This window comes from Pseudomonas sp. BN414 (genome assembly GCF_029871275.1).
Classification (GTDB): Bacteria; Pseudomonadota; Gammaproteobacteria; order Pseudomonadales; family Pseudomonadaceae; genus Metapseudomonas; species Metapseudomonas resinovorans_C.
The window spans coordinates 1-50,958 of record NZ_SSOL01000055.1 but is presented as its reverse complement, the minus strand read 5'-3'; the positions used below and the strand labels follow the sequence as shown (position 1 = coordinate 50,958).

At 60.9% G+C, this 50,958-nt stretch carries 44 protein-coding genes; 12 read left to right on the top strand and 32 right to left on the bottom strand.

The genetic code is table 11. From position 1 onward, the window contains the following. From E8E95_RS11710 to pqqA, 7 genes are all read right to left on the bottom strand, one after another. On the bottom strand, positions 1 to 1,792 hold a 1,792-nt coding region (locus E8E95_RS11710), incomplete at its 3' end, for an acyl-CoA dehydrogenase C-terminal domain-containing protein (protein ID WP_280350211.1). Positions 1,793 to 2,030: 238 nt separating this feature from the next. Further along, the gene (locus E8E95_RS11705; protein ID WP_280350208.1) at positions 2,031 to 3,374 is read right to left on the bottom strand and encodes a hypothetical protein; all 1,344 of its coding nucleotides are present in this window, start codon (positions 3,372 to 3,374) and stop codon (positions 2,031 to 2,033) included. 281 nt (positions 3,375 to 3,655) lie between these two features. Then, positions 3,656 to 4,804: a pyrroloquinoline quinone biosynthesis protein PqqE gene (pqqE, locus tag E8E95_RS11700; RefSeq protein WP_280350205.1), complete on the bottom strand. Its 1,149-nt coding sequence runs from the start codon at positions 4,802 to 4,804 to the stop codon at positions 3,656 to 3,658. Continuing rightward, positions 4,776 to 5,051 carry a pyrroloquinoline quinone biosynthesis peptide chaperone PqqD gene (pqqD, locus tag E8E95_RS11695; protein WP_280350203.1) on the bottom strand — a complete coding sequence of 92 codons (276 nt, stop codon included), beginning with the start codon at positions 5,049 to 5,051 and terminating at the stop codon, positions 4,776 to 4,778. The genes pqqE and pqqD overlap by 29 nt, the downstream gene beginning before the upstream one ends. Beyond that, a complete protein-coding gene (pqqC, locus tag E8E95_RS11690; protein ID WP_280350200.1) occupies positions 5,048 to 5,803 on the bottom strand; it encodes a pyrroloquinoline-quinone synthase PqqC in 756 nt (251 codons plus the stop codon). Before pqqC ends, pqqD begins: the two co-directional genes overlap by 4 nt. Before the next feature lie 46 nt (positions 5,804 to 5,849). Then, a complete protein-coding gene (pqqB, locus tag E8E95_RS11685; protein WP_280350198.1) occupies positions 5,850 to 6,761 on the bottom strand; it encodes a pyrroloquinoline quinone biosynthesis protein PqqB in 912 nt (303 codons plus the stop codon). Between the two features lie 79 nt (positions 6,762 to 6,840). Next, a complete protein-coding gene (gene pqqA / locus E8E95_RS11680) occupies positions 6,841 to 6,912 on the bottom strand; it encodes a pyrroloquinoline quinone precursor peptide PqqA (RefSeq protein WP_280350215.1) in 72 nt (23 codons plus the stop codon). A 356-nt stretch (positions 6,913 to 7,268) separates the two neighbouring features. Between pqqA and E8E95_RS11675 the strand changes: the two genes are divergently transcribed. Further along, a complete protein-coding gene (locus E8E95_RS11675; protein WP_280350196.1) occupies positions 7,269 to 8,183 on the top strand; it encodes a LysR family transcriptional regulator in 915 nt (304 codons plus the stop codon). A gap of 59 nt (positions 8,184 to 8,242) precedes the next feature. Here E8E95_RS11675 and E8E95_RS11670 read toward each other — a convergent pair whose 3' ends face one another. From E8E95_RS11670 to E8E95_RS11640, 7 genes are all read right to left on the bottom strand, one after another. Then, a complete protein-coding gene (locus E8E95_RS11670; RefSeq protein WP_280350194.1) occupies positions 8,243 to 9,439 on the bottom strand; it encodes a DUF3089 domain-containing protein in 1,197 nt (398 codons plus the stop codon). Between the two features lie 126 nt (positions 9,440 to 9,565). After that, the gene (locus E8E95_RS11665) at positions 9,566 to 11,599 is read right to left on the bottom strand and encodes a PQQ-binding-like beta-propeller repeat protein (RefSeq protein ID WP_280350192.1); all 2,034 of its coding nucleotides are present in this window, start codon (positions 11,597 to 11,599) and stop codon (positions 9,566 to 9,568) included. A gap of 14 nt (positions 11,600 to 11,613) precedes the next feature. Further along, positions 11,614 to 12,294, bottom strand: coding sequence for a type 1 glutamine amidotransferase domain-containing protein (locus tag E8E95_RS11660; RefSeq protein WP_280350190.1), 681 nt, complete (start codon positions 12,292 to 12,294; stop codon positions 11,614 to 11,616). Positions 12,295 to 12,314: 20 nt separating this feature from the next. Further along, the gene (locus tag E8E95_RS11655; protein ID WP_280350187.1) at positions 12,315 to 12,773 is read right to left on the bottom strand and encodes a hypothetical protein; all 459 of its coding nucleotides are present in this window, start codon (positions 12,771 to 12,773) and stop codon (positions 12,315 to 12,317) included. Position 12,774: 1 nt separating this feature from the next. Continuing rightward, positions 12,775 to 14,199: an NAD(P)/FAD-dependent oxidoreductase gene (locus tag E8E95_RS11650; protein ID WP_280350185.1), complete on the bottom strand. Its 1,425-nt coding sequence runs from the start codon at positions 14,197 to 14,199 to the stop codon at positions 12,775 to 12,777. Positions 14,200 to 14,389: 190 nt separating this feature from the next. Then, on the bottom strand, positions 14,390 to 16,501 hold the full coding sequence (locus E8E95_RS11645; RefSeq protein WP_280350183.1) for a PQQ-binding-like beta-propeller repeat protein: 2,112 nt from the start codon (positions 16,499 to 16,501) through the stop codon (positions 14,390 to 14,392). A 693-nt stretch (positions 16,502 to 17,194) separates the two neighbouring features. After that, positions 17,195 to 18,124: a malate dehydrogenase gene (locus E8E95_RS11640; RefSeq protein WP_280350181.1), complete on the bottom strand. Its 930-nt coding sequence runs from the start codon at positions 18,122 to 18,124 to the stop codon at positions 17,195 to 17,197. A 654-nt stretch (positions 18,125 to 18,778) separates the two neighbouring features. Between E8E95_RS11640 and E8E95_RS11635 the strand changes: the two genes are divergently transcribed. From E8E95_RS11635 to E8E95_RS11590, 10 genes are all read left to right on the top strand, one after another. Then, positions 18,779 to 20,005 carry an epoxide hydrolase gene (locus tag E8E95_RS11635; protein WP_280350213.1) on the top strand — a complete coding sequence of 409 codons (1,227 nt, stop codon included), beginning with the start codon at positions 18,779 to 18,781 and terminating at the stop codon, positions 20,003 to 20,005. A gap of 95 nt (positions 20,006 to 20,100) precedes the next feature. Further along, positions 20,101 to 21,015, top strand: a complete 915-nt coding sequence (locus tag E8E95_RS11630; RefSeq protein ID WP_280350179.1) for a LysR family transcriptional regulator — start codon at positions 20,101 to 20,103, stop codon at positions 21,013 to 21,015. Between the two features lie 4 nt (positions 21,016 to 21,019). Beyond that, positions 21,020 to 21,913 (top strand): LysR family transcriptional regulator, encoded by an 894-nt coding sequence (locus E8E95_RS11625; RefSeq protein ID WP_280350177.1) that lies wholly within the window; start codon positions 21,020 to 21,022, stop codon positions 21,911 to 21,913. A gap of 157 nt (positions 21,914 to 22,070) precedes the next feature. Next, the gene (locus E8E95_RS11620; protein ID WP_280350174.1) at positions 22,071 to 22,694 is read left to right on the top strand and encodes a glutathione S-transferase; all 624 of its coding nucleotides are present in this window, start codon (positions 22,071 to 22,073) and stop codon (positions 22,692 to 22,694) included. A gap of 52 nt (positions 22,695 to 22,746) precedes the next feature. Beyond that, positions 22,747 to 24,807, top strand: a complete 2,061-nt coding sequence (locus E8E95_RS11615) for a pyridoxamine 5'-phosphate oxidase family protein (RefSeq protein WP_280350172.1) — start codon at positions 22,747 to 22,749, stop codon at positions 24,805 to 24,807. A gap of 224 nt (positions 24,808 to 25,031) precedes the next feature. Continuing rightward, complete coding sequence (locus E8E95_RS11610) at positions 25,032 to 25,373, top strand: transcription initiation protein (protein WP_280350170.1); 342 nt, start codon at positions 25,032 to 25,034, stop codon at positions 25,371 to 25,373. A 685-nt stretch (positions 25,374 to 26,058) separates the two neighbouring features. Continuing rightward, complete coding sequence (locus E8E95_RS11605) at positions 26,059 to 27,858, top strand: multicopper oxidase domain-containing protein (protein WP_280350168.1); 1,800 nt, start codon at positions 26,059 to 26,061, stop codon at positions 27,856 to 27,858. Between the two features lie 39 nt (positions 27,859 to 27,897). Beyond that, the gene (locus E8E95_RS11600; protein ID WP_280350166.1) at positions 27,898 to 28,515 is read left to right on the top strand and encodes an SCO family protein; all 618 of its coding nucleotides are present in this window, start codon (positions 27,898 to 27,900) and stop codon (positions 28,513 to 28,515) included. Positions 28,516 to 28,950: 435 nt separating this feature from the next. Next, positions 28,951 to 30,135, top strand: coding sequence for a serine hydrolase domain-containing protein (locus tag E8E95_RS11595; protein ID WP_280350164.1), 1,185 nt, complete (start codon positions 28,951 to 28,953; stop codon positions 30,133 to 30,135). A 107-nt stretch (positions 30,136 to 30,242) separates the two neighbouring features. Beyond that, on the top strand, positions 30,243 to 31,166 hold the full coding sequence (locus E8E95_RS11590; RefSeq protein ID WP_280350162.1) for a transporter: 924 nt from the start codon (positions 30,243 to 30,245) through the stop codon (positions 31,164 to 31,166). Positions 31,167 to 31,247: 81 nt separating this feature from the next. On the opposite strand, the gene E8E95_RS11585 is transcribed toward E8E95_RS11590, so the two are convergent. The 18 genes from E8E95_RS11585 to E8E95_RS11500 all read right to left on the bottom strand — a co-directional run bounded on the left by E8E95_RS11585 (position 31,248) and on the right by E8E95_RS11500 (position 49,348). Further along, a complete protein-coding gene (locus E8E95_RS11585) occupies positions 31,248 to 32,276 on the bottom strand; it encodes an AraC family transcriptional regulator (RefSeq protein WP_348532578.1) in 1,029 nt (342 codons plus the stop codon). A gap of 284 nt (positions 32,277 to 32,560) precedes the next feature. Next, positions 32,561 to 33,304: a class I SAM-dependent methyltransferase gene (locus tag E8E95_RS11580; RefSeq protein WP_280350158.1), complete on the bottom strand. Its 744-nt coding sequence runs from the start codon at positions 33,302 to 33,304 to the stop codon at positions 32,561 to 32,563. 52 nt (positions 33,305 to 33,356) lie between these two features. Further along, a complete protein-coding gene (locus tag E8E95_RS11575; RefSeq protein WP_280350155.1) occupies positions 33,357 to 34,088 on the bottom strand; it encodes an RNA methyltransferase in 732 nt (243 codons plus the stop codon). Positions 34,089 to 34,099: 11 nt separating this feature from the next. Beyond that, positions 34,100 to 35,737 (bottom strand): NAD(P)/FAD-dependent oxidoreductase, encoded by a 1,638-nt coding sequence (locus E8E95_RS11570; RefSeq protein ID WP_280350153.1) that lies wholly within the window; start codon positions 35,735 to 35,737, stop codon positions 34,100 to 34,102. Positions 35,738 to 35,925: 188 nt separating this feature from the next. After that, positions 35,926 to 36,633, bottom strand: coding sequence for a GntR family transcriptional regulator (locus E8E95_RS11565; RefSeq protein WP_280350151.1), 708 nt, complete (start codon positions 36,631 to 36,633; stop codon positions 35,926 to 35,928). A gap of 109 nt (positions 36,634 to 36,742) precedes the next feature. After that, on the bottom strand, positions 36,743 to 37,507 hold the full coding sequence (locus E8E95_RS11560; protein ID WP_280350149.1) for an SDR family oxidoreductase: 765 nt from the start codon (positions 37,505 to 37,507) through the stop codon (positions 36,743 to 36,745). A gap of 54 nt (positions 37,508 to 37,561) precedes the next feature. After that, positions 37,562 to 38,470 carry a DMT family transporter gene (locus E8E95_RS11555; RefSeq protein ID WP_280350147.1) on the bottom strand — a complete coding sequence of 303 codons (909 nt, stop codon included), beginning with the start codon at positions 38,468 to 38,470 and terminating at the stop codon, positions 37,562 to 37,564. A gap of 70 nt (positions 38,471 to 38,540) precedes the next feature. After that, the gene (locus E8E95_RS11550) at positions 38,541 to 39,245 is read right to left on the bottom strand and encodes a GntR family transcriptional regulator (protein ID WP_280350145.1); all 705 of its coding nucleotides are present in this window, start codon (positions 39,243 to 39,245) and stop codon (positions 38,541 to 38,543) included. 83 nt (positions 39,246 to 39,328) lie between these two features. Beyond that, positions 39,329 to 40,360, bottom strand: a complete 1,032-nt coding sequence (locus tag E8E95_RS11545; RefSeq protein ID WP_280350143.1) for a proline racemase family protein — start codon at positions 40,358 to 40,360, stop codon at positions 39,329 to 39,331. Positions 40,361 to 40,370: 10 nt separating this feature from the next. Then, on the bottom strand, positions 40,371 to 41,852 hold the full coding sequence (locus E8E95_RS11540; RefSeq protein ID WP_280350141.1) for an aldehyde dehydrogenase family protein: 1,482 nt from the start codon (positions 41,850 to 41,852) through the stop codon (positions 40,371 to 40,373). Further along, on the bottom strand, positions 41,849 to 43,123 hold the full coding sequence (locus E8E95_RS11535) for an FAD-dependent oxidoreductase (RefSeq protein ID WP_280350139.1): 1,275 nt from the start codon (positions 43,121 to 43,123) through the stop codon (positions 41,849 to 41,851). Before E8E95_RS11535 ends, E8E95_RS11540 begins: the two co-directional genes overlap by 4 nt. Further along, the gene (locus E8E95_RS11530; protein WP_280350136.1) at positions 43,120 to 44,151 is read right to left on the bottom strand and encodes a 4-hydroxyproline epimerase; all 1,032 of its coding nucleotides are present in this window, start codon (positions 44,149 to 44,151) and stop codon (positions 43,120 to 43,122) included. Before E8E95_RS11530 ends, E8E95_RS11535 begins: the two co-directional genes overlap by 4 nt. 56 nt (positions 44,152 to 44,207) lie before the next feature. Further along, a complete protein-coding gene (gene dapA, locus E8E95_RS11525; protein ID WP_280350133.1) occupies positions 44,208 to 45,086 on the bottom strand; it encodes a 4-hydroxy-tetrahydrodipicolinate synthase in 879 nt (292 codons plus the stop codon). 37 nt (positions 45,087 to 45,123) lie between these two features. Next, positions 45,124 to 45,789, bottom strand: a complete 666-nt coding sequence (locus tag E8E95_RS11520; protein ID WP_280350131.1) for an amino acid ABC transporter permease — start codon at positions 45,787 to 45,789, stop codon at positions 45,124 to 45,126. 10 nt (positions 45,790 to 45,799) lie between these two features. Beyond that, positions 45,800 to 46,471: an amino acid ABC transporter permease gene (locus E8E95_RS11515; RefSeq protein WP_280350129.1), complete on the bottom strand. Its 672-nt coding sequence runs from the start codon at positions 46,469 to 46,471 to the stop codon at positions 45,800 to 45,802. Between the two features lie 10 nt (positions 46,472 to 46,481). Next, a complete protein-coding gene (locus E8E95_RS11510; RefSeq protein WP_280350127.1) occupies positions 46,482 to 47,303 on the bottom strand; it encodes an amino acid ABC transporter ATP-binding protein in 822 nt (273 codons plus the stop codon). Positions 47,304 to 47,356: 53 nt separating this feature from the next. Further along, positions 47,357 to 48,202 carry a transporter substrate-binding domain-containing protein gene (locus E8E95_RS11505; RefSeq protein ID WP_280350125.1) on the bottom strand — a complete coding sequence of 282 codons (846 nt, stop codon included), beginning with the start codon at positions 48,200 to 48,202 and terminating at the stop codon, positions 47,357 to 47,359. 234 nt (positions 48,203 to 48,436) lie between these two features. After that, the gene (locus tag E8E95_RS11500; RefSeq protein ID WP_280350123.1) at positions 48,437 to 49,348 is read right to left on the bottom strand and encodes a LysR family transcriptional regulator; all 912 of its coding nucleotides are present in this window, start codon (positions 49,346 to 49,348) and stop codon (positions 48,437 to 48,439) included. A 115-nt stretch (positions 49,349 to 49,463) separates the two neighbouring features. On the opposite strand from E8E95_RS11500, the gene E8E95_RS11495 reads away from it, so the two are divergent. After that, positions 49,464 to 50,958, top strand: a 1,495-nt coding sequence (locus E8E95_RS11495) for a CoA-acylating methylmalonate-semialdehyde dehydrogenase (protein WP_280348325.1), incomplete at its 3' end; no start/stop codon positions are given.

Here is a 50,958-nt window from a genome sequence, read left to right as displayed (position 1 = left end):
AGAACTGCTCGGCGTCCAGCAGGTAGAGCGACTCGCTGCCGGCCTTCACCGAGGCGGTCAGGGAGTGGATGCGCGGCAGCAGGCGGGCGAAGTAGAAGCGCGCGGTGCCGAGCTTGCTGGCGTAGAAGTCGTCCTGACCTTCCTTGCCCAGGGCAGCACGACCGATCGCGGCCCGAGCCATCAATGCCCACATGTAGGCGTAGGCGGTGTAGCCGAACACATGGAGGTACTCCACCGAAGCGGCACCGATTTCGTTCGGGTTGTTCTTCGCGCGGTCCAAGACCCAGGCAGTCAGCTCGTCGAGGTTGGCGACAGCGGCTTTCAGCGGCTCGGTGAACTCGGCGAGCTCAGCGGAAGCGCTGTTGGCGAATGCGTTGATCTCGTCGGCGAACTGCTTGTAGAACGCGCCGCCGCTGCCGACGACCTTGCGGCCCACCAGGTCGAGGGCCTGGATGCCGTTGGTGCCTTCGTAGATCTGGGTGATGCGCACGTCACGCACCAGTTGCTCCTGGCCCCACTCACGGATGAAGCCGTGGCCGCCGAAGACCTGCTGGCCGTGGACGGTGGTTTCCAGACCGAGGTCGGTGAGGAACGCCTTGGCCACCGGGGTCAGCAGCGCGACCATTTCTTCCGCGCGCTTACGCACGACGGGGTCTTCGCTGAACTTGGCGGTGTCGAGCTGCATGGCGACGTAGCTGGAGAAGGCGCGGCCGCCTTCGTTGGCTGCCTTCATGGTCAGCAGCATGCGGCGTACATCGGGGTGCACGATGATCGGGTCAGCGGCCTTTTCCTTGGCAACCGGGCCGGTCGGCGAACGGCTCTGGATGCGCTCGCGGGCGTATTCCACGGCGCTCTGGTAGGAACGCTCGCCGGACGCCAGGCCCTGGATACCCACGCCCAGACGCTCGTAGTTCATCATGGTGAACATGGCGGCCAGGCCCTTGTTCGGGGCGTCGACGATGTAGCCGGTGGCGCCGTCGAAGTTCATCACGCAGGTGGCCGAACCCTTGATGCCCATCTTGTGTTCGATGGAGCCGCAGGACACGGCGTTCTGCTCGCCCAGGGAGCCGTCGGCGTTAACCATCACCTTGGGCACGAGGAACAGGGAGATGCCTTTCGGACCAGCCGGGGCGTCGGGCAGCTTGGCCAGTACCAGGTGGATGATGTTCTCGGTCAGGTCGTGCTCGCCACCGGTGATGAAGATCTTGGTGCCGGTGATCTTGTAGCTGCCGTCGGCCTGGGGTTCGGCCTTGGTGCGGATGATGCCGAGGTCGGTACCGGCGTGCGGTTCGGTCAGGCACATGGAGCCGGACCAGACACCTGCGTACATGTTCGGCAGGTACTTTTCCTTCAGCTCTTCGCTGGCGTGGGCGTTGATCGACAGGCAGGCGCCGGCGGTCAGCATCGGGTACAGGCCGAAGGAAAGGTTGGCCGCGTTGACCATTTCTTCCACCTGGGCGGAGATGACCTTGGGCATGCCCATGCCGCCGAAGACGGGGTCGCCGCCCACGCCGACCCAGCCACCTTCGGCATAGGTCTGGTAGGCCGCAGGGAAACCGGCCGGGGTGCTCACGGCGCCATCTTTCCACTGGCAGCCTTCTTCGTCGCCGCTACGGTTCAGCGGGGCGATCACGCCACCGGTGACCTTGCCAGCTTCTTCCAGGATGGCGGAGGCGGTATCGGCGTCGACCACTTCGGCCAGGGCAGGCAGCTCAGCCCAGAGCTTGGCGACCTCGAAGACTTCATTGAGGACGAAGCGCATATCGCGCAGGGGGGCTTTGTATTCAGACATATCATTCACTCATACAACATGATCGCTCTCCAACGGCGCTCATCGGATGGCCGTAGAAGTTCCTGACTCATTGAAATTACGAGACGGATAAAGCCGTTTCGAAAAGGGTTTTGCACTTAGGCAGCGCCATTTACAAAACGCGTTCATCTGGAAGAGGCTAGAGGTACAGAGACTCAAATTTTCCCTACTAGCTTATCCGCTCGTGGCACACCGAATTGAAATTGTCTGAAATTGCTTTTCAGTAATACCAAGTAAGTGCAGCGGCGAGCAGCACGCTATCGTCATTGGACCCCAAAATCTCTTCGGCAGCTTTACCCGGCCGCGCGTACCCTCCCAAGAAGTACGCCGAGAGACGTTCGGTTGCCTGCCACTCCGCGTAGAGATTGATATCCGATGAAAAATCGCTGTACGCACTTACTCCACGCTTGTCATACAGACGAGTGTCATAGAACATCAACCCAGCCTTTAATGTGTCTGTTGGCTGTACAGAGACCTTGTACATATTTACGCGGGAATTCTTGAAGAACCATATGTTGTCGGTAATCTTGCCTTGGTACCAACTACCGAACGTATCCATGCAACCATATGCCAGCAGATCGTATCCAGGACTGAACTCCGAGTGCATGTATTTCAGGCTTGGGCGCCAAGGCTTATCTGAGAAGGTGTACTCGATACCCGCGTACCAGGCATGCTCGTTACCACTCTTTTTCTGGTCGACATAGCCCGCATTGATATCCAGATCAGGGACGCCGACTACATTGGCGAAGTTCAGTCTCACCATGCTCACATCCAGATCATCTCGCTGTTCAACGTCCGCATCACGCGTCCGCAAGCGAGTCAAGCCGAGCAAATTTTCCTCACCTCGCCACTCGATGTTGACGCCTCGCATGCCGAGCCGGTCGCGGTAGTCCAAGGCGTCAATGTCGTAGTTACCGAGTAGATCGAACATGTCCACATGCAGATTTTCGTGATCCAGTTGGGCAACTACGGCTCGATCGAACGCCAGGCGCAGGCCCATTAATCCTGCGCCGTCACGACCTTGGTCAAGGTGGCCGTCACCGATCAGGAAACCATCACCGATATAGAAGGCCTGTCTTCCGGCGCTCAGCTTGAGAGCGTCCTGTCCGAGCTGCGGAAACAGACCGGCACTTTTCCACCCGACGTACAGTTCCTCCACCGCAGCTCTCCGCGGATTACCGCGCGCAAGCCCTACAGCGTCGGTATCGCCATGACTGAACGCGCCCATGACCGAACCCGCGCCGTAGAAATCACCGAAACCTTCTGTTTCATGGGTCAATTTCAAACCCGGTAGAGCCATACCTTCGAAACGCGTTGAACTTCGATCAATCTTTGTACCAATGATACTGGAGGAGCTACCGAAGTCTTGATTCTTGCCATTGATATAACCAAGAGTCACCATTAATGATGGTTCAAGCACCCAATCCTCATGGCGAATTGGTTCGGCCGCACTTGCATATGCCGCCCATACAACGCACGAAGCAATAGCGCTCGCGGCAATCAGATTTCTTGTATTTTTCATTTTTTTGCCAAACTTAGAAACGATGAAGTCCGGAGCTGCCAACTAGACACTTGGCACCTCGCGAGTATTGTTATTGTCATTACACCAGCCGCTTCAATCAGGAGTTCAGCCTCTACCTCCAAAACTCATTAAATATCCACCCCCAAAGACCAGCAATAGATCGAACCCTCGATGCAAGAGCCATGATTAAACAAGGCTTCGTCGCTCGACTTCAAAGAAAGCTATTTTTGGAATACCGCAAAAGCGCCAACCACACCTTGATAGTAATTAGTGTGCGCTTGGAAGTCGTGTTATATCCAATATTAGAAATACAGATAGAACATTCAGGCTTTGCAAATCAGACGTGAAGTCTGCGCGTTACGCGAGATCAAGTCGCCGATTGCCGATGACACTTGTTCCGCTTCTCGACGAGCATTAATGATCAAGCTGTGATCCTGTGACTTGCCACAAACCGGGTCGGTCTTGCTGGCATCTCCGGTGAGCATGAAGGCTTGGCATCGGCATCCTCCGAAGTCTTTCTCTTTTTCGTCACACGAACGACATGGCTCGGGCATCCAGTCGTAGCCGCGGAAGCGGTTGAAGCCGAACGAGTCGTACCAAATGTGCCGCAGGTCGTGGTCGCGCACGTTGGGGAACTGCACCGGCAGCTGACGCGCGCTGTGGCAGGGCAGCGCGGTGCCGTCGGGGGTGATGGTCAGGAACAGGCTGCCCCAGCCGTTCATGCAGGCCTTGGGGCGTTCTTCGTAATAATCCGGGGTAACGAAGATCAGTTTGCACGGGTTGCCGTCGTCCTTGAGCCTGGCCCGGTACTCGTTGGTGATGTGCTCGGCTCGCTCCAGCTGGGCACGGGTCGGCAGCAGCCCGGCGCGGTTCAGTTCGGCCCAGCCGTAGAACTGGCAGGTGGCGAGCTCGACGAAGTCGGCTTCCAGGGCAATGCACAGCTCGATGATGTGGTCGATCTTGTCGATGTTGTGCCGGTGGGTGACGAAGTTCAGCACCATCGGGTAGCCGTGGGCCTTTACCGTCCGGGCCATCTCCAGCTTCTGCGCGAAGGCTTTCTTCGAGCCGGCCAGCAGGTTGTTCACCTGCTCGTCGCTGGCCTGGAAGCTGATCTGGATATGGTCCAGCCCGGCTTGTTTGAACGCAGCGATCTTCTGCTCGGTGAGGCCGATGCCGGAAGTGATCAGGTTGGTGTAGTAACCCAGGCGCCGGGCTTCGCCGATCAGCTTGGCCAGGTCCTGCCGCACCAACGGCTCGCCGCCGGAGAAGCCGATCTGCGCGGCGCCCATCTCACGGGCTTCGGCCATCACCTTGAACCACTGTTCGGTGCTCAGTTCCTTACCCTGCTCGGCGAAGTCCAGTGGATTGGAGCAGTACGGGCACTGCAACGGGCAGCGATAGGTGAGTTCGGCCAGCAGCCATAGCGGCAGGCCGACCGGCACCTCAGGCGAGGGTGATCCAGTGTTCGGCACGGGCCACCTCCATGAACTGCTCGATGTCGTCGGCGACCTCGGATACACCGGGGAACTCCTGCTCCAGTTCATGGACGATCGCCGCGACAGTGCGCTGCCCATCGATCAGTCCACCAATCAGGCCGGCGCTGCGGTTGAGCTTGATCATCCCTTCGGGGTACAGCAGCACGTGCCCCTTCTGCGCCCGTTCGTACTGGAAGCGATAGCCGGTGCGCCAGGCGGGAACTTTTTGACGGTCGAAACTCATAGGGCGATCCCCTTGTGCCAGACGCGCTCGCTTGTGACGCTGTGATAAGGCGGGCGGTTCAGTTCATAGGCCATGCTCATGGCGTCCAGCATGCTCCACAGGATATCCAGCTTGAACTGCAGGATTTCCAGCATGCGTGACTGCCCTTCGCGGGTGGTGTAGTGCTGCAAGGTGATCGCCAGGCCATGCTCCACGTCGCGCCGGGCCTGGCCCAGGCGGGTGCGGAAGTACGCGTAGCCGGACGGGTCGATCCAGGGGTAGTGCTGCGGCCAGCTGTCCAGGCGCGACTGATGGATCTGCGGGGCGAACAGCTCGGTCAGCGAGCTGCTGGCCGCTTCCTGCCAGGTCGCGCGACGGGCGAAGTTGACGTAGGCATCCACGGCGAAACGCACACCGGGCAGCACCAGTTCCTGGGACAGCACCTGCTCACGCTCAAGCCCCACCGCCTCAGCCAGGCGCAGCCAGGCCTCGATGCCACCCTCCTCGTCCGAGGCGCCGTCGTGATCGAGCAGACGCTGGGTCCACTCGCGGCGCACTTCGCGGTCCGGGCAGTTGGCCAGGATCGCCGCATCCTTCATCGGGATATTCACCTGGTAGTAGAAGCGGTTGGCCACCCAGCCCTGGATCTGCTCACGGGTGGCGCGGCCTTCGTACATCGCCACGTGGTAGGGGTGACGGATGTGGTAATAGGCGCCCTTGGCGCACAGGGCGTGCTCGAACTCGGCAAGGGACATCGGCGTTGCGGCGCTCATTCAGCGGACTCCTGCAATGGCGAGGCCCGCTCCCACAGGAACCCACTCACAATTCGATGCTCATGCCGTCGTAGGCGACTTCCACCCCGCGGCGGACCAATTCCGCCCGCTCCGACGAGTCTTCATCGAGGATCGGGTTGGTGTTGTTGATGTGGATGAGCACCTTGCGCTGACGTGGGAAGCCGTCCAGCACCTCGAGCATGCCACCCGGGCCGTGCTGCGCCAGATGACCCATCTCGCGGCCGGTCCGGGTGCCGACACCACGGCGCTGCATTTCATCATCGTCCCAGAGGGTGCCATCGACGAGAAGGCAGTCGGCGCCGTGCATCAGCTGCAGCAGCTTGTCGTCGATCTGGCCCAGGCCCGGCGCGTAGAACAGTTTGCCGCCGGTGCGGGTGTCCTCCACCAGCAGGCCGAGGTTGTCGCCCGGGTGCGGGTCGAGGCGGTGCGGCGAGTACGGCGGCGCGGCACTGCGCAGCGGGACGGGTGTGAACCGCAGATTCGGGCAGGCGTCGATGACGAAGCTGCCTTCGAGCTCGATGCGGTTCCATGTGAGGCCACCGTTCCAGTGGCTGAGAATGTTGAACAGCGGGAAGCCAGTGGTCAGGTCCTGATGGACCATGTCGGTACACCAAACGGGGTGCGGGCAGCCTTCGCGCAGGCTGAGCAGGCCGGTGGTGTGGTCGATCTGGCTGTCGAGTAGGACGATGGCGGCGATGCCAGTGTCCCGCAGGGCGCGAGCCGGCTGCATCGGTGCGAAGGCCTGCAGCTGAGCGTGGATATCTGGCGAGGCGTTGCACAGGATCCAGTGCTCACCGTCATCGGACAGGGCGATCGACGACTGGGTGCGCGCCGTCGCGCGCAGGGTGCCATCGCGGTAGCCCCTGCAATTGACGCAGTTGCAGTTCCATTGGGGGAACCCGCCACCGGCGGCGGAGCCGAGAATCTGGATGTGCATGGCCACTCTCCATCCGAAAACACGTATCCGGAAAACGAAAACGCCCCGGCGGGCCGAGGCGTCGAGCCGCAATGATTGCTTAGCGGTTGGCGAAGTACAGGGTCACTTCGAAGCCGATGCGCAGGTCTGTGTATGCAGGTTTGATCCACATGGTTTCTTTCCTCTTGTTCTCGATTGGAGAAGCATTGATAAGGCTCATGAAACTCCAGCGCCGGGTTAAGCCTGGTTTGATAGTAGGTAGCGCGCGCTCGGAAGTCTTGTTATATCGCATATAAGCATTTGTGATAACGCCAGGGCGTATATCAGACATCATCTCCATCCGCTACGTACTTCGGGCTGGAGTTCCGGAACTCTTCTTTGTCGTACACAACATCACCGCTCGAACATCCGCCATGATTCTGGCATGCTGACAAGCAGTTGCCTGTCGGTTGTACGCGGCTAAGCCGCTGGCACTTTCATGTGCCCACGCTTCCGTCAGGGTACAGTGCGTGCGCCTGGATAATAAAAATGAATTATCGCGATTTGGATCTTAACCTTCTTATTGTGCTCAATGTTTTGCTTGAGGAGCGCAATGTCACAAACTCAGCGACACGTTTAGGGATCAGCCAGCCTGCCACCAGTGTTGCATTGTCAAAACTTAGAGAGTTCTTCAATGATGAACTTTTCATCAGAACCGCTGCGGGCTTAGTTCCCACTTCGCTGGCGGAAAGTCTCAGGTCACCCGTTGCCGAAATCATCGAAAAAATCGAAGGGCAAATCACCAACTCACGCGCTTTCGACCCAGCTAACGCGCGAAGAAGGTTTGTGTTCGCCGCCTCGGACCTGGGCGAAATTTTTTTCTACCCAAAGATCATCCAATTGCTCAAGAGCGAAGCGCCTAATTGCTCCGTCACCTGTGTTTCGCTTCCGGTCAACGACCTTGGCCGGGCGATGGAGCGAGGGGAAGTCGATGTCGCCCTGGGCTATTTTCCAGACCTGGACATCAATGGCATGTCCGAACTACCACTCCTTTCTCTTGACCATGTCGTCATCGCCCGCGCCGATCATCCGCACATCCAGGGGTCGATGACGATCGAGCAATTTGAAACCGTGCCCCACGCGATCGTCAGCCATGAGGCCCGCCATCAACAGGAATATGAAGCACAGGTGGCCAAGAACGCATTAAGGCGCAACGTGTTCGCCAATATTGCTCACATTGTCACGGCGCCTGCCGTCATTCGGGATTCCGACCTCATCTCCGTGGTCCCCGACCTGCTCGCCACGGAGTTTGCCGAACCCTTCAACTTGCAAGTCGTGCCCCTACCCTTCCAGGTCCCCAGGCTGCAAGCCAAGATGTACTGGCATGCACGCTCCAAGGGTGATGCCAGCGCGAGGTGGTTCCGAACGGCGTTGAAACGTATGTTCACAGAGCAGGGCCAGTAACCACTGAAACAAAAAAGGAGGGGTTACCCCCTCCTTTCTGGCAACAACAGCTCCTTGGCTCAGTTGGCCGCGCTGCGATTGTCCTGCCGGGCCAGCCACGCTGCGGACTGACTCGAAATCAGGTTGGTGATATTGCCGTGAAACAGGCTGATGTCGAGTTCGTGCATTCCATAGATCTTGGGGAACTCACCCCAGGCATTCATCAAAGCTGTGTTGATACGGTCGATCTCACTATTGGGCTTCATCGTGACGCTCACCGCGCCGCCGCGAGCATCCGTTACGCAGTGCGTCTGAGCCTCATTAACGAACTTGATGAACTTGGGTGCGTCCTCAGACTCAAGTTCGCTATGAGGTCGTTGCACATATGAGATTGCCTGGCCTTCGCTGCCATCCAATTCCGCCGGGTTGACGCACAGCGGTTTCACCCCTGGCGCCGAACGCCCCAGGTAGCGCCAACTGGACATTTCCGAGTCCTTGTAGGTCGCCCATGCGACCACACAGCCGGTCTGCGATTTAGACTCGCAGGCTTTGACCGACTTGAACGTACCGCTGTCAATGCCGATACCGCCTGGGATGTAGGCCGACACCAGAAGCGACTGTTCAGGTTTGCCTTCAATCTGCTCAGCAATCAGGCGTGCCATGACCGGTGAGCCACTGGACTGCGACACAAAGACAACACCGCGGCCGTTGTTGTAGTGCTTGAGGTAATACTTCCAGGCCGCGACCGCATCCTGGTAAGGAACGTCCAGTGCATGAGGGTCAGTCAGACTCAATTGCTGGGTGCCCGGGTGCTTGTCTTCCAGTGATACCAAGGTCCATGCGGTCAGCTGTCGGTATAGCGGCGCAATAGGCCGGCATACAGAAGACAGCCGCCCGAGCTGTTCATTGACGAGAACCAACTCAGCATCCGGCTTCAGATCGCTATACGGCCCCTGGTCGACAGACGCTGTTGGGTGCAGATAGAAACAGTCCACTGAGGGACTTTTGGCCGCCGTAAAGCGCTCAACAGCATGGTCCCCCTTGGGACCCGCCACTTTTGCGTCAAGACCGGAGTAACACGCGTCATTAGGGGAGTCGGGGCCACAGAGCCAGTTTGCCGGCTGACTGTAGTCAACGGGTGGCATCTTGCGTACTTGCTCGTAATCAATCTTGGGGACATCGCCTACCAGTTTTCCATTGACCATTGCCGGCGGTTCAGCCATTGCGTTAGAGGCCATTAGCGCCAGCGTGGCGGCGGACATAAAGATCTTCTTCAAGTTCGTTGCTCCATTATATTGGTTGTTCAAAAGAGCTCGAGGCATATGTCCTTTCAGTTACACCAGGACGAGCAACCTCGCGCAACGCCCATAAGGGTTGCGTGTATTAATTTCTGGATTACATGCTTAACGTTGTTGCTTGTAGTCTTCCCATGCCCGGGACTGGATGTATGCCTTGAGTTCACTCAAGTCATCCGCACTCGCATCGGCAAACTCCGGCATACCGGCTGACTTGAATAGGCCGCCTTGAACGATGCGATCGAAAACATCGAACATCGCTTTTCGGGTGAATCTCAGATCGGGTATCGAACCACCGCTGCCGATCACATCCCGCCCGTGGCATTCGTTGCACGCAAAAAGGTCGAACTTGACCTTGCCCTTTTCGACTAATCGCGAGTCCGGTTCCGGATAGTCCGGTTGAATGAGCTGCCGTGGAGAATGCGCTTGCATCTGCAATTTGCCGCCGATCTTGAAAGCGACGATGCGGGACGGCGCCGCCTGGTTTTCCGGGGTAGATACCACCTTCGAAAAGTAACGCGGGCCCAGGCTCGAGTTGTTGTTGCCCACAGGAACAATGACGTACTGCTCACCATCGACCATCACGGTCGAGGGCGCCGCGCGCACGCCGCCGGCCATTTTGTGGCTCCATAACAACGTGCCATCGCGATCGTCATAGGCGTTGAACTCGCCTGTCGATGTCCCTTCGAATACCAGCCCGCCAGCCGTGTGAACCACCCCACCATTGACGATGCTAGACAGCTTTACCCGCCATTTTGCTGCCTGGGCGATCGGATCCCATGCCACCAGTTCGGAGTAACGCTGGTACCCGGGCGTGTCCTCGATGGAAAAGATGTCGTTCTCGACGCCGTACAGTGAACTGCCAGTGTTATCGACCGTCATTTTCACGGGTAGGTAGTCGAATGATGCGAACGCCGTCTTGCTGGCCGGATCAAATGCCATCGGCGACCAACTACGCATGCCGCTTGGTCCAGGGACGACAATAGAAACACCGCCAGGCTTCTTCCAGTACTCGGCTTCCGGGTTCGGATTCGGTCGTCCGGTCTTGGGGTCGATGCCTAATGCCCAGGTTACCGGCAGCGGGTTGCGCGCCGAGATGAACTTGCCGGTCCTGGCGTTCAGCACGTAAAAGAATCCGTTCTTCGGCGCACTCATGACGACACGGGTCGGCTTGCCCTCCACGGGAAGCTCCGCGACCACGATCGGGGCGGAAGCTTCAAGATTCCAACCATCGTTTGGCGTAACCGTGTAGTGCCACAGGTATTTCCCGGTCTTGGCATCCAGCGCGACGATGGCATTGGTGTATAGCTCGTCCCCTGCCCCCTTGCCGCGTTTCGTCGGATTCCACGGAGAGGGACCGCCCGTGCCGATATACACCTGATCCAGCTCCGCATCATAGGTGATGGAGTCCCAGACACTTCCGCATCCCTTGGTATGCTCGGTCCACCCCTTGCCCCACGTCGCGGCGGCCCGAGTCATCACCTCATCGGCCTGTGGCTTCGAAGGGTCGTCGGGCACGGTATGGAAGCGCCACAGGCGCCTACCCGTTCGTTCGTCATAGGCATCGACAAAGCCCCTCGCCAGGCCTGTATCGCCACAGTTGTTGCCGATGAAGACCTTGCCGCCACCGACACGGGGAGCACCGGTGATCCCGGTGACACCTGTTTCATCGCAGCGCGGTGTTTGCCAGACAACTTTGCCGGTCTTCTGGTCGAGCGCGACGAGACGACAATCTCCGGTGCCCACAATCGCGAGATCTCCGCTCAATGCCAGCCCGCGATTCACCCGCGCCGACCAGGAGCGAATCAGACCGATATTGGTGAAATCCAGATCCGGTGAGTAGCTCCAGAGGAGCTTGCCGGTGCGCGCATCCGTAGCGAACACGCGAGACAAGGTCGCACTCTGGAAGATGATTCCATCCTTGACCAGGGGGTTGCCCACGGGGCTGTCGGCGCTTGGTATCTCACCAATCCAAGCAATTCCAAGCTGGGAAACGTTGTCACGATTTATCTGGGAAAGTCCGGAGTGGTACTGCGCATCCGGACCATTGCCTAATACATTCCAGTCGGTGTTCTGGACGGCGGCACAGCCGCCCGCCCAAAACAGGCTCAAGGCCAATGCGGACAGAAGCGATGTGTTCATTGTCATTTTTATTGTCACTTGGTGGCGAGCAGACGAATGATTTCTTCTCCAACCCCCAATGCCGAGGCTGGATTCTGTCCCGTGATCATGTTGCCATCCACGAGCACATTCCTTTGCCAGTCGGGGGCGGCGAAGAACATCGCCCCTTGGCTGCGCAACTCGCTTTCGACAAGGTATGGCACGGCGTTGCGAGCACCGACGGCCTCCTCCTCACTGTCAGTGAAAGCGGTGAGCGAGCGGTTTCGCACCAGTGGGTGACCTTGCGGGTCCGTCACTTCCAATAACACCGCTGCCCCATGACAGATGGTCCCGACAAGCTTGTCGTCATGCAGCATGTTGCTGATCAGGTCGATCGAGGCCGGATCGGTCCTCAAGTCGAGCATCGGACTGTAGCCGCCCGGGTAGATCACCGCATCGAAGTCACTGGGCGATACCTGCTCGATCCGCATCGTGTTCTGCAGCCGCTCTGACAACTCGGTGTCGTCCCTGTAGCGCTGCATCAGCGCAGCACCTTGAAGCGCCTCGACACTGACAGGATCGATCGGAGCAGCCCCTCCTCTCGGTGTAGCAATGGCAATTTGCGCACCGTGGTCCAGCAAGAGGTAGTAGGGAGCCAAGAGCTCCTCCAACCAACATCCGATTTTGCGATCTGGTGGAAGCGTTTCAGCGGAAGAAAGGATAAAAACAACACGCATGGCTCTCTCCAGATCGCTTTTCAATGAGTGCCGGTGTGCTCGGCATTTTGGCGGGCCCACTCGGCCATGGCGGACTCCGGGGTTTGCACCAGCTCCGAGCCATCGTCCTGGAGCCAACGGATCGGCCCGTCCATGGTGAGGATGAAGCAGGTATCCTCAAGCAGCCTGGTCAGTGGATGGTGAGCGCCCGCCGGTTCGAGAATGAAACCTTCACCGCTACCAGCGTGCTCGGGGGTACTGGTCGTGACCTTGCCATAGAAGAGATACCCCTCGGCCTCACCGGCGTGAATGTGCGGCATGATTGCGCTGCCGGCGGGGCCGCGGTACATCACTGTCCAGCGACTATTACCAGGACGGGCATACATCAGCTTCCACTCGATACCACCCTGCTGCTGGCTGTCGCTCATTGGCAACCACGGCTGGGAATCGACGTGAATGAATGCACCCGGGCTTTCCCACGTTACGTTTACGTCTTGCATGTCAGGCTCCTGCAGAAGCTTTTGTTGGGGTTTGTTTTGAAAGTTGTTCATCGACCTGCCGAGCCGCCAACATGCCGCTCTCGATGGCGCCATCGATAAACCCACGCCAGCCTTGGGCAATGTCACCACCGGCAAAGTGAATACGCCCCTCAGGCTTGGAAAGTTCATTGAACGCTCCGGTCAAAGTGCCTGGGCGGAACCAGCACCATTCAGCCCGCGAATAAGGATCGGCCGTCCAATCGTGGCAACGGGTCGCTACAACATTTACGTCAGGCAGCAACGTGCGCAGGGCACGTTGAGCTTCAGTGACATTGTGGAAGTCGATATCGCCCGGATAGCAGAAGGAGACGATCAATGAACCAGGCGATACGGTGTTCTCGGTGAAGGCATAGGTCACCGGGTTTGGCGGTGCCGCAACACCCGTCCAGGCTCCTATATCTTCCTTGAGCTTGAAGTAGACTTTTCGTCCCGTGGTGGTATTGCCCGTTTGTGCGGCATCTCTCTTTACGGTATTGAGCGAGGGGCTGAACTGAATCGAATCGAGTACAGCGAGCGGTACTGCAGCCACGACGGCCCCCGCGCGGTAAGTACCGGTCGAAGTTCGGACAATTACGCCTCCTTCGACTTGCTGTACTTCACTCACAGGCTCGTTGACCTGCAATTTAACCGGGGCATCATTCAGAATCGCATTCGCCAGGGCTCCCGTTCCTTCCTTGATTTTGAAACGTGCCTGACGATCGCCTAGATGTCCGAAGTCATAATCGTTGAGTGCCCACCATTTGATCCAATCCAGGAAGGCCCCTTGGTCCAGCGGACTCGCGCAGCCCATTGCCATCAGGCCGGCGGTAATATCTTTCAACTCAGGCGACCCTTTCATCTCCCGAAGACGATCCGCCAAACTGAGCTTGTCGAGTTGGCGCACCAGTTGCTCATTGAAGAATGGATCATATGGACGAGGAAATACTGTGCGTCCACCTTGGCCATCGATGTCGCTGAACGCAGTTACTCCTTCGATCATCTTTCCGTAGAAATCGGCAGCCTGCCCCTTGTGCAGTTTTCCTTCGGAAATCCAAGAGGCATTTCCGGGCACTAATGCAGGACTTTCCTTAAGGGTAAGACCGTATCGGGCAAACTCGCCCCATACATAGCCTTGCGTCCAGTGAATCCAGGTGCCGCCGTACTCAATATGATCGCCATCGAAGTCCATATCATAGGTTCGCCCGCCAATACGACCCCGCGCCTCGAGCAAAAGCACCCGATATCCTTTTTTTGCACAGTCTCTGGCAGCAGTCAGCCCCGCAAAACCTGCACCAATAACGATTACATCAAATTCATTGCCACCAGACTTAATGGGTGAACTATTCGCCAGCAGAGCTTTAGAGGCGAGCACACCCGCAGCCATACCGACTGCGGTACCTTTAATCATCTGACGTCTACTTACCGACATGATCTTTGCCCTCACCTTGTATTAATTATGGGACAAATTGATTCCAGCAAACCCTGTAGTCGGCTGCAATTTATACAGCTTATAAAGCGCTCAAATAATCTAGTGAGGTGCGATTGACCGTTAAGACATGAGGGGACCGTCTCGCTGAAAGAGAGACGGTCTAAAGTGGCTACATGAACTTCACGCCGCCCTGAGAAGCCTTGGCGTCTTTCGGTTTCTCGGGCTCCACAGGCTTCTCCAACTCCCCTGTCTTGCCCTCGTGAGCTGCCCATGCAGAGTTGATGATGTAGGCGTAAATTGCTTCCGCCTCCTCATCGGTCATGGTTTCGAACTGCGGCATGCCAATGGGTTTAAGGGCCCCCTGTTGCACAATCGCCTTGAAAACGTCGAGGTTAACCGGGTGGCGCCGATTGAGATTCGGAGGATTCCCGCCGTTTGAGGCGCCACCTTCCCGGCCATGGCAGATATCGCAACCGTTAGCCTCGAACAGCCCAAATCCTTTGGCGGCCAGTTCAGCACTCATGCGCTCATGACGCGGCACGGGAACAGGTTCGGGCGTAGCGAGTGCCGGATAGCTTTCTTTTCCGCCCAGTTTGAACGCTAGAAGGCGAGCGGGTGTGCGGCTTTCCGGCGTCGAGGTATATCGACCTAGCACCTGCCCGGAACTGGCCCCAGCACCATTACCCGTGGCAACCAGCACGTACTGCTCACCATCAAGCATGACCGTGGAAGGTGCAGCACGAATGGCCCCGCCAACCTGGTTAGCCCAAAGAGTCTTGCCCGTGCGGTCATCGAAAATGACCAGTTTGCCGTCTGCTGTTCCTTGGAAAACCAAGCCCCCGGCCGTATGCAGCAACCCACCGTTGAGCGGAAACGCAGATTTTTCGGAGCGCCACTTGACTGTATTGCTGGCGAGGTCGACTGCAACAACCTGGCTGCTGGCCTTTATGGGGGACTCAGGCTTGTCACCATACATGTAATCGACCTGCACGCCCGCAACCAGCGACGCCGGATCAAGCTTGTAGGTGGTGGGCATGGTAATCATCGGGATGAAGACAGTGCCCGTAGCGGGATTGAGCGCCAGCGCCTCCCAGCCGTGTGCACCAGTTGGCCCGGGAATTACGAGGGTGTCCTGTCCATCACGCTTCCAGTAATGCGCATCGGGGTTCTGAATTGGGCGTCCAGATTTATCAAGCCCTTTAGCCACGTTCACAGTCGCGTACTTGGTGCCTGAAAGGAACTGGCCTGTCTTGGCGTCGTAAAGGTAGGTAAACCCTTGCTTCGGCACCGACACCACGACATGACGACTCGTGCCATTGACGGGCACATCGGCAACCATCAGACCAACCGAAGGCTCCATGTTCCAAGCATCATGCGGCACCTGTTTATGGTGCCACTTGTACTTCCCAGTACTGGCATCAAGGGCAACGACTGAGTTAGTGAAAAGTTCATCACCGGCATCACTCGCGCGCAACGTCGGCACGACCGGCGATGGACCACCTACCCCGATGATCAGTTGATTCAGTTTTTCGTCATAGACCATGGCATCCCAGACGCTGCCACAACCGTGGGACTTGCTGTACCAATCAGTCCCCCAGGTCTTGGCTAGATCACGATAGAAAGGATCCTTCTCAGTTTTAGGATCATCAGGGACCGTATAGAAACGCCACTTATGTTCGCCACTCTTGGCATCAAAGGCGTCGACATATCCTCTCGTCATCCCCGAATCAGCGCAGGTATTACCCGTGAAAACCATACCTGCACCAACGCGAGGGGCCGCACTGATGCCGTAGAACTCGGTCGGATTGCAACTCTTGACTTCCCAGCGCTTCTCGCCAGTTTTCTGGTCAACGGCAACCAAGCGACAGTCGCCTGTAGCAATAATTGCATTATCCCCTTCAAGCGCGACGCCGCGATTGAACTGGCGCCCCCACAGGCCCAGCAGAGATTGTTTCATCGCCTCTTGAGGAGGATATTCAGACTTGAAATGCCACAACAGCTTTCCAGTCTTCAGATCATTTGCGTAGATTTGGCCACCTGGGCCACCTTGGTAAACAATGCCATTCTTGACCAATGGATTGCCCACCAGGCCCGCATTGCTAGGCATCTCGAAAGACCACGCAAGACCGAGGCCTTTTACTGTCGACTGGTTTATATTCTGCAAGTCCGAATGATGCTGCATCTCAGAGCCATTACCGAGAAACTCCCAATTAGTATTTGTTTGGGAGGCATCGGCAAGATGCGTGACCAAGATCCCAACAGCGAGCACTATTTTATTCAAAATTACATCCCCTCTATAGTCGCAGCACGTCAACTTCTATGCGACCGCTATTATTTTCAGAGACACCCAGAATTTTCTGCGCACGAACCACTAACACCAAGATCCACGCTCTTAGATGAGTCGACCTGAGCTGTTTAGAGATTCCGAGAAGAAGGCTGTCCGTGCAAGAATAGAGCAACTCTACCTGCACTAAACAAGCGATACGTGTTATTCGAAAATCAAATAATCGGCCAGACCGAGCAACGGAGCTGATAGAAATTTGAGGGAAAGCGCCACAAAAACTCAAATAGAGAACCAAGAAAAAGTTATTAGATCCCTATAAAAACAAATACATCAGACCAACTTATAGGCGTGATCCGGAGTGAGAGGGTGGGCCGCTGACACCAAGGACGAATTAGTTACTTGGTTTTGGCCATGCCCATGTAGTTGGGCAAAATGTGTGAAGTGCCCATGGGATTGCCACAGGTCGCACTCGGACTTCTCTTGATCGGGCGGGCATTACCAACCGGGGACGGACCGGCGGATAGACGAGCCTGGCGCCAGGCATAAACAAGGGAATGTCTGAGGCAAGGTCGCGAGGCAAGATAGCCACTGCTAGGGAAGCTGCCCGTGATGGGCAGTCTCCAGCCAGAAGCGAAGATCTAGAGCAGAGAGAATAAGTCTGTCCCCTTTTCCGTGCTCATATACCCCCGCTCACAAAGCCTTCATTTCAGCAATATCACGCACCACGTGATCTGCAGAATGGTCGAACATCGCCTGTTCCTGCGCATCCAGGGGCAACTCGATCACCCGCACAATCCCCTCCGCTGCCAGCACGCAGGGGACGCCCATGGCAATCTCTGTTCGGCCGTACTCGCCCTCGAGAATCGCGACCGCTGGCAAGATGCGGTTTCGCCCATTGGCGATAGCGTCCACCATCTGTGCAATTGCCACGCCCGGTGCATCGCAGGCGCTCCCGACCTTCTTCAAACCCAGAATCTCGCCGCCACCCTGGCGTGTGCGCTCCACGATCCGGTCAATCTGCTGACTGGACAGGAAGTGAGAAAGCGGCACCGACCCGACCGCGCAATAGCGCATCAGCGGCACCATGCTATCGCCATGCCCTCCCAGCACCAGCGCCGTGATATCCCGAGCGGAGAACCCTGTCTCCTCGGCAATGAAACACTTCATGCGCGCTGTATCCAGCACCCCCGCCTGCCCGAACACCTTGTCGCGTCCCAGCCCACTGAGGCTCCAGGCCCGATAGGTCAGCACGTCGACCGGGTTCGACACCACCAACACCGTCGCCGCCGGAGCATGACGATTAATATCCCGCATGATGCTGTCGAGAATTGGCAGATTGATACTCAACACATCCTGGCGCGACTGACCAGGCTTGCGCGGCACACCCGCCGTAATCACCACCAGGTCAGAATCCTGCAGCATTTCGGCATCGGACCCGCCGTAAACCCGGGTATCGGAACCTGACTCAACTGCGGCCTGCCAGACGTCCAGCGCCTTGCCTTTCGCCAGGTCCCCCTGCACATCAATCATCACCAACTCACGACAGAACTCTTCCCGGGCGATGATCTGAGCTGCCGCCTCACCCACCATCCCGACACCCACAATTGATAGCTTGTTCACCTCACACCTCCCGGCGGAGCGCGACACGCCCACCTTTGCAGAGAAGTATTGCCCGCTAATGCAAAACGGCCACCCGAAGGTGGATATGGTTCGCGGGCAACGGGAGGCCGCTTCGCGACTGAAGTCGCTCCCACCGGGTCGGTTTGCACTTCGTCGGATGGAGCTGCGGGTTGGGTGATAGGGGGCAACTGCGTTGCCCTTCGCGAATGAATTCGTCCCCACAGGGCCAGGCCGTTGGTTCCGAGCGGTATCGATTGTCCTCCCCCCTCCCTCCCCCGTCTGCACCTGTAGGAGCGGGCTTGCCCGCGAACCACCTGAGCCAAGCCTTCGCGAGCAAGCTCTCTCCTACACCACAAGGCTCCCCGTGCCTCGCAAGCCCCCATGCCATCCACTAGAGTTCCATTTACATCCGGCCCAACGTGGAATTCAGCGCACCTCTGTCGTACAGGTGCCGTTGGCTGTTGCGGTCCGATGCCGGTGCCGATTGGTGCTCGCCCTCCTGGTTGGCTGTGATCTCGACGCAAGTGCCTGGTCGTCACCTCGATCCTGCATCTGGTAGGAAATACGACCATGGCCATCCACCCGTTGATCAACGCCACTGCCCTGTCCCGCCGTTCCCTGATGTTGAAAGGCGCCGCACTGACAGCCCTCACGATGTTCCGCCCTATAACAGCGTTCTCCGAGTCCGATACGACGCCGCCTGCGGCCGATGCGGTGCGTCCGTTCCGCGCCGAGGTTCCGCAATCGGCGCTCCAGGACCTTCACCGCCGCTTGGCTGCGACCCGCTGGCCGGACCGGGAAACCGTCGACGACCGCTCCCAGGGGGTGCCGCTCGCCAAGCTACAAGCGCTGGTGCGCTACTGGGACGGCAGCTATGACTGGCGCAAGGCGGAAGCGAAGCTCAACGCCTTTCCCCATTTCCTGACCAGCATCGACGGCCTGGACATCCACTTCATCCATGTCCGCTCCCGCCACGCGGATGCGCTGCCACTGATCATGACCCACGGCTGGCCCGGCTCCGTCTTCGAGTTGCTGAAGGTCATAGGTCCGCTGACCGACCCCACGACACATGGAGGCACAGCCGAGGAGGCCTTCCACCTCGTGCTGCCCTCGATTCCGGGCTTCGGCTTCTCCGGCAAGCCCACCAGCACGGGCTGGAACCCCGACCGCATCGCGCGCGCCTGGGATACGCTGATGAAGCGCCTCGGCTACACGCGCTACGTGTCGCAGGGTGGCGACTGGGGTGCCATCATTTCGGACGCCATGGGACGCCAGGCGCCCGCCGGCCTGCTCGGCATCCACGTCAATCGGGTGGAGCGCGCAACTACCCTCCCGCCCGAGGTGGGCAAGGCATTGAAGTGCGGCGACCCCGCCCCGGCGAACCTGAATGCAGAGGAACGGGAAGTGTTCGATACGGCCCGAGAGTTCCTCGGCAAGGGATTTGGCTTCGCCGCCATCATGGCAACCCGTCCGCAAACCCTCGGCTACGGCCTGGCCGATTCGCCGGCCGGGCTGGCGGCCTGGTTCTACGACAAGTACGGCGAGTGGGTATTCACCCGGGGCGAGCCGGAACGCGCCTTCACCCGCGATGAAATGCTCGACAACATCTCCCTCTACTGGCTGACCGACACGGCAACCTCGAGCGCACGCATCTACTGGGAGAACAGCGCCAGCACCGCACCCATGACTCCGATCAGCATTCCCGCCGCGGTGACCATATTCCCCGGCGAGGTCTACAAACCGCCGAAGAGCTGGGCGGAGCGGGCCTACCACAAGCTCATCTACTTCCAACGCGTAGACAAGGGCGGGCACTTCGCCGCCTGGGAAGAGCCGGAGCTGTTCAGCCGCGAGGTGCGCGCCGCCTTCAGTTCTCTGCGCTGAGTTCGCCAGCCCGGCTTCGCGATGATTTCAGCACCGCGGACAATCGTCGCCATGCATACTCCCCCATCAGGTTTGCAGGCACGCAGCGGTGGCGCATGGACAGGTTCCAGGAAATGAAGGTGCTGGTGGTGGTGGCAGAAGCGGGAAGCTTCGCGGCGGGTGCGAAGCAGTTGGGCCTGTCGCCGCCCAGCGTGACCCGCGCCATCGCAGCGCTGGAGGCACGGCTCGGCACGTTGCTGCTGGCGCGCAGTACCCGCAGCGTTCGGCTGACCGAGGCGGGCCGGCGTTATGTGGAGGACTGCCGGCGCATCCTGCTGGAGCTGGAGGAAGCGGAAGAATTGGCCTCCGGAAGCGCGCTGCGGCCGCGTGGCAATCTCACCGTGACCGCGCCCGTGGTCTTCGGCGAGCTGTACATGGTGCCGCTGATTGCCGACTACCTGGCCGCCTATGCCGATGTGACGATCAACGCGATGCTGGTGGATCGGGTGGTGAACATGATCGACGAAGGCGTGGACGTCGCGCTGCGCATCGGCCAGCTCCCCGAGGGCGGACTGACCTCATTGAAGGTCGGCGAGATTCGTCCCGTGGTCTGCGCCGCACCGGCCTTTCTCGATTCGTTCGGCAGACCGGAATCACCTGCCGATCTGCACGACGCACCGGTGGTGATGTCCTCGGCCAGTTCACTGCTGACCGACTGGCAATTCATCGGCTCGGAGGGGCCGTTCACCCTGCGCCCACAGGCGAGATTCGTGGTCAGTTCCGTCAACGCGGCGATTCATGCGGCGCGCAGGGGCTGGGGCTTTACACGGGTGCTCTCCTATCAGGTCGCCGAGGCCATCGCGAAGGGCGAGCTGGAAATCGTCCTCGACCGGTACGGCATGCCGCCGCTGCCCATTCACCTGCTGCACCAGAGCAGCGCGCGCGTGTCTGCCACGGTCCGGACCTTCGTCGACCATTGTGCCGCGCGCCTGCGCAACGATCCGGCACTGCAGGCCGTCACCGCGGAGTAGTGCCTTGGGCCGTTACCGGGAAATGGAGGTGTTCGACGCCGTGGCGCAAACGGGTAGCCTTGCCGCCGGGGCGCGGCTGCTCGGCCTGTCCACGGCGACGGTGATGCGCATGGTCGCCGGCCTGGAGGCTCGTCTGCAGACCACATTGCTGCTGCGCGGCCCGCGCGGCATCAGTCTGAGCGTCGCGGGAGTGGCCTTTGCCACGAGCAGCCGGCAGATTCTCCAGGCGATCGCCGAAGCGGATCGTTCGGCGGCCGGCCTGCACGCCTATCCGGCCGGGCAGCTGACCATTTCGGTGCCGCTGCTGATGGCTCACCAGGTGTTTGCGCCCATCGCCCTCGACTACCTGCGGGCCTTCCCCGACGTACGCCTGGTCGCACGGGACCACGAAGACGTGCCCCACCTGCTGGAAGACGGCATCGATGTCGCCCTGGTGGTCGGCCACCTGCCCGACTCCTCGGTCTTCGCCGTGCCGGTGGGAACGGTGAAGACGGTCGTCTGCGCCGCACCGGACTATCTGGCGCGCCACGGGCGGCCGCAAACACTCGAAGACCTCAAGACGCACCTGATCATTGCATCGGGCGCCTCGAGCGATTGGCGCTTCCTCCATCAAGGGGCGTCGCGCTCGGTACGGCTGACACCGCGGCTGACCTGCAGCACCCGCAGCGCGGCGATACGCGCTGCCGCCCTGGGCCTGGGGCTCGCGCGCTGCATGAGCTTCGAGGCGCACCAGGAATTGCAGAGCGGCACGCTCGAAATCGTGCTGGAGGACTTTTCCGCACCCGGCCTGCCAGTCGGGCTGATCTACCGCGAAGGCCGCCGTGCGGCCGCGCGGGTCCGGACCTTCCTCGACTTCGCCGTGCCCCGTCTGCGCGCCCATCCGGCACTGCGTGGCTGAGTCTCACGGGCATTCTTTCGGATTCTGAAACGCTGGATTGTCCGGACCGGCGATTCTGCTAAAGCGTGTTCCGGCGCAGGATTCATCCGTCAGCGCGAGCACCCCGATATGGTCCAACTCGGCGCTGCCTTTCCCCGCCCGAATCGGAGTCGCTGCAATGCCTCACCCCATCAAGCTCTTCCGCCACCCCCTGTCCGGCCACGCCCACCGCGTCGAGCTGTTGCTCTCGCTGCTGGAAGTGCCCACTGAGCTGGTTTCCGTCGACCTCGCCAAGGGCGCCCACAAGCAGCCCGAGTTCCTCGCCCTCAACAGCTTCGGCCAGGTGCCGGTGATCGACGACAACGGCACCATCGTCAGCGACTCCAACGCCATCCTCGTCTACCTGGCGAAAAAGTACGGCAACCACTGGCTGCCGGAAGACCCGATCGGCGCTGCCCGTGTGCAACGCTGGCTATCGGTGGCCGCTGGCCAGGTCGCCTTCGGCCCGGCCGCCGCCCGACTGAATACCGTGTTCGGTGCCAAATTCAACACCGAGGAAGTCCTCACCCGCGCCCACACCCTGTTCCGGGTAATGGAGAGCGAGTTGGCCAAGTCGCCTTTCCTCGCCGGCGAGACGGCGACCATCGCCGATATCTCCAACTACGCCTACATCGCACACGCACCAGAGGGCAACGTGTCGCTGGAGGCCTACCCGAACCTGCGCGCCTGGCTGGCCCGCGTCGAGGCATTGCCCGGCTTCGTCCCGATGCAACGCACCGCCGCCGGCCTTCAAGCCGGCTGATACGGCCGCCCGCTGCCGGGAAATCCGGCAGCCTTCCAGCGAGGAGTCCGCCATGGCCCATCTTCCCAAGCACCGCCCATCACCCTGGCACGCCGGCGAGAAGGCCATTCAGGAACGCGTCGGCGTCTCCGAGCGTATGGACGAGTTCGGCCAGCGGGTGATTCGCGACTACATGCCCGACCAGCACCGCGACTTCTATCACCAGTTGCCGTTCATGGTCGTCGGCGCGGTGGATGACCAGGGCCGGCCCTGGGCGACGCTGCTCGAAGGGCCGGAAGGCTTCGTCACCTCGCCCGATCCCCGGCGTCTGGAGGTATCGGACTCATTGGACAGCCAGGACCCGGCCCTCAGCGGCCTGCAGGCCGGCAGCGCTGTCGGCATGCTGGGCATCGAGCTGCATACGCGGCGGCGCAATCGCATCAACGGCATCCTGCAGCGGGCCGACGCGGGCCATCTGGAGATTGCCGTCGAACACTCCTTCGGCAACTGCCCGCAGTACATACAAAAGCGCACCTATACCCGTGTCGAACAGCGCCACGGCGAGCACAACGCGCGCCAGGACTTCGCGGCGCTGGACGAGACGTTGGTGGAGATGATCCGCAAGGCCGACACCTTCTTCGTCGCCAGCTACATCGAGCACGAGGACGGGCAACGCTCGGTGGATGTCTCCCATCGCGGCGGCCGGCCGGGCTTCGTCAAGGTCACCGGCAATCAGCTGACCATTCCCGACTACGCCGGCAACCTGCACTTCAACACCCTCGGCAACCTCCAGACCAATCCCGTGGCCGGCTTGCTCTTCGTCGACTTCGCCAGCGGCGACATGCTGCAGTTGTCCGGGACCACCGAACTGATCTTCGACAGCCCATTGATCGCCGTCTTCGAGGGCGCGGAGCGCCTCTGGACCTTCGAGGTGCGGCAGGCCGTGCTGCGGCCAAGTGCGCTATCGATTCGTTGGGATTTCCAGGAATACGCGCCGACCAGCCTGATGACCGGCACCTGGGCCGAGACAGACCAGAAGCTGCGCCAGCGCGAACAGCGTCAGCGGTGGCAGGAATGGCAAGTGGTACGCCTGGAACAGGAGAGCCAGGACATCCGCTCCTTCTACCTGCAACCCGCAGATGGCGCGGCAGTGGACTTCACGCCAGGGCAACATCTACCGCTGCGCATACACACGGGCTCCGGCGAGGAAGCGCTGGTTCGCACCTACAGCCTTTCCAGCGCGCCGTCGGACGGCCATCTGCGCATCAGCGTCAAGGTTCAGGGACGGGCCTCGCGCCATCTGCACGAGCAGCTCCAGGTCGGTGATCGGTTGCAGGTACGTGCCCCCATGGGCAACTTCACCCTGGCCGGCGACACTGAGCGGCCCGTGGTGTTGATCGGCGCAGGCGTTGGCGTCACTCCCCTGCTGTCGATGCTGCGGGAGCTGGTGGCGCAGAACGAATCGCAGGGTCGCCAACGGCGCATCCATCTGTTCCAGTCCGCGCGGACCTTGCAGCAACTGCCCTTTCAACGGGAAATCGATGCACTGCGCCAGCGCTGCCCTGCCTTGCTTCATGTACGCCGGGCGCTGAGCCAGCCGGCCGAGGACGCGGTTCTGGGCCGCGACCATGAACTGACCGGCCGCATCGACATCACGGAGATCAAGTCCCACCTGCCGCTGGATGACTACGATTTCTACCTGTGCGGACCGGGGAGTTTCACCCAGGCTATCTATGACGGCCTGCGCGGCCTGCACATCGCCGATGGGCGCATCCACGCAGAGACTTTCGGCCCCTCGACGCTGCAACGCCATGACGACACGCAGCCACCAAAACCCGCCCAGCCACCGGCAGCAACGTCACCGGTACCGGTGTACTTCGCCGCCTCGGCCAAGGAAGCGCGCTGGAAACCGGACAGCGGCAGCCTCCTGGAACTGGCGGAAAGCCGTGGGCTGTCTCCCGACTTCAGCTGCCGTGGCGGCTCCTGCGGCACCTGCCGCACGCGGGTACTCAGCGGGCAAGTGCACTACCCCCATCCGCCAGCGGAGATGCCAGACGAAGGCACGGTGCTCATCTGCTGCGCGGTGCCAGCGGAAGACGCAAGCGGCGTGCAGCCGCTGGTCCTGGAGCTCTGAGGAGAAGCGCCGACATCAGACGCTGCGCTGGAGATCCAACTCCGTGTGGCTTGCGAAAGCCTGGAAGAGGCAGCGGCATTCGGACAAGCCGATCCCTGCGGCACACCAGTCTGGAAGGGATCGGCAGAGACAAGGAATGTTATGCGCCACGTCTGAATATTGGTTATCACGCCACTTGGGGCCCACACTTCACCACCGTCATCAATCTCCAAGGAAAGCGCACTATGGCCAAGTACCTGATTTCCTTTCCCAGTGCGGCGATGGTCGTGCCCGAGGGCGAGTGGGAGGCAGTGGGCCGCGACGCGCACACCGTGATCGAGGAGGCGAAGGCCGCTGGCGTTTACGTCTTCGCTGGCGGCATCGACGAAGCTGTGCCGCCCGTGCTCGTCTCGGCCAACGGGTCGGTAGCCGAGGGCGGCTACCCGTGGGCGCCCCCGCTTGACGGCGGCTTCACCGTCCTCGAACTGCCCTCGCGCGAGGAGGCCGTCGCGTGGGCCGCGCGCATTGCGAAGGCCTGCCGGTGCGAGCAAGAGCTACGCGCCTTCGGGTTAGACCCGCGGGCCTGAAACGGCGTAGAAAGTGCAGCCCGACAATGCGGTCTGGCCGTAGTAGCTCTTCGCCGCCGGAACCACCAGTTTCCGGAGGGCCGCGCCGGCAAGCACCCCGGCGCCCTAAATCAGCCCTTTGTACGCTGGTCGATCATGCAGGCCAGGTATGCAATACATCCTCCAGACCTAACAGCCATTGCCTTTGGGTCGCATCGGTCTATAAAAATCTTTCCGAAACAATAAGTTGCACAGCTCAAGGAAAGTTTGCTGATCTAAACTGAGAATTGAAATCTTTTGCAACACACTCCAGCCTCCAACCTGTGCGCGACTGGCTGAAAGACACCGTGGTTCACCAAAGAAGGGAGCCGCACCTGATGCCCTGGCCTGAGCGACGACGGAGCCGATCATGAGCAGAGGAGCACGCGCGCGCACGGCTGCGCCACCACGGAACACCACCCTCTTGCTGCGAAGCTGCGCCCTTCCTCCTCCACTCGAATCCGTACGCACCATCATCCACGCACAGCCCCCCATGCAGCTTCGTGCTGAAAAGCGAAAGCACGTCAGCGGCGTTTGGCTGTAGGTCCTCTTCCCGTACCTGGCAGCCAAGCTCCTGGTGCGTCTACGAAGCTGGCGCTCCGCCACGACAGGAAGCGCAGCGATGCAGTCAGCGAAATGCGAGCAGCCTTCTGAGGGAGGGACAGCCGTGAAAAACGCAGACTCGAAACGCCGAAAAAAACATTGGCCGCCCACGGCGAAGCCACACGCTGACGACGGCCGACGCGACTTCCTCAAGCTCGGTGCCGCTGCATTGCTGTCGCCGCTGCTGCTGCAATCGAGCAGGAGCAGTGCGGCAAGCGCGCCGGTGTTTCCGCCCAGCCCGCCCACGACCCCCTGGCTGTCCACCTTGCCCAATCAGATCACACCACTGCAGGCCGTCGCGACACTGACCCCGAGCCCCACGGTGCTGGCCAATACCGCGGGTGGCGAAGCCGGACGCGCGCCCCACCAGCGCTACGCAGAACTCACGGGTGTGCTCGGTGCGCCGCTGCTGTATGAACTCAAGGCCAAGCAGCGTCCCGACTGGGTGTTCCACCCGGCCTATCCGCCGCAACGTATCTGGGGCTACGAAGGCAACACGCCGGGCGCGGTCACCCCCGGCCCGGTCATCTATGCCCGCTATGGCAAGCCGGTCATCGTGCGCTTTCGCAACCAGCTGCCACAGAATCACGTAGGCTTCGGCACACCGGAAATATCGACCCACTTGCACAATGCCCACACGGGATCGGAAAGCGACGGCTTCCCCGGTGACTACTACAGCGCGAACAAGGCAGGACCGACCCTGACTTCGCCCGGCGCCTTCAAGGACCACTTCTATCCCAACATCTACGCCGGCTACGACCAGCTGCAAAACCATATCGGTGATTCGCGCGAAGGCCTGGGCACGCTGTTCTACCATGACCACACCCTGGATTTCACCGCGCCCAACCTGGTGCGCGGGCTGTTCGGTTTCTACCTCCTGTTCGACGACGTCGACTCGGGCAACGAGCGCGATCCGAGCCCGAGCGCGCTGAGGTTGCCCAGTTTTCCCTACGACTATCAGCTGGACTTTTCGGACCGCCGTTTCGACGCCAATGGCGTCCTGTTCTACGACCAGGTCAACCCCGAGGGGGTGCTGGGCGACAAGGTCGTGGTGAACGGACTCATCGAGCCGGTCCTGAAGGTAGCGGCGCGGAAATATCGCCTGCGCTTCCTCAACACCGGACCAAGCCGCTTCTACGCCATCTATCTGATGACCGCCGGCGGCGTGACGCAGCGGTTCACGTTCATCGCCAACGACGGCAACCTGCTACCGGCGCCGCTGCTGAACCAGACCAGTTTCCAGATGGGCGTTGCCGAACGCATGGACATAGTCGTCGACTTCTCCAAATACCCGATAGGCACCGTGCTCTACCTGGTCAACAAGATGCGCCAGGAAGACACCCGGGAAGGCAAGGACATCAAGGACCCGGGCACCCGCGTGCTGAAGATCATCGTCGATCGCGTCCCGCCCGAGCAGGACCTGAGCCAGGTGCCTGCCGTGCTGCGCCCGCTGCCACCGATCACTGCTGCGGAAATCGCCGCCGCACCGGTGCGGCGCTGGGTCTTCGCGCGCAACAGCGGCATCTGGACGATCAATGACCAGATCGTCAACGTCCGAGCTCCGCGCGCCTTGATCCCCCAAGGCCGCGCCGAGATCTGGGAGCTGGTGAACCCCGAGGATGGCTGGACTCACCCGATCCATATCCACTTCGAAGAGGGGCAGATCATCGGCAAGATCGTCGACGGCGTGAGCGTGCCAGTGCCCGCGCAACAACGTGGTCGGAAGGACGTCTACGTGATCGAAGCGTTCACCACCTTGCGAGTGTTCCTGCGTTTCCGTGACTTCAAAGGCAAGTACGTCATGCACTGCCACAACCTGATCCACGAGGATCACGCGATGATGCTGAGGTGGGACATCGTCTGAGTGGCGCGGCAATTGGACATAGAGGGCGGAGGGTTGCATATGAACATGCGCAGAAATCTGGTAGCTGGCATGGGCGTCGCCGCGCGACGATTGATCGCCCTGCCCGGTATTACCGTCGAGCGGCCGCGCCCGACCAGGGACGGCGACGACGGCAGCTACTTCCCCAATGCGCGACTTCTGACTCACGAGGGCAAGGAGGTCAGGTTCTACGACGACCTCATCCGTGGAAAGGTGGTCGCGATCAACATGATGTACGTGTCTTGCACCGGGCGCTGTCCGATTGCAACGGCGAACCTGTTGCGCGTACAGAAAATGCTCGGCGAACGCGCAGGCCGCGACGTGTTCATGTACTCGATCACCTTGCAGCCCGCACTGGATACGCCGCAACAGCTGAAGGGTTTCGTCGACAGGCACCACGTCGGGCCCGGCTGGCTGTTCCTGACCGGCGCGCCGGAGGACATCGAGCAGTTGCGCTTCAGCCTCGGTTTCTACGATGTGAACCCGGAAGTGGACGGCAACCTGGCGAACCACTCGGGCATGGTGCGCATCGGCAATGACGTCTACCAGCGCTGGACCATGGCACCGGCGCTGGCGGAGCCGGAACAGATACTGGCGACGATCAACCATGTGGACAGCCGTGCGGTGCACACGGCTTAGGGCGGAATGACACTGTCAGCGGCAGCGAAGCGAAGCGAAGCGAAGCGACAAGGGCGTTGCTGAAGCGCAGTGAACGACCGATTTGGCTGCTATCGACCATGGAAGGCAAGTTCAACAGTCCGATTTGGGTCGGAAGCTGCCTCCAGTGAGAGTCAGCTCCTGGCCGATACCCGCCGCTCGCGAACAGACGCTTCCGGCCAAGCAGCCACTCAGGCCGGGATGCTTTCACACATCGCCCGCCGTTGCGGGACTTAAATAACTGCCTGATTCCGACACCCTCTGCCGGCAGCCGACAGAAGCTCCGATTCGATTTTCTTACTCTCCACTGGCCCCGACGCTCATCGCTTTACGTCGGGCCAGTCAGTCCTGCCACTGCACACCGCGCCATAAGCTCTAGCCGAGCTGACTATGGGCGGATGTAAGGAGAATAAGAAAATGAGCCCAGATTTCACATCATCACTCAATCACTTGCTCGATGCCGCCACGGCTGGTCAACAGCGCGTCCCAGGTGTAGTCGCAGCAGTAGTCGGGCGCGACGGCCTGGTCTATGAGGGCGCTTCAGGTCAACGAACGCTCGGTCAAGCTGGAGCGATGACGACCGACAGTGTTTTCGCCATGTTTTCCACGACCAAGGCGATAACTGCCACGGCGGTGCTTCAGTTGGTCGAGGAAGGGCTCCTGGATCTCGATGCGCCTGCCAGGAACTATGTGCCGATCATCGACGAACTGAAGGTACTCGAGGGATTTGATAGCGACGGCACCCCTCGCCTTCGCCCCCCCAAAAAACTAATTACCACCCGAATGCTTCTGCTTCATACGGCAGGCTTGGGTTATGAGTTCTTCAACGAACACTACAAGAGGCTATCCCAGGAACAAGGACAACCCAGCATCATCAGCGGGTCGTTGGCTGCGCTCAAAACACCCTTGCTGTTTGAGCCAGGTGAACAGTGGGAGTACGGCTCCAACATAGATTGGGCCGGCCTGGTGGTAGAAGCCATCACCGGCAAACGTCTGGGCGAAGTCATGCAGCAGCGCATCTTCGAGCCACTGGGCATGACCGATACCGCCTTTACCATGACCCCATCGATGCTCCAGCGGCGGGCTGGCGTGCACCAGCGTGAAGAGGATGGATCGCTGACCGTCCTCGAGGATCTAATCCTCCCACAGGACCCCGAAGTACACATGGGAGGCCATGGCCTGTATTCGACGGTGAAGGATTATTGTCAGTTTATCCGCGCCTGGCTAAACGATGGGCAGGGTGATCACGGACGGATTCTCAAGCCAGAAACGATTCGTTTCGCTGAAAAGAACGGACTCGAAAGTCTGAAAATCAAAGCCCTTCCCGGCGTCGTCCCCAACATTTCCAAAACCGCGGAGTTCTTCCCGGGCATGCCTAAGTCGTGGGCGTTGAGTTTCATGGTCAATGAACAAGACGCACCTACCGGTCGCCCTGCGGGCTCTTTGGCGTGGGCCGGATTAGCCAATCTCTTCTATTGGATCGACCGCAAAAACGGCATTGGTGGTTTCTGGGCCACCCAGATATTGCCGTTCGTAGACCCCGTTTCAACCAACTCTTATCTGGAGTTCGAAACGACGGCCTACCGCTATATGACCAGATAAGCCAGTAACTGATTCGATTCAGGTCTGAGCCCCGCCAGGGGTTCCAGGCAATGGCGTAAGAAAACTGCCCCCTCTCCGAAAACCAACAAAAACAAAATAGGTGACTCATGGAGATCTCCATATGCCCTCCTGTGCGCGTTCGTCCCATAGTTTGCGCACTTGGCACTTCAAAGATCGGTACCGGTCTTGTACTGGCAGTTCTGGCGGGTAACGCCCAGGCTATCGATGTGGACGCCGGTGAATACACGGCTGCGCTTCCAGCCGGCAGCAGTATCGGTTTGCTTTACCTTCAGCATGCACAGAGGCGGTCGCTTTACAGTGATGGTCACAAGATCGGGATAAAGGCGGGGCTCGACTCGGATATCGGCATACTGCGCGCCGCGCATTACCAGCAGTTGGGTGACTACACGATCAATACGCAGTTCCTGTTGCCCTTCGGTCGTCTGGAAGGAACACGCGATAACGACTCGCTGGGACAAACCAGTGGCGTGGGTGATTTGATTCTGGCGTCCACCCTGTGGCTCGAGAATGATCCGGTGAAGAGACGTTACTGGGGCATTGCGCCCTACCTCTTCGTGCCGACCGGCAACTATGACCGAAACGATGTACTCAATCTGGGCGAAAACCGTTGGAAGTTAACGTTGCAGACCGGCTATGCGACAGGTCTCACCGAGAAACTGTCCCTGGACCTCACCGCGGATGTGACCCTGTTTCACAAAAATGACGACTTCACGAGTCAAGGCCTGACATTGCGCCAAAAGCCACTGTGGCAAGCCCAGACCTACCTGAGATACGCCGTGACCCCAAAGCTGTCGGTGCATGTCGGTGCATCTCAACTCTGGGGCGGTGAGACGCGCATTGATGGTCAGGATCAGAACGATGAACCCAACACCAGTAAGTACCGTGTTGGGGCCTCATACTGGATGACCCCAACTTTCCAGACCCTGCTCAATTACGGTCAGGACGTATCGGTCGACAACGGCTTCAAGGAAAAGCAGCGGGTTAACCTACGGCTGCTGTGGGTGTTCTAACCCGCAGCGAATGACTGGGTTCCTGGCCACCGGGAGTGGGTTTTGACTCCACTCTCGGTGCCTTTATCCTGCGTCAGGATGCTAGCGCAATCGCCGCTGCAAGGTCTGGGAAGGTAGCTCACTGAAACGCTTGCGATAGACGCCTGCAAATTCACCCAGGTTCAAATATCCCCACCGAAAGGCGATGGCCGAAACTGTCGCGCCCGACTCCGGATCTGTCGCCAATAAATCGCGGTGCACTCCCTGCAACCGCTGCTCGCGCATGAATGCGCCAGGTGTCATACCGCGAAAACGCGAGAAGGCGCCACTCAATGCCCGCACACTGGTCCCAACCGCACTTGCAACTTCTCCGATCGTCGGTAGGCTCGCGGCATTGGCTCTCATGAACTCTTCGGCCGCCCTGACATAACGGGGTGCAATCCGGTTCATTGGGTTATTCACATCAAGCCCAGCTTGCGCGGCACGGCCAGTCCACTCGTGCAGCAAATGAAAGCAAAGACTTTGCTCCAAGTGGGCGCCAATGCGTCCTTCAGCCATGTGCTCGGGATTCTCGGCAACACAACGAACCGCGTACTTCAGCAGGCTTAGCCAGCTCGAACCCACTCCGCCGATGGTGCACTTATATCTCCAGAACTGATCATCGGGCACGAACCCAAGCCACTGCTGCGCCAGGCGCTCCAAAACCACATGAGGAATGGTCAGATTCAGTTGCAGGTGATCCGGGTCGAGGTCGACCCGGTAATCGACACGACTGCAATCGGCAATGAAGGATTCACCTATTGCCGTATCTTGAGTAACGGAACGCTGCGTCCAGTGCCGTGCATTGCCGCGAATGGTCGTGAGCAGCAGCGCGTTCCCCGCTTCGGGTGAGAAGTCATCGACGTTCACCGCGACTCCATAGCCGAAACGAGTCAACGTCAATTCGCCAATCCTGGACGAATGCATACTTGCCTGCGGCTTGATGGCATGCCCGACGGGAAGCACACGATAGGGCATGTAAACGCGATCCGACCAGTCGCTAATTTCGTCCCAATCGGTTGAATGAATCTTGTGATGCTGGCGTATCGGCTTGCCGCTGACATCGGCTAACAACGCATGCTCGAGAAGCATAGAGACACCTGTTTTTGTTTTTTTAGGTGAGGTTGATGCGCTCGCTGACTTGAGATAATCCGGTGTCTGCGCTCCTTCGTAAAGTTTTTTAAAGGCGCGACGTACCATTTTCGGCAAGCTACGAATTCAGGCTCCACAAATCGGGAACTTGGCTTCAAACGGTCAGCGCCGTTGCAATTGGCTGGTCAAGAGAAAGCGAATAACACCGGCCCTGATCGCCAGCTTGCAACTGTCCTGCTCGGCAATGCTGCATGGCCGACGATCAACAAATCATTGGCAAGCGCTCAGCGCTTCACGCAGACAAACAATGCATTCCCGGAGGCGCCGTCCCAGGGCGTGATCCGTTCGTAGTCATGCTCGAAGATGTGCACCTCGAAGTGCGGCTGCAACAGTTGCTCTAGCTCGGGGAAGCTCAAGGCGACCATGGCGTGTTCGTCCTCCCAGACCTGGGTCACCCCTGCCGAGGTCTTCTCGATGCTGAGGCGCAGCGCCTGCCGTTCGCCCTCGCCGCTGTAGTACCAGCCGGAGCCGAAGGTGAAGTGGCTGCCCTCCTGCTCCACGGAATGGCGCACGAATGAGCGGTTGTCGATCTGTCGCTTGTCCACCGTGTTGAAGCAGAACACGCCGTTGTCCGCGAGCGCGCCGTGCACGCTGGCCAGGCACGCCCGCAGTTGCTCCAGCCCGGCGTTGTAGTGGATCGAGTAGAGGAAGCAGGTGATCAGGTCCAGCGGCTCGTCCACCCGGAAGTCCGCCATGTCCTGCCGACTGAACTGCGCCTCGGGGCAGCGCAGCTGGGCGAGATCCAGCATGGGCTGGTTGATATCCAGGCCGGCGCTGCGGTAGCCGAAGTCGAGGAAATGGCGCACGTGCGGCCCGGTGCCACAGGCGAGGTCCAGGTGCCTGTTCCCCTGATTGCCGAACAGTTGATGCAGCCGGCGCACGCTGTGGCTCTGCGCGCGGTAGTCGATGTCGGCGCACATCAGGTCGTAGTAGGAGGACAGATCGGTGTAGAGCGCGTTGGAGGACATAAGCAGCCAGAGAGTTCGAGGGAGGGTTCGATGGGCACGTCGCCCTGGTCCGCTATCTGTTCAACTCGTAAGCGCACATATTGACCGTTGTGGCCAGGTTCAGCGATTCGATGGCGCCGCAACCGGAGATCGTGAACGGCTGGGCGTTGAGCGCGACCAGTTGCTCGCGGGGCACGCCACGGGCTTCGTTGCCGAACAGATAACAATCGAAGCTCTTGAAGCCAGCGGATTGCACGCGGTCGCCCGTCATATCCAGACAGGCGATGCGCTCGAAGCGCGCGCCCAGGGAATCCAACTCCACATCCAGTTCCATGGGCGCATGAAAGATGGCGCCCATGCTGGAGCGCACGACTTTGGGGTTGTACGGATCAACGCTGCCGGGACTGAGCAGGCAGCGAAAATGACCGAACCACGCCAAGGTACGCAGGATGGTGCCGAGATTGCCCGGGTCCTGAATTTCATGCAGGTAGATGGCGCGCTCATTCTTGGCGAGAGCCGAAGCCGACGTGACTGCAGCCGGCATGGGCACCACTGCGATGATGCCCTGCGGTGTCTTGGTGTCGGCGATCTGCGCCATCTGGCGGTCGTTGATCACATGGGTTTCAAACGGACTTTGCCAGTGCTCGTAGCCGCCGGTTACATACAGCTGGCTGCGCTGGAGAAGCGGATTGTGCGAGGCCGCTTTTTGCAGCTCCAACAGGAGGTGCTCGCCCTCCACCAGAAAATGCCCGAACTCGGCTCGGTACTTTTTCTGGTGAAGTTTCTTGATGTCGTCGAGTTTCATCGATCTTGCGCTCAGTGAGGCTGCGCTTCGGTCTTGTTCAGTTCGGAGAGCAGCGACTTGGCTACCGCTTCGGCAACTTTGATGCCATCCACGCCGGCAGACAGGATGCCACCGGCATAACCGGCGCCCTCACCGGCCGGATACAGGCCGCGCAGGTTGAGGCTCTGCAATGTCTCGTTGTCGCGAGTGATGCGCACCGGCGAGGAGGTGCGGGTTTCGATACCGGTGAGCACGGCATCATCGCGATCGAAACCGCGAATCTGCTTGCCGAACGCCGGCAGCGCCTCACGGATCGCCTCAATCACGTAATCCGGCAGCGAAGGCGCGAGATCGCCCAGTCGTACACCGGGTTTGTAGGAGGGTTCCACCTCGCCGAACTCGGTCGACGGCACGCCGCGAATGAAGTCGCCCACCAGTTGCGCGGGCGCACAGTAATCGCTGCCACCCAGTTCGTAGGCGCGGGATTCCAGACGCTCCTGCAAATCCACGCCGGCCAGCGCATCACCCGGGAAATCCTGCTCGGGGTTGATCCCGACAACGATGCCGGCATTCGCATTGCGTTCGTTGCGGGAGTACTGGCTCATGCCGTTGGTGACGACGCGACCCGGCTCGGAAGTGGCCGCCACCACAGTGCCGCCGGGGCACATGCAGAAGCTGTAGACGGCGCGGCCGTTCTTGGCGTGATGCACCAGCTTGTAGTCGGCAGCGCCAAGCTCGGGATGGCCGGCGTATTTGCCCAAGCGGGCCTGGTCGATCAGGCCTTGCGGATGTTCGATGCGGAAACCGACGGCGAAGGGTTTGGCCTCGATGAACACGTCCTGCCGTTGCAGCATGCGGAAGGTATCGCGGGAACTGTGGCCCAGCGCCAGCACCACATGGCGACTGCGGATGGTTTCACCGTTCGCCAGCATCACGCCTTCGAGCTGGCCATCGTCGATCAGCAGATCGGTGACCTTGCTTTCAAAGCGCACCTCGCCACCGAGGGCGATGATCTCCTCGCGCATGGCGGAAACCACGCCGGTGAGACGGAAGGTGCCGATGTGCGGCTTGCTGACGTACATGATCTCGTCCGGCGCACCGGCGCGGACGAACTCGTGCATCACCTTGCGGGCGTAGAACTTGGGGTCCTTGATCTGGCTGTAGAGCTTGCCGTCCGAGAACAGACCCGCACCACCCTCGCCGAACTGCACGTTGGATTCCGGCGTCAGGACCTTTTTGCGCCACAGGGCCCAGGTGTCCTTGGTACGGCTGCGCACATCCTTGCCGCGCTCCAGCACGATGGGTTTGAACCCCATCTGTGCGAGCAACAACGCTGCGAACAAGCCGCAGGGACCAAAGCCCACGACCAGCGGCCGCTCGCTCAAATCGGCTGGCGCCTGTCCGACTGGGTAGTAGTTGGTGTCCGGGGCCGGCCGTACGTTCTGGTCATCGGCGAAGCGCGCCAGGATCGCCGCCTCGTCGCGAGCCTCCAGGTCGATGATGTAGATGAACAGAATGACGCTGTTTTTCTTGCGGGCATCGTAGCTGCGCTTGAACACGGTGAAATTCAGCAGATCGGCGTCGCTGATATTCAGGCGTTTGACGATGGCCGTGCGCAGTTCATCGGCGGAGTGATCGAGGGGCAGAGACAGTTCGTTGATGCGAATCATGGCGGTAATCCTGGCCGGTGACTCCGGCAAAGGAAGCAACAGAGGGGGGAGTAAGGCGCGAATTGTACTCGCCACCGCCCGCCCCTGTCAGGCCTGGCGACATTAACCTGCCCAGTGCCATCGGCTCATAAACGCCGTTTTTTTGCGTCCGACGCCGGCGGGATCGCCGCCAGTTCCGTCTTGCCGAACTACGAAATCCGCATCTGGGACGTCAGGTTTTGCTGCATGAAATCGAGGAACCTGCGCTGGAACAGCATGGTGTGTTCGTGCGCGGCGTTCTCCGCGGCGTCCGCATCGCGCGCGGCGATGGCTTCGACGATGTCCTCGTGGTCCCGGCCCAGGCCCGATGAGGTCGCGGCGCTGACGATGAAATCGAAGTGCAGGTGCAGCAGCCGCTGCCCCTCGCCGAGGAGCTTCTCGTAGTAGCTGGTCAGGTAGGGGTTCTTGCCGGCGCGGGCGATTTCCATGTGGAGCGTCTTGTTCAGCTCCGTCATGGCCTGAAAGTCACCCTTGCTGATGGACTCCATGTAGGCCTCTTCCGCCGCACGGATTTGGGCCATGTCCTCGTCCGTACGTTGCAGGGCCGCCAATCGGGTGACCGCACGCTGGATCAGATCCAGTGCCGACACGTAGTTTGGAAACTCTTCGATTTCGAACGGCGTCACCAGGGTGGTGCGGTTCGGCAGAATCGTCACCAGGCCTTCGGTGATCAGGCGGGCCAGGGCGTCGCGCACCGGAGAGCGCGAAAGACCGAACTGGGCGGCAAGGGAAACCTCATCCAACGGAGCGCCTGGCTTGAGCTTCAGCGTGAGGATCTGCTTGCGCAGTTCTTCGTAGATGTATCGCCCGCCATGACGACGGCCATTGCTTTCCGGCTCTACTGGATCGTTACTCATCAGGCACCCTGTTCATCTTGTCAGGCACGACAGCGCCCGGTAGTGGGGCAAGAGTAACTCAGCTCACATAGAGGCGACTATTGCGCCGAACGCGCGGCGGGCGGCCCCGTCAGCGAATGTAACTCCCACCATTCACATCGAGTGTCGCGCCATTCAGCGACAACTGCGATGGCCGCAGGACGAATGAAACGAGCTCCGCGATCTCTGCCGGCTCGGCCATTTCGCCAATCGGGATATCGGCCACGGCAGCAGCTTTGCCGTTCTTAGCGATATACGCCTCGGCCATCTCTGTACGAACCCATCCAGGGGCTATGGCAACCGCGAAAATGCCCTCACGACCAAAACTCACAGCGATCGACTTGGTGAGGTTCACCAGGGCGGCTTTCGTTGCGCCATAAGGCATCGCGTTTGCCGCGTAACCTCGCTGCCCCGCCCGACTGGCCATGTTGACGATCTTGCCGCCGCCATGTGCCCTGAAATGCTGGATCGCCTGCTTGCAGAGATCCGCAGCAGCGAAGAAGTTGACCTGGAACTCTCTCATCCAGGTCGCCTTCCACACCTCGGGCTCCGCATCGACGGAGACTTCGCTCCGGATGCCCGCGTTATTGACCAGAGCATGGATTCGGCCGGAAACCTGCGCTTGCTGCCACAGCTGGAAGGGACCGTCGGCAGTCGAAAGGTCCGCCTGGAGGATGGTTCCCTTGCCCGAAATCCGATCAAGCAACTCTTCGGCAGCGGTTTTGTCACGACCGTAATGGATCAGGGGCCAGGCCCCTTCCTCAACGAGCTGCTCGACGATAGCTGCGCCAATTCCGCCAGTCCCCCCGGTAACCAGCACACGCTGTCCATGAAGCGATTTCGAAGCCGAGGTCATAGGGATTCCTCTCCAGAGCATAAGACCATCAGAAAGTAACCGCCTGGCCGAGACTCAATCCTGGCGGCGGTAGGCCAGCAGCACGATGCCCGTGACGACCATCCCCCCGCCAACCAGCTGCAGCGCACTGAGCTTCTGATCGAGGATCAACCAGCCAAACATCAGACCCGCTACCGGTTCCACATTCATTACGGGGGCATTGCGCGCGATGTCCAGCCTGGGCATGAAAATGAACAGCGTGGAAAAGGCCGCTCCATAAAGCACCACCAGGAACGACAAGGCGAGCCAGCCACCGGCCGACGCTGGGACGGACAACCCGCCCGGCACGACATTCGCCGCGCTGGCCAGAAGGGCGACGATGAAAACCAGCGCCATGGTCAGCATGCTGCGCACGGTACCGGCCATGCCCGACAGGCGATTCTCGGAAACCCACATGGCGGCGCCGAACACCGCTGCGCCTACCAGGCTGAACAGCACGCCCTCGATCCAGCGCTTGTCGAACTGACCTTGCCCGGCCAGGAGGGTCGGCACATCCAGAGCAATCAGCAGACCGCCGAGAATACCGGCCATCAGCACTACCGAACGACGAGTCGGTGCGGGTCCACCCAGGACATAGGTGAACAGGGCCAGGAATACCGGCGAGAGATTGACCACGAGCAATGCCAGGCCGACAGGAATTCGCGCCACCGCCGAGTAGATGCAGAAGCTCTGGAAACCTATCAGGCATCCCATCAACAACTGCCAGCTGGCCATCGCTTTCCCGAGGCGAACGGATTCCCGCTTCAGGAATACAAGAATACCCAGCACCAGCGTGGTGACGCCGGAACGGCAGAGGATCGCCAGGAGCAATCCAGCGCCGTCATCGAAGGCGATGCGGGCAGCGATATGGTTACCGGCAAAGGCGCAGGCCAACCCGGCAAGAAGCAGGACCGCGGTGTGCCGCGGGAAGAGCTGGGTTCGCATAGGGTAAGGGCCGTGATGATCGGTAGGCGAATCGGTCCGTAGCGCAACCACGCAGGGGCCGCGTCACGCATTACAGAATCGAGATGTTCTTCGTCAGGTTCTGCTTCATGAATTCCAGGAAGCGATCACGGAAGAGCAACGTATGTTCGTGCGATGCGGCTTCCGCTTCGTCAGCCTGCCTGTTCGCAATGGCCTCGATCATCTTGTCGTGATCCTCATCCGGGCGGGTCATTTGCGAACTGACGATGAAATCGAAATGCAGGTGAAGCAGTCGCTGCCCCTCCCCCAGCAGTTTTTCGTAATAGCTCGTGAGATAGGGGTTGCGGCCTGCCCTGGCGATCTCCAGGTGGAACGCCTTGTTTCGCTCGGACATCTCCTGGAAGCTGCCCAGCCCCAGCGCCCGGATGTACGCCGTATTGGCCTCGCGGATGCGGTCGAGGTCCTGTTCAGTCCTGTTGATCGCCGCAAGACGGGTCACTGCACGCTGGGTCAGGTCCAACGCCGCGATGTACTTGGGAAACTCCTCGATCTCGAACGGCGTCACCAGGGTCGTGCGGTTCGGCAGGATGGTGACCAGGCCTTCACTGATCAGCCGCGCCAGCGCATCCCGGACCGGAGAACGCGAAACACCGAACTGCGCCGCCAGCGACACCTCGTCCAGCTGCGCACCAGGCTTGAGCTGCAACGTCAGGATCTGCTTGCGCAGCTCTTCGTAGATGTAGCGACCGCCATGTCGCTTCCCACCGTTTTCCGCTTCTAACGTCACTACACCCATGGCAATGATCTCGATGGTTCGAGCGAGCCCCGCGGCCCGCCCGGTGGGAACGGTTCACCCGTCCGGAACAGAAACGCAGGTGTTCACTTGTCAGGGAAAGCAGGCCCCCAGGTGTCACTCAGCATGAAACCAGCCGCCAGAGGATCATCCGGGTCCACCCCCAACTGCTGGATACCGTAGATCCAGGCACGCCCCGTCACCCGTGGCAGCACGGCGGACCTGCCCGCAACATCGGTACGCCCGAGCAACTGGACCTGGAACTCCCCGTTGATGGTGGAGCGGGAAACCAATTGGTCGCCCTCCTCCACCAGCCCCCGCGCCGCCAGCGTGGCCAGGTTGGCCGAGCTGCCGGTGCCACAGGGGGAACGGTCCACCCGGCCCGGCGGCAAAGTGGTGCAGGTCTGGTAGGTACGGTCGTCGACGCGATTGCGGAACATCACGTAGGCGACGTCGTTGATCGCCTCGAACAACGGATGCTGGACACTGACCTGGCGGTTGATGATGTCCTTGAGTGCGACACCGGCGGCGGCCAGTTCCCGCGCATTCTCGGGGGCGATGCTCAGCCCCACCTGGTCCACGTCCACCAGGGCGTAGTACACACCACCAAAGGCGATGTCCGCCTTGATGGTGCCGAACGCCTCCGTTTCGATGGCCACGTCCAGGTGCTCGACGAAGGCCGGCACCATGTCCAGCGACACACTCAGGCAACGACCATCCTCACAACGCGCCTTCGCCGTCACCAGGCCGGCCGGCGTGTCGAGCACCACGGTGGTTTCCGGCTCCTGCATCGGCAGCATGCCGAGTTCGAGCAGCGCGGTGACCACACAGATGCAGTTGCTGCCGGACATGGGATGGGCCTTGTCAGCCTGCAGGACGATGAACCCGGCTTGGGCTTCCGGCCGCGTCGGCGGCAGCAGCAGGTTCACCGACATCTGCAGGCAGCCGCGCGGTTCCAGCGTCACCAGGCGTCGCAGGCTGTCGTCCACTTCGTTGATGTAATTCATCTTGTCCAGCATGGTCTCCCCGGGAATTCCGACGACACCCCCGGTAATGACCTTGCCGATCTCGCCTTCGCAGTGGACATCCACCAGCTGCAGCGTTTTCTTCCAGCGCATGGCGGTTACCTCACTTGATGTACCAGCCCCAGGGCTGCTCGCTGTCGTAGCGGGTGATCTGCTTGGTTTCCAGGTAGTTGTTCAGCCCCCATTCACCGAGCTCACGGCCGATGCCGCTCTGCTTGTATCCACCCCAGGGCGCCTCGGTGAAGGTGGGCTGCGAACAGTTGACCCAGACGATGCCGGCACGCAGCTTGCGGGCGACGCGCTCAGCGCGCGCCAGGTCTTTCGACATCACGGCGGCGGCCAGGCCGAAGCGTGAATCGTTGGCCGAACGCAGGGCCTCGGCTTCATTGTCGAAGGGACGAATGCAGACCACCGGCCCAAAGATCTCCTCGTTCCAGATCCAGCTGTTTTCCGGCACGTCGGCAAAGATGGTCGGTTGCAGATAGAAGCCCTGATCGAAGCCACTCGGACGCTCGCCACCGTAAACCAGTTGCGCGCCTTCCTCGCGGCCGCGCGCGATGGCGGCGCGAACCTTGTCGTACTGGCCCTTGTTCACCAGCGGACCGAGCAGTACGCCCTCCTCCAGGCCGTTGCCGATGCGGACCTTCTCGGCCTCTTCCTTCAGACGCTTGAGCAGCGGCTCGTAGAGCTCGCGCTGGACCAGCACGCGGGACGTGGCGGAGCAGACCTGGCCCTGGTTCCAGAAGATGCCGAACATGATCCATTCGACGGCCGCTTCGACATCGCTGTCCGCGAAGACGATGAAGGGCGACTTGCCGCCCAGCTCCAGGCTGATGTTTTTGATGTCCTTGGCGGCGGCCTGCATGATGCGGCTGCCGGTGGGCACGCTGCCGGTGAAGGCCAGTTTGTCGATGCCGGGGTGTTCCGCCAGCGGCGCACCGGCATCCGGGCCCATGCCCGTCACCACATTCAGTACACCGGCCGGCAGCCCGGCCTTGTCGGCAATACGGGCCAGTTCCAGCGCGGTCAGCGGTGTCAGCTCGGAGGGCTTGAGCACCATGCTGCAGCCAGCGGCGAGCGCCGGAGCCACTTTCCAGGCGGCCATCAGCATCGGGAAATTCCAGGGAATGATCGCGCCGGCGACGCCAACCGGCTCCTTGCGGGCCACCGAGCTGAAGCGTTCGTCGGCCAGGGCTACTTGTTGCTCCACATGGCTGTCCAGGTCCTCGGCGAGGTCCGCGTAGAAGTCGAAGCAGCCGGCGGTATCGCCAATGTCCCAGAGTGCTTCGGGCAGCGGTTTGCCATTGTCGCGAACCTCCAGCTCGGCCAGTTCCTGCTGGCGGTCGCGGATGCCCTGGGCGATGCGGCGCAGCACGGCGGCACGCGCCGAGCCACTCATCTGTGGCCAGGGCCCCTCATCGAACGCCTGGCGAGCGGCTTTCACCGCCAGGTCTACGTCCTCAGCGGTGGCGGCCGCGACGCGAGCGATCAGAACCTCACTGCTCGGATCGACGGTTTCGAAGGTGCCACCTTTGACCGGAGCAACCCACTGGCCATTGATGTAGAGCTGGTCGTACGAAGTCATGCGAGTCCTCCAATGAAGGCGAAGCGATTAGCGCTGAAGGGGGTCAAGTCCTGGGCGGGCCGCCGTCCAGCGACCAGATCGGCGATCAGGCGCCCGGTGGTGGCGCCAAGTGTCAGGCCAAGCTGGCCGTGGCCGAAGGCCATGAAGACGTTGCCAAGCCGAGCGGAGCGGTCGATGACCGGTTTGGTATCCGGCAGGAATGGGCGATAGCCGACGCCGTACTCGAAGTTGCTGTCCTGCAGCTGCGGCAGGATTCGCCGGGCCTTCTCCAGGATGATGTCGGCGCGCTTGAAATTGGGTTCGGCGTTGGGGCCGGCGAATTCGATGGTGCCGCCAATCTGCAAGCCGCGAGTCATCGGGCTGAAGCAGAAGCCGCCGTCGGCGTAGATCACCGAATGGCGGATCTCCACACCTGGTTTGGGCAGGACCACCTGGTACCCGGCTATTCCGGCCAGGGGAATGTCCACACCCAGTTGCGAAAAGAACTGACGGGAGCCAGTGCCTGCCGCCACCACCACATGGTCGGCCGGCAGGCGCGTACCGGTGCCGAGCGTGACGCCGGTGGCGCGATCCGCCAAGCTGTCGATGCGTTTCACCTGGTCACGGACGCGTACGCCGCCCTGGTCGATGAAGCTCTGGGTCAGCGCCGCTATGAATCCTTCGGTATCGCTGACCGCCCGCCAGTCCGGGAACAGCAAGCCATGCTTGAACTTGCCCGCCAACGCCGGCTCCAGATCGGCAATGGCTGCAGCATCCAGCTCTTCCGAACTGAAGCCCAGAGACTTGCGTAGTTCCAAGTGCGGACGCTCATGAATGACGCCGGCGGGAGAGTCGAATACCTCGATAATCGGACGATCACCCAGCAGATTCTTGTCAGGACATACAGCCAACAGCGGCGCATAATCCTCGTACACGTTCTCGGTCAGGGTGGTCATCGCTTCCGCGATCTCGACGATCTTCGCGTGACGGGCACAGGAGACGAAGCGCAGGAACCACGGCAGGATGCCCGGCAGCGCGCTGGGGCGCAGCGCCAGGGGGCCTTTCTGGTCCAGCAGCCAGGACGGGATTTTCCTGAGAATGCCAGGTTTGGAAAGCGGGATGACCTCGCTCACCGCCATCTGGCCACAGCTCCACTTCGCCGTGCTGTCACCCGGCGCGGCCGGGTCTACCAGGGTGACCTGGTAGCCTTCGCGCTGCAGGTAAAGGGCACAGCAGACGCCGACGATGCCACCACCGATAACGATGGCCGACTGGCTTTGCTGAGCGTTCATGCAGCCCCCTTGTTGCCAACGAAATCGCCCAGGGAGAATCCGTCCCAGTACGGTTGCGTGTCATCCGCGTAGAACTCGGCGCGTCCGGTAATCCAGGCGCTGCCTTCGATGCTCGGATAAACAGCCGCAGCTCCATTGGACAGCGTGGTAGTGGCCTCAGCCCGGCCGGTGAAGCGGCTGCCGATAATGCTCTCGTGACGGAACGCTTCTCCTTCGGCCAGCCAGCCGCGCGCAAAACGCTGGGCGACGCGGGCGGACGTACCGGTGCCGCAGGGTGAACGGTCCACCAGGCTGTCGCCGGCGATCACGACGGCACGCCCATGGGAGTCCTTGGCCAGTGGATGGCCGGTCCACATGCAGTGCTTCACGCCGCGAATCGAGGCATCGTCCGGGTGCACGACATCGAAATTGGCATTGACCAGGCGCTGCACTTCCCTGCCCCACTCCAGCAGCTGCTCGGGGGTGAAGTGCTCGCAGCCGGCGTAGTTGGCCTGGACTTCGATGATGGGATAGAAGTTGCCGCCGTAGGCGATGTCGAGCTTCAGCTTGCCCAGTTGCGGCAGGAAGATCTGCACGTCCTGGTACAGCAGGAAGCCTGGCACGTTGGTAAAGCGCACCGACGTGATCTTGTCGCCCTGCTGCTCGTAGCGGGCACGAATCTGGCCGGCCGGAACATCCACCACCACCTGGCCCGGTGTTTTCGGCTTCACCAGCCCTGCTTCCAGGGCAAAGGTGATGGAGCCGAGCGTCGCGTGACCGCACATCGGCAAGCAGCCGGAAGTCTCGATGAACAACAGACTGAAATCGGCCTCGGCGCTGACTGGGGGATAAAAGAGGGTTCCCGACATGTGCGAATGGCCTCGGGGCTCCAGCATCAGGGCACGACGAACCCAGTCGAATTCTTCGATGAAATGCCGACGCCGCTCGCTCATGGTGGCGCCGTGCAGCTCCGGCGCACCGCCCACCACCATGCGCACCGGCATGCCTTCGGTGTGGCCTTCGATACAGGTGAAAACTTGGCTGGTCATCTCTGCTCTCTCGATAATCGGCATCGACTCCATTTGGAGCCGATGCCGGCTTGGGGTCAACGCTGGGAAGCTTCGAACACCTTGCGGAATTCGGCCTTTTCGTCGTCGGTCAGCGGCTGCAGCGGCATGCGCGCGTTACCGGCGTTGAAACCAGCCAGTTCACAGCCGTACTTCACCTTCTGGATGAACTTGCCGGACTCCATGCTGGCCATTACCGGGAACAGCGAGCGCATCACCGCCTGGGCGCCGGCCAGGTCGCCAGCCTCGTACTTGCGATAGAAGTCCACCACCTGATCCGGGAAGCAGTTGGCCGGGCCGCAGATCCAGCTGCTGGCACCCCACAGGAAGAAGTCCAGGGCCTGGTCGTCGGAGCCGCAGGACAGCTGGTAGTTGTCCTTGTAGGTATTGCCGATCTCGATGGCGCGCAGCAGGTTGCCGCTGCTTTCCTTGATGGCGATCACGCGCGGGTGGTTCTTGAAGGCTTCCAGCACTTCGAAGCCGACTTCCACGTTGGTGCGCACCGGGTAGTTGTAGAGCACCACGTTCACGTCCGGTACGGCATCGAGGATCGCCTGATAGTGGCCGATCAGCTCCTGCTGGGACGGCAGCGCGTAGTACGGCGGGGCAATCAGGACGTTGCTGTAGCCGGCGTCGCGAGTCTGCTTGACCTGCTCGATCACTTCGCGGGTGCAGGAACCGTTGGCGCCAGCGATGAGCACGCCACGATCCGCCACCACTTCTTTCACGGTCGCCATGACCTGGCGACGCTCGTCGTTGGTCAGCGCGTAGTACTCGCCGGTGGAGCCCAACGGAACGAAACCACTGACGCCGGCGTTCAGCTGGTACTCGATGATGGCTGCCAGGGTTTCGTGATCGACCGCGCCGGACTTGTCGAAGGGCGTGACGAGGGCGGGCAGGATGCCTTTCAGTTGCATGTTGAACTCTCCAGGAAGGGCTTTTTTGTGAGGGGGGTTAGTAGGCGTAGCGCCGGAGCATCCGGGCTTCGACCACGCCGACCATGCGGGTCAGCGGGAAAGCCACGAGGAAGTAGATGACGGCGACGGCGGAGAGGAACTCGACCGGCCGGGCCGTGCTGTTGGAAATGTTCTGGCCGACGAACATCAGGTCAGCGATGCCCACCGAGGAGATCAGGGCGCTCTCCTTGAACAGGCTGACCACGTTCGACAGCAGCGGCGGAATGGCGCGCAGCAGTGCCTGCGGGAAGATCACGTAGAGCACCTTCACCCGCGAGGTCAGGCCCAGCGCGGTGCATGCATCGTGCTGTTCACTGGCGATGGACTTCAGCGCGCCCCGGAAGGTCTCGCTGGTGATGGCCGCCATGAACAGGGTCAGTGAGATGATCACGGACACGTACGGCGGGATATCCATGCCGAACACCACCGGGAAGCAGAAGAACACCCAGAACAGCTGAATCAGCAGCGGCGTGCCCCGGAAGAACTCCACATACAGGGTGGTCGGCAGCTTCAGCAGCTTGAGGCGGGACATCCGCAGCAGGCTGAGCACGAAGCCTGCCAGACTGCCGATCACGGCGCAGCCGAGGGTGATGGCGAGGGTCAGCGCCAGGCCCTTGAGCAGGACGTGCCAGTAGGTCAGGACGATGGAGAAATCGATGGTCATGGCGTTCTCCTCAGCGCGCGGCCGCAGCGTCCTGGCGACGCTCGATCAGTTGCACCAACTGGCCGATCGGCAGCGACAGGGCAAAGTAGATGAGGGCGATCACGGTGTAGGTTTCCAGCGGCCGGTAAGCCTCGGTGGCCAGGCTCTTGCCCACGTACATGAGATCGGAGACGGCGACGATGGCGACCAGGGCGCTCTGTTGCAGGGTGCCGATGCCATTGGTCATGAGTACCGGCAAGGCACTGCGCAACGCTTGCGGGAGCACCACGTACAGCGTGCGCTGCCAGGGACGCAGGCCCAGGGCGACGCAAGCATCCAGGTGCTCGCGTGGCACCGCCTGGACACCGGCGCGGTAGGCCTCGGCATTGAATGCGGTGAGGTTCAGACCGAGCGCCAGGAAGCCCATGGCGACGGGATCGATGAACACGTTGAAGAGCATCGGCACGCAGTAGAAGAACCAGACGATCTGCAGCAACGCCGGGGTGCAGCGGAAGAACTCGATGAACAACTGGGCCGGCCAGCGCAGGAAGAACCAGCGGCTCATGGTCAGCAGGCACAGGCCGAAGCCGCAGACCAGGCCAATCATGTTGGAAACCAGCGCCAGCTCCAGCGTCACCTTCAGGCCGTCCCAGAGGACGCCGAAGTTGCCGTTCAGGAAGTGGAAGTCGAATTGGTAGTTCATGGCTTCACCCTCAGTCCAAGTGCAGGACTTTTTCGAGGAACTCCCGGGTACGGGCTTCTTTGGGCTGGGTGAAGATCTGCTCCGGCGGGCCCTGCTCGACCACTTTGCCGTTGGCGCAGAACACCACGCGGGTAGCGATGTGCCGGGCGAAGTGCATGTCATGGGTGACGATGATCATGGCCATCTTCTGTTCGGCCAGTTGCAGCATCACGTTCTGCACTTCGATGACCATTTCCGGGTCGAGCGCGGAGGTCACCTCGTCGAACAGCATCAGCTTGGGTTCCAGCATCAGCGCCCGGGCAATGGCCACCCGCTGCTTCTGGCCGCCGGAAAGCTGGCTGGGATAGGCATTGAGCTTGCTTTCCAGTCCCAAACGCGCCAGGTACACGCGGGCCCTCTCGGTCGCTTCGGCCTTCGACAGGCCATGGACCTTGGTGGGCGCCAGGATCAGGTTGCTGAGCACCGAGAGATGCGGGAACAGGGTGTAGTGCTGGAACACCATGCCGATCTGGTTGCGCAGGCTCTCATTCAGCTTTCCGCGACCACCCGTGCCGTTGATATAGGGCTTGCCCTGAAAGCCGATGGTCCCGCCCTGGATACCTTCCAGCCCCATCAGGACCCGCAGCAGGGAACTCTTGCCGCTGCCGCTCGGGCCGATGATGACCAGCCGATCATCGGCACGCATGTCCAGGTTCATGTTGTCCATCACGACCAACTGCTCGCCATAGGACTTGTGCACGCCGCGAAGCTGAATGAAGTCGCCGGAAGCCGAATTGGAGGCGATCGCAGGCTGGGACTGTGGCTGGGAAGCCACCAGATAGGGGGAATTCATAGGGGGTTCTCCGGGAGGGCCCCTCATCGAGGCCCTCGGGGGTCAACGAGGGATCACTGGGCGGTTTTTTCGGCGGCGTTGGCCTGGAGGGAGGCCTTGTCGACCAGGGCGTCGATTTCGCCGGTCTCGCGGCGCTGGGTGACGTAGATGTTCAACACCTGAAGGTCGGCCGCGCTGGCGTCGCGACGAACACCGAAGGCGACACCCTGTTTGGCCAGGGCCGGTTTGGGCAGGACTTCCTTGGCCCAACCGGCGTTGGCGACAGCGAAGAGGTGGTTGGTGTCGCTGGCATCGACCAGGACATCAGCTCGGCGAGACATCACCGCCAGACGGGTTTCATCCATGCCGGGCAAGCGCATGATCTTGGCGGTCTTCACGGCAGCGGAGATGGCCTTGTCCTGTGCGGTGCCGGACATGACGGCGAAGGTGACGCCTGCCTTGTCATAGTCGGCGATGGTGTTGCCAGCCCCTGTGAGCTTGGGGTTGTCCTTGTTCACCAGCAACGACACCTGGTAGTCGGTGGCCGGTGCCGAGAAGGACACCGCCAGGGCCCGCTCCGGCGTCTGGTTCAGCGCCATGGCCAGGTCCCACTTGCCGCTCTGCAGGCCGGCCACCAGGTTGTCCCAGTTGGTGTCCACGAACTCGACCTTGACCTTCAGCACCTTCTCGCCGAAGTCCCGGCACAGGTCCACGAAGTAGCCGCTGTACTGTCCCGTCGCTGCATCCCGCATGACGTACGGGGCGGCCACGGCTGCACCGCAGCGCAGGACGCCGGCCTTTTGGATGTCTTTCCAGATTTGCGTCTCGGCCGCCTGGACAGGGGCCTGGGTAAGCAATGCGCCGACAGTGGCAACACAAGCGATCACACTGCGGATGGAGCGAGAGAAGAACCGAGCCATTTTGAATCTCTCCGGTAACGTTGTTTTTGTAGGCAGAAGAGTCAGCAATCGATTTTGCGCTGCATGTTGTATTGTGCATTTCAATGTGTGCAGCGATGTATTCAGACTAGGACCGATCAAAAGTTCGTGTCAACACGCGTCTTGGACTTTTTTTCGAAGGAATGACCAAACGGTCACACCCATCCAGTGGATGGGGCGACTGTGCGTATGCAGCGAAGTAAGGTGCGGCGGGGCTTAGCGGGTGTGCTGGAGGGATTCGAGGAAGCGTTCGAGGATGAGGTTCTGTCTGCGCCCTTTGCGGGTCGCAATTGCCAGCTTGGCATCGAAGTACAAGCGCTCTGGGCTCAAGGGCGCCATCAGCCCTTTCTCCACCCAGGTGGCGGCATAGTGATCCGGGAGGAAGCCGATGTAGCTGCCGGTGAGGATCAGGAAGGCAATGCCCTCACGGTCCGTGGCCGATGCGGCGAAGTTCAGCAGTTGGTGCAGGCCAATCGCTTCTGCCGTCATGCGATAGCTGGGGACCACAGCATCCGCGCTCTTCAGTTCCTCGTTGCTGACCCCTGCGGCACGTGCGAACAGGGGGTGCTCATGGCTGCAGTAGAGGTTCGAGCGCTCCTCGTAGAGCAGGCTGTACTCCAGCCCCGACAAGGGGGTGATCAGTGGCACGGCGCCCACATGCAATCGCCCGTCCAGCAGGCCGCGCTCGATTTCGCCGGGGGTACTCATGCTGAGGTTGATGCGCACCCCCGCCCCTTCTGCGCGCACCGCCTTGAGCGCCTGGGTAATGCGCATCCTGGGCTGGGTCACCAGGTTGTTGACGATCCCGACATTGAGATCACCGCGCAGTTGCTGGTGCATCTGGTTGACCTCGCTGCGAAAGCCTTCGATGGCCACCAGCACCGTCTCGCTGGCGCGCAGCACCTCCCTCCCCTCGTCCGTCAGCGCGAAACCGGCCCTGCCGCGCTGACACAGGCGCATGCCGAGGCGCTTCTCCAGGTCGCTCATGTGCAGGCTGATGGCCGAGCGGGTGATTCCCAGTGCGCCTTCGGCAGCCGAAAAACTGCCGCATTCGGCCACTGTTTTGAAAAGCCGCAGCAGACGCAGGTCGAAATCACTGACCTGGCTCAGAGGGGTCTTCTTTGGCATAGGTGAGTTTTCCAGTATCTGAACACAAGAAAATATAGCTTTAACTCACCCACCCACTGACGACAAGCTCGACACCATGTCCCCAGCCCAACGGCATTCACGCCGAGGAGCCTCCATGAGCCTCATCCCGCACCTGATCAACGGCGAACGCATCGACGACCAAGGCCGCACCGCGGACGTGTTCAACCCGTCCACCGGCGAAGCCCACCGCAAGGTCGGCCTGGCCAGCCGCGCCACCATCCAGCAGGCCATCGACGCCGCCAAGGCCGCGTTCCCGGCCTGGCGCAACACCCCGCCGGCCAAGCGCGCCCAGGTGCTGTTCCGCTTCAAGCAACTGCTGGAGCAGAACGAAGCGGTGATCTCCAAGCTGATCGCCGAAGAGCACGGCAAGACCCTGGAAGACGCCGCCGGTGAATTGAAGCGCGGCATCGAGAACGTCGAGTACGCCTGCGCCGCCCCGGAAATCCTCAAGGGCGAATACACCCGCAACGTCGGTCCGAACATCGACGCCTGGAGCGACTTCCAGCCGCTGGGCGTGGTCGCCGGCATCACCCCGTTCAACTTCCCGGCCATGGTGCCGCTGTGGATGTACCCGCTGGCCATCGCCTGCGGCAACACCTTCATCCTCAAGCCCTCCGAGCGTGACCCGAGCTCCACCCTGCTGATCGCCGAGCTGTTCCATCAGGCCGGCCTGCCCAAGGGCGTGCTGAACGTGGTCAACGGCGACAAGGAAGCCGTGGACGCGCTGATCGAAGCCCCGGAAGTGAAGGCCCTGAGCTTCGTCGGCTCTACCCCCATCGCCGAATACATCTACGCCGAAGGCACCAAGCGCGGTAAGCGCGTGCAGGCCCTGGGCGGCGCCAAGAACCACGCTGTGCTGATGCCCGACGCCGACCTCGACAACGCGGTCAGCGCACTGATGGGTGCCGCCTACGGTTCCTGCGGTGAGCGCTGCATGGCCATCTCCGTAGCCGTGTGCGTAGGCGACCAGATCGCCGATGCCCTGGTGGACAAGATCGTTCCGCAGATCAAGGGCCTGAAGATCGGCGCCGGCACCAACTGCGGCCTGGACATGGGCCCGCTGGTCACCGCCGCTGCCCGCGACAAGGTGGTCGGCTACATCGACGACGGCGTCGCTGCCGGCGCCAAGCTGGTGGTGGATGGCCGTGGCTACCGCGTGGCCGGCCATGAAGATGGCTACTTCGTTGGCGGCACCCTGTTCGACCACGTCAAAGCCGACATGCGCATCTACCAGGAAGAAATCTTCGGCCCGGTGCTCTGCATCGTTCGCGTCGGCAGCCTGGAAGACGCCATGCAGCTGATCAACGACCACGAGTACGGCAACGGCACCTGCATCTTCACCCGCGACGGCGAAGCCGCCCGCCTGTTCTGCGACGAGATCGAAGTGGGCATGGTCGGTGTCAACGTGCCGCTGCCGGTCCCGGTGGCCTACCACAGCTTCGGCGGCTGGAAGCGCTCGCTGTTCGGCGACCTCCACGCCTACGGCCCGGACGGCGTGCGCTTCTACACCCGCCGCAAGGCCATCACCCAGCGCTGGCCGCAGCGCGCCAGCCACGAGGCGGCGCAGTTCGCCTTCCCCAGCAACGGCT

What these genes read in the sequence shown, in the direction of transcription:
- pqqD (WP_280350203.1), bottom strand. Translation starts at nt 5,051, where the DNA reads ATGAGTTTCGACCGTCAAAAAGTTCCCGCCTGGCGCACCGGCTATCGC.
- pqqC (WP_280350200.1), bottom strand. Translation starts at nt 5,803, where the DNA reads ATGAGCGCCGCAACGCCGATGTCCCTTGCCGAGTTCGAGCACGCCCTG.
- pqqB (WP_280350198.1), bottom strand. Translation starts at nt 6,761, where the DNA reads ATGCACATCCAGATTCTCGGCTCCGCCGCCGGTGGCGGGTTCCCCCAA.
- E8E95_RS11675 (WP_280350196.1), top strand. Translation starts at nt 7,269, where the DNA reads ATGAATTATCGCGATTTGGATCTTAACCTTCTTATTGTGCTCAATGTT.
- E8E95_RS11665 (WP_280350192.1), bottom strand. Translation starts at nt 11,599, where the DNA reads ATGAACACATCGCTTCTGTCCGCATTGGCCTTGAGCCTGTTTTGGGCG.
- E8E95_RS11660 (WP_280350190.1), bottom strand. Translation starts at nt 12,294, where the DNA reads ATGCGTGTTGTTTTTATCCTTTCTTCCGCTGAAACGCTTCCACCAGAT.
- E8E95_RS11655 (WP_280350187.1), bottom strand. Translation starts at nt 12,773, where the DNA reads ATGCAAGACGTAAACGTAACGTGGGAAAGCCCGGGTGCATTCATTCAC.
- E8E95_RS11650 (WP_280350185.1), bottom strand. Translation starts at nt 14,199, where the DNA reads ATGATTAAAGGTACCGCAGTCGGTATGGCTGCGGGTGTGCTCGCCTCT.
- E8E95_RS11635 (WP_280350213.1), top strand. Translation starts at nt 18,779, where the DNA reads ATGTTCCGCCCTATAACAGCGTTCTCCGAGTCCGATACGACGCCGCCT.
- E8E95_RS11630 (WP_280350179.1), top strand. Translation starts at nt 20,101, where the DNA reads ATGGACAGGTTCCAGGAAATGAAGGTGCTGGTGGTGGTGGCAGAAGCG.
- E8E95_RS11620 (WP_280350174.1), top strand. Translation starts at nt 22,071, where the DNA reads ATGCCTCACCCCATCAAGCTCTTCCGCCACCCCCTGTCCGGCCACGCC.
- E8E95_RS11615 (WP_280350172.1), top strand. Translation starts at nt 22,747, where the DNA reads ATGGCCCATCTTCCCAAGCACCGCCCATCACCCTGGCACGCCGGCGAG.
- E8E95_RS11610 (WP_280350170.1), top strand. Translation starts at nt 25,032, where the DNA reads ATGGCCAAGTACCTGATTTCCTTTCCCAGTGCGGCGATGGTCGTGCCC.
- E8E95_RS11600 (WP_280350166.1), top strand. Translation starts at nt 27,898, where the DNA reads ATGAACATGCGCAGAAATCTGGTAGCTGGCATGGGCGTCGCCGCGCGA.
- E8E95_RS11595 (WP_280350164.1), top strand. Translation starts at nt 28,951, where the DNA reads ATGAGCCCAGATTTCACATCATCACTCAATCACTTGCTCGATGCCGCC.
- E8E95_RS11590 (WP_280350162.1), top strand. Translation starts at nt 30,243, where the DNA reads ATGGAGATCTCCATATGCCCTCCTGTGCGCGTTCGTCCCATAGTTTGC.
- E8E95_RS11585 (WP_348532578.1), bottom strand. Translation starts at nt 32,276, where the DNA reads ATGCTTCTCGAGCATGCGTTGTTAGCCGATGTCAGCGGCAAGCCGATA.
- E8E95_RS11580 (WP_280350158.1), bottom strand. Translation starts at nt 33,304, where the DNA reads ATGTCCTCCAACGCGCTCTACACCGATCTGTCCTCCTACTACGACCTG.
- E8E95_RS11575 (WP_280350155.1), bottom strand. Translation starts at nt 34,088, where the DNA reads ATGAAACTCGACGACATCAAGAAACTTCACCAGAAAAAGTACCGAGCC.
- E8E95_RS11570 (WP_280350153.1), bottom strand. Translation starts at nt 35,737, where the DNA reads ATGATTCGCATCAACGAACTGTCTCTGCCCCTCGATCACTCCGCCGAT.
- E8E95_RS11565 (WP_280350151.1), bottom strand. Translation starts at nt 36,633, where the DNA reads ATGAGTAACGATCCAGTAGAGCCGGAAAGCAATGGCCGTCGTCATGGC.
- E8E95_RS11560 (WP_280350149.1), bottom strand. Translation starts at nt 37,507, where the DNA reads ATGACCTCGGCTTCGAAATCGCTTCATGGACAGCGTGTGCTGGTTACC.
- E8E95_RS11555 (WP_280350147.1), bottom strand. Translation starts at nt 38,470, where the DNA reads ATGCGAACCCAGCTCTTCCCGCGGCACACCGCGGTCCTGCTTCTTGCC.
- E8E95_RS11550 (WP_280350145.1), bottom strand. Translation starts at nt 39,245, where the DNA reads ATGGGTGTAGTGACGTTAGAAGCGGAAAACGGTGGGAAGCGACATGGC.
- E8E95_RS11545 (WP_280350143.1), bottom strand. Translation starts at nt 40,360, where the DNA reads ATGCGCTGGAAGAAAACGCTGCAGCTGGTGGATGTCCACTGCGAAGGC.
- E8E95_RS11540 (WP_280350141.1), bottom strand. Translation starts at nt 41,852, where the DNA reads ATGACTTCGTACGACCAGCTCTACATCAATGGCCAGTGGGTTGCTCCG.
- E8E95_RS11535 (WP_280350139.1), bottom strand. Translation starts at nt 43,123, where the DNA reads ATGAACGCTCAGCAAAGCCAGTCGGCCATCGTTATCGGTGGTGGCATC.
- E8E95_RS11530 (WP_280350136.1), bottom strand. Translation starts at nt 44,151, where the DNA reads ATGACCAGCCAAGTTTTCACCTGTATCGAAGGCCACACCGAAGGCATG.
- dapA (WP_280350133.1), bottom strand. Translation starts at nt 45,086, where the DNA reads ATGCAACTGAAAGGCATCCTGCCCGCCCTCGTCACGCCCTTCGACAAG.
- E8E95_RS11520 (WP_280350131.1), bottom strand. Translation starts at nt 45,789, where the DNA reads ATGACCATCGATTTCTCCATCGTCCTGACCTACTGGCACGTCCTGCTC.
- E8E95_RS11515 (WP_280350129.1), bottom strand. Translation starts at nt 46,471, where the DNA reads ATGAACTACCAATTCGACTTCCACTTCCTGAACGGCAACTTCGGCGTC.
- E8E95_RS11510 (WP_280350127.1), bottom strand. Translation starts at nt 47,303, where the DNA reads ATGAATTCCCCCTATCTGGTGGCTTCCCAGCCACAGTCCCAGCCTGCG.
- E8E95_RS11505 (WP_280350125.1), bottom strand. Translation starts at nt 48,202, where the DNA reads ATGGCTCGGTTCTTCTCTCGCTCCATCCGCAGTGTGATCGCTTGTGTT.
- E8E95_RS11500 (WP_280350123.1), bottom strand. Translation starts at nt 49,348, where the DNA reads ATGCCAAAGAAGACCCCTCTGAGCCAGGTCAGTGATTTCGACCTGCGT.